Origin of the sequence: Streptomyces sp. MCA2, assembly GCF_023544705.1 — a bacterium.
GTDB lineage: Bacteria > Actinomycetota > Actinomycetes > Streptomycetales > Streptomycetaceae > Streptomyces > Streptomyces decoyicus.
The window spans coordinates 56,312-113,982 of sequence record NZ_JAMJFM010000001.1 but is presented as its reverse complement, the minus strand read 5'-3'; the positions used below and the strand labels follow the sequence as shown (position 1 = coordinate 113,982).

The window sequence follows — 57,671 nt, the reverse complement described above, 5'->3', positions numbered from 1 at the left end:
ACTGCCGGTATGGTCGAGTCCGGCTTGGCGGAGGGAGGGCTTCCGCGGGTGCGCGAAGGTGGGCTCAAAGCTCGTCAGCCTAGCGGCAAAGCGGCCCTCGGTTCCCGGACTTCCGACAATTTGTCCGATGTGATGAGCAGGAGTGGCATGCTGCTGACGCGGCATCTGCTCCACATTGTCGCGAGGCAGTGAGAGTTGTCCGTTTTGGAGGGTTTTGCCGGAATCGCTTGAGTCGATGAAGAATTCCGGGGCAGGCGGGGGAATTCCGGGCACTTCCGATCCACGGAAGTGCGAAGACAACCGAAAGACGTTCGAGGCGAGGCAGACCATGGACGCTCCGACCACCGCGTCGGCCGATAGCGGCTCTTCCGGCGGGAGCAGTGGCAATTGGGGTTGGTTCACTCCGCCGGCGAAGCAGTCCTCCGATGAACAGCAGGAGCGGCAAAACAGCCAGGACCGGCCACAGGACGAGGACGGCCGGGCCGAGCCGGACGGCCGGAGTGAAGACCACGACCGCAGAGACCGCCATGAGCGGAACACGAGAGACGAACGGAACGACCGGGAACAGATACCCAGTCGGCCGGTCAATCCGATCCGGCCGGTAGGCACCGCCGCCGAGCGTGAGCGAGAGCCGGAGCAGCAGCAGCCGCAGCCGCCGCAGGCTCCTGTGTCACGACACACAGCGGGCCGCCCGTCCGCGGCAGCCGTCTATCTCGAGCAGCCCTTCGCGCCCGCATACCCCGAGCAGCCCGCCGCGTACTCCGAGCAGCCCGCCCCGTACCCCGGGCAGTACCCCGAGCAGCCCGTCGCGTACTCCGAGCAGCCTGCCCCAGACCCCGGGTACGCCGCCCCGGCCCCGGCCCCGGCCTATGCGCCGCCGCGCCGCGAGGCCGAGCCCGCCAGGGGCCGGGAGCCCGAGCCCGTACACGAATCGGCGCGCCCCACGGGAGCGCCCGCGGTGAGTGTCCCCACTGGCGCCGTGCCCCCCGCACAGCCGCGCGTCCAGAACGAGGCCCCGGCCGCCGCTCCCTCTGCCTTCACCCCCAAGGCGCGTCCCGCCGCCCCCGCCCCGGAGCCCTCACTCGACGCTCTGCAAGCCTCGGCCTCGTCCGCAACACCCGCCTCCCCCGACGCGATTCTCATCCGTCGCACCATGGCCGAAATCGAGCCCGTGGCCGACAAGGTCACGTCGTACTTCTACGCGCTGCTCTTCGTCCAGTACCCCGATCTGCGGGCGCTGTTCCCCGCGTCGATGGACACCCAGCGTGACCGGCTCTTCAAGGCGCTGCTCACCGCCGCCCAGCATGTCGACGACGCCGAGGTGCTCACCGCGTACCTCGCGAACCTCGGCCGGGGGCACCGCAAATACGGCACCCAGCCCGACCACTACCCGGCGGTCGGCGAGTGCCTGCTCAACGCGCTCGCGCGCTATGCGACGTCCAGTTGGGGGCCGGAGACCCAGGCCGCGTGGGTGCGGGCCTACACCGCGATCTCACAGATCATGATCGATGCGGCTGCCGAGAACGAGGCCGTGGCCCCCGCCTGGTGGCAGGCCGAGGTCGTCTCGCACGAGCTGCGGACGCCCGATATCGCGGTGGTGATGGTCCGCCCGGACCAGCCCTACCCGTTCCTCGCGGGGCAGTACGCCAGTGTGGAAACCCCCTGGTGGCCACGGGTCTGGCGGCACTACTCCTTCGCCTCGGCGCCGCGCTCCGACGGCCTGCTCTCGTTCCACGTCAAGGCAGTCCCGGCCGGCTGGGTCTCCAATGCCATGGTCCACCGCGCCCGCCCCGGCGATGTCATCCGGCTCGGCGCCCCCGGCGGCTCGATGACCGTCGACCACAGCACGCGCAGCGGTCTGCTGTGCGTCGGCGGCGGCACCGGCATCGCACCCATCAAGGCGCTGGTCGAGGATGTCGCGGAACACGGCGTCCGGCGTCCCGTCGAGGTCTTCTACGGCGCCCGCAGCGACCATGACCTCTACGACCTCGACACCATGCTGCGCCTGGAACACACCCACCCCTGGCTCTCCGTGCGCCCGGTCGTCGCCACGGGACCCGCGGCCCGCGGCGGGACGAGCAGCGAAACCGGTCAATTGCCGGACGCGGTACGGCAATACGGACCATTCCGGGAATACGACGCCTATCTTTCCGGGCCGCCGGGGTTGATCCGCAGCGGTGTGGACGCTTTGGTGGGGGTCGGCATCCCGACCGAGCGCATACGGCACGACTCGGTGGACCAGCTGGTCTCCACAGGGGATTGAGATCTTGGCAGCACAGGTCGAACACGGTCCGACAGGGGAGGGGTGGGGCATGCCACGGCAGGAGCGCCCCGGGAGCGACGGCGAGCACTTGGTGCAGCAGAGGCTCGGTACGACCGAGCGCGCCGACCGTTTCTACCGGGACCAGGTACTGGACCATCTCAATGTCCGTATGCAGGAGTTCGTGGCCCGACAGGAGATGTTCTTCCTGGCCACGGCCGACCGGCACGGTGAATGCGATGCGACGTTCCGGGCCGGGCCGCCGGGCTTCGTCCGGGTGCTCGACGACCGGACGCTGGCGTACCCGGAATACCGTGGCAACGGTGTCATGGCGTCCATTGGGAACATCTCGGAGAACCCGCGCCTGGGCATCTTGATGGTCGACTTCACCCGTGACCGCATCGGGCTGCACATCAACGGCCGGTCGCGGGTCGTCATGGACGAGGAGATGCGGGCGCACCATCCGGGCCTGCCGGTCGACCCGATCCCCGGCCGACGTGCCCAGTTGTGGGTCACCGTCGAGGTCGAAGAGGCGTATATCCACTGTGCCAAGCACATTCCGCATCTCCAGAAGGTCCCGGCACAGCAGCGCGGGGCGCGCGCGTGGGGCACCGACGACGTCAAGCGCAAGGGCGGCGACTTCTTCGGCTCGGCGGCCGAGGCGGAGCAGCGGCCGCCCTTCCGCCGCTCCGAGCGCAAGAACGAGCATCTCCGGGGCGGACTGCACGAGGACACCGACGACGCGGTGTACCAAGCTGCGGCCCCTGCGTACGGGAGCGGCCCCGCGTACGGCGCCGGCCTGCACCCTGCCCCACGGGTCGATCCCGCGTACGACGGGGGACACAGTGCCCCGGGCCGGGGCGACTTCGTGGAGGAGCTGAACGCGGAGTTCCTCGACCGGGTCGAGCGGGTGCTCGCCCGCGCCCAGCCCCGTCGGTCCGTGGACGACGACCCCGAATTCCGCGGCTGGTTCGACCGGCGCGACGGCGGCTGATACCGCGCCTGCCGTAGCGGCGGACGCGGCGGAACGCGGTCCTCAGCCCAGATCCGGGGCGTGCATCGCCCACACGCCCTCGATGTTGCCGTCGAGGTAGTGCCGCAGCGACAGCGGCACGACCTCCACGGAGGCGATGCCGACGCGGGTGAAGGGCACCCGCACGATCTCGTACTCCCCGCAGGGGTCCTCGATCTCGGGGCCGTGCCGGCGCGAGGTGTCCATGGAGTCGAGCCGGCAGACGAAGAAGTGCTGCACCTTCACGCCGTCCACCCCACCGTCGCTGAAGTGCTCGACGGTGTCGACAAAGACCGGCACCACGTCCTTGATCTTCGCGCCCAGCTCCTCGTCCAGTTCACGGTGGAGGGCGTCGATCACGGTGGCGTCCTCGGGCTCCACACCCCCACCCGGAGTGATCCAGTACGGGGCCCGGCCCGGCTTGGTGCGTTTGATCAGAACGAGGTCCGCGCCGTCGAGCAGAATCGCGCGGGCGGTGCGTTTGACGACTGGCCGTACGTTCATAGGGGACAGATGCCGCAGTCACGGCCTGGTGAAACCCACGCCTCTCGGTCACCAGTCGACAGCGGTTCGCAGCAGCCACTCATGCGCCCGCGCGATATGCGGCAGTCCGAGCGTCCCGGTCCGTACGGCCAGGAAGTACGTCCGCAGCGGTGGTACCGGGGGGTCGAGCAGGGCCACGACTTCGCCGCTGGCCAGCGCGTCGGCGCACAGGTAGCGGGGCAGTACGGCGAGCCCCGCGCCGGCCGTGACGCAGGACAGCACGGCCCGGAGGTCCGCAGTGATCACGGCGGCGGAGGCGGCGGGCTTGGCGTCGAAGACAGCGGACCAGTAGCGCGCGATCAGCGGCAGGCTTTCGTGGACCTCGACGAGCGGCACGGGGTCCAGCACGCGGACTCCCCCGGCCCGCAGTACCGCGGACCCGCCCAGCTCGGCCGCCCAGTGCGGCGCGGCGATCAGGACATGCTCCTCGTCGCAGAGCGGGGTGGCGGTGAGCAGCCCGCCGCGCGGCCTGGTGGTGGTGACGGTCAGATCGTGGTGGCCCGCTGCCAGACCGGACAGCAGCTCCTCCGCCGGGCCGAAGGCGGTGCGTATGGACAGGCCCTGGGCGATCAGTGGGGTCAGCGCCGGGAGGGCGCGTTCGGCGAGGAACTCCGGGGGACCGGCGAAATGCAGAGTGCGGGTGACGGAGTCCCGGTCCAGGCCGGCCTCGGTGATCTCGGTGAGCGCGTCCAGGTGCGGTGCCACTTTGTGGGCGAGTTCATCGCCGATGGTGGTGGAGGTGACGCCACGGGCGTACCGGAGGAAGAGCGGGCGGCCCAACTGGCGTTCCAGCGCCCGGATCTGGCTGGTCACGGCGGGCTGGGAGAGGCCGAGCAGCGCCGCGGCGCGGGTGAAGGAGCCGGCTCGGTGCACGGTGACGAAGGTGCGCAGCAGAGCCAGATCCATCGCGTACTCCCTGCGCCTCTCGGAAGCCTGGTCGCGGGCCAACTATAAATTTGTCGATAGGGCTGTGTCGCTAGCGTGATTGGACAATGACGCTCAGTCAACTAGCCTTGTTCGAGCGGTTCGTTTCACGTGAAACGGTTGGTTTCACGTGAAACGCGTGGACTCGGGGCCATGTGGAACCGCAGGCCGGCAGGGTGACGAGGGGGGATGCCCTGCCGGCCGGCCTCACACCGCTGCCGGTGCGCCGGGTGTGAGCCGCACTCCGCTTGTTCGACTCGTTCCCCGGCTTCGGATCATGCCGGTTGTCCGGTCAGTTCTGCGCGGCCTCGTCCAGCGCCCGGATGACATCCGCGACCAGATCCTCCGGCTCCTCGACACCGACCGAGAAGCGGATGAAGCCCTCCGGGACGTCGTCGCCGCCCCAGCGGGCCCGTCGCTCGGCGCTGGACCGTACGCCTCCAAAGCTCGTTGCGTCGTCCACCAGGGTCAGCGCGGCCATGAACCGCTCCGCGTGGGCCTTGTCGGGCAGCACGAAGGACACCACGGAGCCGAAGCGACCCGGGCGCATCTGCCGGGCGGCGAGCTCATGGGACGGGTCGGACGGAAGGCCTGGGTGGCGCAGACCGGTGACCTCGGGACGGTCGGCCAGTGCCGCGGCCAGTGCCAGCGCACCCTCCGACTGCTGGCGGACGCGCAGCGCAAGGGTGGCGAGCGAGCGATGTGCGAGCCAGCTCTCCATCGGCCCGGGAATCGCGCCCACCGTCTTGCGCCACAGCCGCACGGAATCGGCCAGCGCGGCATCGCGGGTGCTGGCGTACCCCAGCAGGACGTCTCCGTGGCCGGTCAGCGCCTTGGTGCCGCTGGCGACCGAGAAGTCCGCGCCTAGGTCGAGCGGCCGCTGCCCGAGCGGAGTGGCGAGGGTGTTGTCGACGGCGACCAACGCGCCGCGGCGGTGGGCTTCGTCGGCCAGCCGCCGGATGTCACAGACATCGAGGCCGGGGTTGGACGGCGTTTCGATCCACAGCAGCCGGGCGCCGTCCAGGGCGTCGAGCTGTGCGTCGTGCGCGGTCGGAGCCGTACGGACCTCGATGCCGTAGCTCTCCAGGCGGGTGCGGACGGCCGGCAGCAGCTGGTACCCGTCGTTGGGGAGCACCACCGTGTCGCCGGTGCGCAGCTGGGAGAAGAGGACAGCGGTGATCGCTGCCATTCCGGAGGCGAAGGCGATGGTATGGGCGCTTTCATCCGGTGATTCGAGCTCACCGATGGCTTGTTCCAGGCGGGTCCAGGTCGGGTTGGCGTCGCGGCCGTAGGTGTACGGGCCGACGGCGTCGCCGGGGAGGTGGTAGTGCGCCGCGAACACCGGCCCCGGGAGGGTCGGCTCGTAGGCCTCGGGCTCCGGAAGCCCGGCACGTACGGCTCGGGTGCCGTCGCCCGTCATGCGCTCTCCTTCTCTCGCGGGGGGTGCGGGTTCCGCGCCTGGTGCCGGTCGGTGTCGTGTCCGGGTGCGTGGGCCGTGGCCACGGTACGGGCCGTGACCGTGGCGCGGACCGCGGCGAGCAGGCCGTCGCTCGCTGTCTCGACCATGTCCAGGCACTCCTCGAAGCCGGCGAAATCGCCGTAGTACGGATCGGGTACGTCGAGGTCGCCGGCGAGGCCGTGGCCGGAGGCGCGGCGGGGCTCCGGTGTAGGGCCGGTGTCTGCCATGTCCGCCGCGTACGAGCGCAGCAGACGTATCTTGGCGGCGTCCTGCGCGGTGGGGGCCAGGCTGCTCAGCTCGCGCAGATGGCCGGAGTCGAGCGCTATGACCAGGTCGAGGTGGGCGAACCAGGAGGCGTGGAACTGCCGCGCGGTGTGGGCTGTTTCATAGCCGCCCGCGCGCAGCACGGCGACCGTGCGCGGGTCGGCTCCATCGCCCTCGTGCCAGCCGCCGGTCCCTGCGCTGTCGACCTCGACCAGGCCGTCGAGTCCGTCCTCCGCGAGGCGGGCGCGGAGGACGGACTCCGCCATCGGCGACCGGCAGATGTTGCCGGTGCAGACGAAGCAGATACGGAAGGGGGCGTTCAAGGATCAGTCCTCGTCGGGAAGGATCATGTGCATCGCCCAGGCCACTATGGAGATGATCACGCCACCGAGCAATGCCGTCCAGAAGCCGCCCACATGGAAGGCGAGGTCGGCCTTGCCGGCGAGCCAGGAGGTCAGCAGCAGCACCAGCGCGTTCACGACCAGTGTGATCAGGCCGAGCGTGAGGATGAACAGGGGGAAGGACAGCAGCTTCACCACGGGCTTGACCAGGAAATTGACCAGTCCGAAGATCAGCGCGACGAGGACCAGGGTCAGTATCTTGCGGCCGGTGTTCTCGCCGGTGAGCGTGATGTCCTTGAGCAGCCAGATGGCCACGGCAAGCGCCGCGGCGTTGGCGATCGTCTTGACCAGAAAATGCTTCATGGTGAGATCGTCGCAGACGAGTCTGAATCATCAGAGGGGTGCGATCGGCATGAAGGCTTTCAGACTGGATGAGCTGGAAGTGGAACGGGCTGCGAACGACGGCGCGTATCTACAGTTCCTCCGGGAACGCAACATGTCGGTCGGGTTGTATGCGCTGGACGCCGGCAGCATCGATCCGCAGCAGCCGCATGCGCAGGACGAGGTGTATCTCGTGGTCAGCGGCCGGGCGGCGATCACCGTCGGGACGGAGACGCAGCCGGTGGCGCGGGGCAGTGTGGTCTATGTGCCGGCCGGGGTGCCCCATAAGTTCCATCACATCAGCGAGGACCTCCGGGTGATGGTGGTCTTCTCTCCTCCTGAGAGCTAAGGGTCGGGCCCCGGTACCCGTAGGGGAAGGGTCAGGGGAGGGCCGGGGCTGCGAAGCCCCCACGGCCGCGGTCCGCGTCCTAGCATCGTTGGTGCAGGGGGAACCGGAGGTGTGAGGCGACAGACATGCCGCATACGGACGGTGCCACCACCGCGACAACGGCGCAGCAGACGGACAGCGCGGTACGGACAGTGACAGCGCGACAGACAGAAAGCAGGGCAGAGCAGTGGCTGGTAAGGGGATATTCGCAGGACTTCCGTGGTGGGTCACCTGGGTCGTGGTGCCCGTCGTCCTGATCGTGGTTTTCGGCGGACTGATCACCACCGCGCTCGGTTTCCTGATCGGCGTGCTGTTCAAGGTCCTCATCGCGGCAGCCCTGATCGCCGGAGTCATCTACCTCGTCCGCAGGTCCAGTGGCTCGTCGTCCTCGTCCTCGTCGAAGAGCGACTGGTAAGCCGCGGGTTCTCCACCGACCGGTCCCCGTGCCTCGCTGTGAGCGGACGCGGGGGCCGAAGTTGGCAATCGTGAACAGCGAATCCGGTTCTCTTCCGGGCCGCCGGCCGGGTCGGCTCCGGGCGCCGTCGCCGGGCCGGATCTCCGCAGCGCCGGCCGTGGCGGGACAGGAGTCGGCGCCACCGTCTACTTAGCCGTCTACCGCAAGGGTGATGTCGAGAGGCTCGCGGTCACCGATGACCCGGAGTCTTCGTCGGGGGCGGGGTGGGCCGACTTCCGTACCGCCGCAGAGGCCCACGCGATCGGGGCAATGTCTGCTTGCACAGCTCGACCAGGTATCGAGCAGAGAGCATCACGCGCGCCATCCCGTCCCGTTGATAACGCCTTTTTCCGTGCGATCTCAGGACGAATTGCGGCACTGTTTGGATACGGTGCGTTGTCATCAGGGGTCTTTCCTGGTTCGGACATATGCCCAGGGCACGGCATGTTCGGCCCTCCCGGTCCAGGTCGGGGCGGCCGCCGGGGCGTCGGCGCTTTCTCTGCGCACGGACGAACTGCGTCGATTGCGGTCCGTTACAGACCGACTACGAAGAATGGCGGAGGCGACACTAACGACACTCGCCTTCTCTGTCAGTATCTGAAAACTCACTCCTTGTGATCTGCTTGCGCGTGGCAGACGATGGCGCCAATAGGGCTACGGGGGATGTTTCCCGGCCATCTCCGATCAAGTGCGGGGCAGTGGTTGATGACCGACACAGTTCAGGCAGAAGTGATCATGAGCTTCGTCGTCTCGGAGGAGCTCGCGTTCCGGATTCCGGTGCAGCTGGACTTTGCCAGCGCCGATCCGTACGCCGTCCGTCTCACCTTCGATCTGCCCGGAGATGCGCCCGTTACCTGGGCGTTCGGCCGGGAGCTGCTGCTGGACGGCCTGAGCCGGCAGTCCGGTGAGGGTGATGTGCGGATCGAGCCTGCCTCCCCCACACACCTCAGCGATGTCTTCATCAGCCTTCAGGTCGGCGCCGAGCGCGCGCTGTTCCGGGTGAGTGCGGCGCCGTTGGTCGCCTTCCTGGACCGTACGGACCGGCTCGTACCGCTCGGCAAGGAAGAGGTCTGCGACACCCTGGAAGCCGTACTCGACCAGATCCTCACGGAGGCCCCGGCCGGCTGACCCCGAGCCGGACGGACCGTCCACGCCGACGTCATACCGGGTACGCCGGTCCTCCCGCGTACCCGCGCACCTGTGGTGGCCCTTCCAGGCTGCGCTGCCTCCCTCCCTCGACCCGTGCCCTGCCCCTGCACGCGACACGTCGCGTGCCCGAAGTCGCCTGCCACGGGCCGCACTTATCCCCCGTCACTGCTTACGCCGCTTACCTCGTCCCCCGCGTCGGCTGGGCCGGCCCTCCGCGGTGCCTGTCGGCGCGCCGGCAGCGACGCTGGCCCCCGCATCCGCCCCGGGGCCCTGTCCGGCTCCTGCCCCGCCGTTGCTCTCCTGCCCGCCCAGGCCCTTCCGGTCCGCCGAGACGACCAGCGCTGCCAGCAGCGTCGTCAGCGGCACCGCGGCGACCAGTCCGATGCTGCCCACGAGCGTGCGGATGATCTCTTCCGCGACCACCTCGCTCGTGGCGACCGTGCCGACGCTGCTCTGTGCGATCGAGAACAGCAAAAGCAGCGGCAGTGCGGCGCCCGCGTAGGCCAGCACCAGGGTGTTGACGACGGAGGCGATGTGATCCCGGCCGATCCGCATCGCGGCGCCGTACAGCTTGCGCCAGCCGGCCGCCTGGTCCGCCTCCTTGAGCTCCCAGACCGCGGCGGTCTGCGTCACCGTCACATCGTCGAGCACACCCAACGACCCGATGATGATCCCCGCGAGCAGCAGACCGCGGATCTCGATGTCGGGGTACAGACCGTGCACCAGCCCGGTCGTGTCGTCCGTATTGCCGGTCAGTAGAGCCCAGTTGATGAATACCGAACCGAGCAGCCCGATCAGCAGCAGTGAGGCGAGGGTGCCGAGCACGGCCACCGACGTACGGGCCGTCAGCCCATGGCACAGGTAGAGCGCGATCAGCATGATCGCGCTTCCGCCGATCACCGCCACCAGCAGCGGATTGGAGCCCTGAAGGATCGCCGGGAGGATGAACAGCGTCAGGACCACAAAGCTGGCGGCCAGGGCCACCAGTGCGAGTACTCCACGCAGTCGGCCGACGATCACCACTGCGAGGGCGAAGATCCCGGCCAGCACCCACATCGGGAGCGATCGGTCGACATCGCTGACCGAGTACTGGAGATCCTTCGGCGCCTTGGGGGAGTACGCCACCACCACGTCCTGTCCGGTGGTGTAGTGGCGCAGCGCGTCCGGTGTCACCACCGTCTGGAAGGTGCGCCCGGTGTTCTCTCCCGTGGTGACCTTGATTGTCGCCTGCTGGCAGGGCTTGCCCTTGGCTGCTCCCCCGGTCGGTGGCTGTCCCGTCGGAGACGGCGGCTGGGGCTGCTGCTCGGCATGGACATCCGCACAGTTCACCTCCGCCACTTTGATGACTCTGGCCTGCTCCGTGGGCTGGTCGAAGCCGACGCCGGAGGGCTTATGGGAGGGCGCGCCGCCTGGCCACAGCACGACCAGACCGACCGCCACCGCAGCCGCGAAGGGGATCAGCACTGCGGCGATGACCTTGCGCAGATGCCGGGAGACCGGCGTGGCAGGGCCATGGCCGTGCGCGTGGGAGTGCACGGCGGACTGGTGGTGGGACTCGTGAGGGCTCACCGCCCGATCATCGCAAGAACTCGTGGGGCCCCCTGTTCACCCCGCCACATCGGCCGCTACCGTGGAGCCACCTTTGCAATCGCGGGAGCTCGGAGCACCGGGCTGAGAGGGCGCTGACCTTCGTCCCAGCGGCGTTTCACGTGAAACGCCCATGGACGGAAGCCGCTGCGTCGACCGCCGAACCTGTTACCGGGTAATGCCGGCGTAGGGAGTTGGGTCTCATGACTCTGCAGGATGCACGCACGCCCGAAAACGGAAACGGTGCCGGCGGCGGCAGTGAGCCGCAGATCGGCTGGCACAAGGGCTATGTCTCCGGATCGCGCGCGGACCTCCGGGTCCCGGTCCGGCGGGTGCACCTCACCAACGGCAAGGACGTGACGCTCTACGACACGTCGGGGCCGTACACCGACCCTCACATCGATACCGACGTCCGCCGCGGTCTGGCGCCGCTGCGGGAGAACTGGATCATTGCCCGCGGCGACACCGAGGAGTACTCGGGCCGCCCCATGCGGCCGGAGGACGACGGCCTCAAGCACACCTCGCCGCGCGGTGGACTCAAGAACCTTGACGCGGTCTTCCCGGGCCGCCCCCGCCAGCCGCGCCGCGGCCGTGACGGCGCCGCGGTCACCCAGCTCGCGTACGCGCAGCGCGGCGAGATCACCGCGGAGATGGAGTACGTCGCCCTCCGCGAGAACGTCACGCCCGAGTTCGTACGCGACGAGATCGCGGCGGGCCGCGCGGTGCTGCCGTCCAACATCAACCACCCGGAGATCGAGCCGATGATCATCGGCAAGAACTTCCTGGTGAAGGTGAACGCCAACATCGGTAATTCGGCGGTCACTTCCTCCATCGAGGAGGAGGTGGACAAGATGACCTGGGCGACCCGCTGGGGCGCCGACACGGTCATGGATCTGTCCACCGGCCGCAATATCCACACCACCCGTGAATGGGTGCTCCGCAACTCCCCCGTCCCCATCGGCACCGTCCCGCTCTACCAGGCGCTGGAGAAGGTCGACGGCAAGGCCGAGGAGCTGACCTGGGAGATCTACAAGGACACCGTCATCGAGCAGGCGGAACAGGGCGTCGACTACATGACGGTGCACGCCGGTGTGCTGCTCCGATACGTCCCGCTCACGGCCCGCCGCAAGACCGGCATCGTGTCCCGCGGCGGATCCATCATGGCCGCCTGGTGCCTGGCGCACCACCAGGAGTCGTTCCTCTACACGCACTTCGAGGAGCTCTGCGAGATCCTCGCCTCCTACGACGTCACCTACTCGCTCGGTGACGGTCTGCGCCCCGGCTCCATCGCGGACGCCAATGACGAGGCGCAGTTCGCGGAGCTGCGGACGCTCGGCGAGCTGAACACCATCGCCAAGCGGCACGGCGTACAGACGATGATCGAGGGCCCGGGACATGTCCCGATGCACAAGATCAAGGAGAACATCGACCTCCAGCAGGAGATCTGCGAGGAGGCCCCGTTCTACACGCTCGGCCCGCTGACCACCGACATCGCGCCCGCCTACGACCACATCACCTCCGGTATCGGCGCCGCGATGATCGCCTGGTGGGGCACCGCCATGCTCTGCTACGTCACGCCCAAGGAGCATCTGGGCCTGCCGGACCGTGATGACGTCAAGACCGGCGTCATCACGTACAAGATCGCGGCTCATGCGGCCGATCTGGCCAAGGGGCACCCGGGGGCCCAGGAATGGGACGACGCGCTCTCCGACGCCCGCTTCGAGTTCCGGTGGGAGGACCAGTTCAACCTGGCTCTCGACCCGGACACGGCCCGCGCCTTCCACGACGCGACGCTGCCCGCCGAGCCGGCGAAGACGGCCCACTTCTGCTCGATGTGCGGCCCGAAGTTCTGCTCGATGAAGATCAGTAGAAGCATCACAGAGCAGTTCGGTGGTGACGAGAGCTCGACGCCTGAGGAGATCGAGGCGGGGATGCTGGAGAAGTCCAAGGAGTTCGCGGCGGCCGGCAACCGCGTTTACCTGCCGCTGGCTGACTCCTGACGCGGGGGAGGGGAGCGGTGGGGCTCTTCCCGCGGCGGGTGAAGCCCGGCTCCCCCTGAGGGGCGTCGGTCTGCTGAGGCCGTCGCCCCGATCCTGGACATGATGCGTACGGCCACCAACGTGGCCGGCCAATCTGTATGCACGTTGCTTGTCGCTTCTCGTGAAGGCGTCCTCGACCGCGACGCGTACAACGTCACGAAGAGCGTCAGCCTGGACACGGCCGCTGCGGATGACGCGGAGGCGAAGATCCGCGTGCCGGCCGCCGCATGACCTGAGCTCGCCAGCTGGCTGCGCCCTCGGGGAGGGTGTGCGAACGCGATCCGTGTGCCTGGGCGCCCGATGTGGGTGGTCAGGAACACGGATCGCGTTTTTCGTGCCCGGTGGAGGCCCGGTGTGCTGTGCCGGCCGGTCCTTCTGACTGCGGGCTCATGGCCGTTGACCCCGGCTGGGGGCTGTGCGCGGACGGATCGCGTTCTTCGTGGTGTCAGAGGGCGAGGAAGGGGGCGTGGGCGGTGGAGGGTTGGAGGGTGGGGGTGCCGGCGAAGGTGGCGTTGTAGCCGCCGTTGAGGATGATCAGCGGGAGGCTGAGGATCTCGACGAGGCTTGCGGTGCCGTTGGTGTCGGTGATGGCGGTGCCCAGGAAGTGTCCGCCGGTGCTGAAGGTGATGATCTGGCCGGGGGCGGGCAGTCCGGTGACGGTGTCGGTCAGCGTGGCGGTCAGGAACGGGAAGTGGAGTTGGAGGGGGAAGAGCTGGATGAGGGCGGGGGTGGCGGTGAGGCTGGTGGCGTGCGGGGTGAGCACGGTTTGGTAGGTGAAGCAGCAGTCCAGGGTGGCGGTGCCGCCGGGGGTGGTGACGGTGACGGTGGCGGTGCCGGGGGTTCCGGGCGGGGTGGTGGCGGTGATCTGGGTGCCGGCGGGGTTGACGGAGACGGCGGTGGCGGGGACGCCGTTGAAGGTGACCGTGGCGCCGGTCAGGCCGGTGCCGGTGAGGGTGACCACGGTGCCGCCGGCCGCGGGGCCCTGTCCGGGGGTGATGCAGGTCAGCACCGGGATGGCGAGGTAGGTGAAGCCGCCGGGCACGGTGCTGGTGCCGCTCGGGGTGGTGACGGCCACGGGGCAGGTGCCGGGGGTTCCGGGCGGGGTGGTGGCGGTGATCTGGGTGCCGGCGGGGTTGACGATGACGTTGGAGGCCGGGCGGCCGCAGAGGGTGACGGTGGCGCCGGTCAGGTCGGTGCCGGTGATGGTGATGAACGTGCCGCCGGCGACCGGTCCTTGGGTGGGGGTGATGCCGGATGTGGTGGGGGCGGCGACGTAGGTGAATGCGCCGGGCAGGGAGACGGCGCCGGCCGCGGTGGTCACCACCACGGTGGCCGGGCCGGGAACGCCGGCCGGGGTGGTGGCGATGATCTGCGTGCCCGCGGCGTTGTAGAACAGGTTGGTTGCCGCGTTGCCGTTGAACGTCACCGTGGCACCGGACAGATTCGTGCCGGTGATCGTCACCACCGTGCCACCCGTGGCCGGCCCCTGCGCCGGGCTGATCGAGGTCACCGTGGGGGCGGGCAGGATGACGGTGACATTGGACGTAGCGCCGTTGGTGACGTAGACGTTGCCGTTGGGCGCCACCGCCACCGCGTTGGGGGCGCCTCCGGTGGGCACGGTGTCGGTGACGGTGTTGGCGGCACTGTCGATCACCGTCACGGTGTTCGAATTGGTGTTGGTGACGTAGACGTTGCCGTTGGGTGCTACCGCCACCGCTACCGGGGAGGTGCCGGTGGGGAGCGTGGTGGTGACGGTGTTGGTGGTGCTGTTGATCACTGTCACGTTGTTCGAGGTGGTGTTGGTGACGTAGACGTTGCCGTTGGGCGCCACCCTCACCGCACGTGGGCCGGTGCCGGCGGGGAGCGTGGTGGTGACGGTGTTGGTGGTGCTGTTGATCACCGTCACGTTGTTCGAATTGGTGTTGGCGACGTAGACGTTGCCGTTGGGTGCTACCGCCACCCCTGTCGGGCCGGTGCCGGCGGGGAGCGTGGTGGTGACGGTGTTGGTGGTGCTGTTGATCACCGTCACGTTGTTCGAAGTGGAGTTGGTGACGTAGACGTTGCCGTTAGGCGCCACCGCCACCCTCTGCGGCCTGCTGCCGGTGGGCAGGGTGTTGATGACGGTGTTGGTGGCGCTGTTGATCACCGTCACGTTGTTGGAAGTGAAGTTGGCGACGTAGACGTTGCCGTTGGGCGCCACCGCCACCGCTACCGGGCTGAGGCCGGCGGGGATGGTGACGGTTACCGCCAGGAGAGGAGCGGGCAACGGCTGGAGCGCCGGGCCCCCCTGGGCAAGGGCTGCAACGGTCGTGGCTGTGGGAAGCCCGCCCAGCAGGGAGCCCTGGGCGGGTGCGGCAGGAATCCGCGGCGTCAGCCACGGCTGAAGGGTCGTGCTCATGAGGAGCCCTCTCTTCGCGATGAAGTGGGGCTGCCCTCGACTTCCGCCCGGGCCCTGTGCGACACCAGGTATCGCGGCCCTCTCGCCGGAGGGGCGCCTTCCAGGCGTGTGGACCACACAGGCATGGGCTGCCCATCCCCCGGGGAGGGATGGGCAGCCCATCGGTTCGAACAAGTAACCCACCGGAGTGGCGGCGTCGGCAATGTCCTTGACGAATACCCACCCGGATGGCCGAGCGCCGCAAGGCGGCCGTGCCGTGCTCCGCCATCCGCTCCGTCACCAGGCGTCCGTGATCTTCGCGGCCGGTTCGGGCATGGCGGTTGACGCTGCTCAGCGTTCGGAAGAGGGGTTCACGTCGGCGGGGGCGGCGCGGGTGATGGTTGCCGCGTGCCGGGCCGCGGGGCTTGATGAGAGAGGGGAGGAGCTGATCCGGTTCGGGGAGAACGGGCTCTCTCGACTTCGAAGCCTTCTTCTTCGATCACCCGGAGTGGGATCTGATGGTCACGGCCGTGGAACACCACAGCCTCGGCTGACAGACCGATGAGCAGTACGCCGACTTCGTGACCGCGTACCGGCGGGACCTCTACGACTGGCACGGGTACGAGACGCTGCGCGGCCTCCAGGAGTTCGGCATGACGACATGACTCATGCAGAACGTGCTGGAGGATGAAGCGAGCGCGGACGAGTTTCGACGGCGGCTGCCGGCTCGCCGTTCAGCAGCTGGCTTGGGCGAGGACCATCCGGCAGGACCCCAGGGTGCGGGCATACTTCGGGTCGGTGTCGTCGACCGCCCGCTGTGCGGTGTGGATCGCCGCGCGGCGCATCTTCAGGTCGATGAAGATCAGTCAGGACATCCGCCGCGAGCACGGGGGGTGATCTGGCGATCGACGCCGAGGCCGGGATGGCCGAGAAGCCGAAGGAGTTCGCGGCGGCGGGCAACCGCGTGTACCTGCCGATCGCGGACCAGCCGGAGTTCGGACACCTGTGGCTGAGGGCCCCTACCGAGGAGGTAGGGGCCTTCCGCCGTCCCGGCCCGGGGTGGTGGCGGGCCCCAGGGCCTGTCCGGCCCTGATCCGCCGGACACCCCCCTAGTCCGACCGGTGGTCAGGCCCCCCGTAATCCGGGCTGGTGAAGTCCGGGCTGGAGTAGCGCGGGCGGGACCCCGACGAGCCGCTGTCGGGGCTGGTGAACTCGGGGCGGGTGTAGCCGAGAGTGGGAATGCGGCTCTCGGAGGACGGGGTGCGGCGCGGGACATAGCGGGCCGGGTCGTCGTCCGGGGCGGCAGTGGGGTCGGTGAGGGCCTCACGGAGAAACGGCAGCAGGCCGCGCTCCAGGAGGGCGCGGCGCCATGCCTCACGGGCGTGGTCCAGCGCCTCCCCCAGTTCATCGGCTCTGGCGGCCTGTGCGGACGAGCCGTTGCGCAGGGCCGTGACGAGGAGACCGGCCATCGCGACCAGGGTGCCTGCGGCGGTCAGTGCAGCGAAGATCCAGCCGACGCTGATCAGCGGCTGCGCCAGGGACTTGTCGGGGCTGATGGCGCGCAGCACATAACCGATGAGGAGGAAGAGGACCGCGGCGATGCCGGCCAGGACGGGGGCGAGGACGGCGACCATGGCGGTGAGTCCGGCGCCGGTGGTTTCGTCCTCGCTCAGGACCGTCTCGGTGGCCGGTCCTGGACTCCCGTCCGCCGCGCCGTTCTGCTCCGCGTCGCCCGCTTCGGGGCGGGACGGCGCGGGCGCCGGAGCGCGCACCTCGGCGCGGAGCTGTACATAGCGTTGGTATTCGGCCGTGGCGCATGCGGCAATGGCGGTGGTCGCGCTGAGCGCCATCGTGCGCAACTGCTCGGTATTGAGGTGGTTTTCCGCGGTGGTGGTGAAGTCGTCCGGGCGGTATGCGGCGGTACGCAGCGCCTCATCAAGGAGCCGCGCAAATTCCGCGCGGTCCTCGTTCAGCAGGTGCGGAGCGCTGTTCATGTGGATCCCCCGATGCTCCGTAGGGCCGTACGGCCGGCGTTGGCCGGGCAGTGGGCGGAAACGGAGGAGAGCCTGCTACGGATAGTCCGATGGTAGAGCGACTCCGGCGCGGGGTGACAGAGAGTTTACGGAATTTGAGTAATGCCACGACCGGATTGCGCCCGTGCCTCCCCCGACGGCGTGCCGACCGCCCACTGCGCAGCCTGCCGCACGCCGGTCACCATAACGCTCAGCTCGCCAGCGGAAGTTGAACGACCAAAAGCTTTCCGGCCATCGTGATGCCGCCGTCCATGGCGATGGCCAGGCCGTCCGCGTAGACATGCGGACCGTCGACCGCGACGCTGTCGCTCTCGCCCTCCTCCGTCCCGACCTCGCCCAGCAGATAGGGAATCGGGCTGTGGCCGTGTACGACGCGGTCGCCGCCGTAGGCGTCGAGGAGTTCGCGGACGGCGTCCGAGCCGGCCTCGTCGCGGAAGGCGAAGCGCTTGGTGAACTTGCGGAACAGATCCCAGACTTCGTCCGCCTCGCTGCGGGTGAGGACGTCGTGGACGGTGTCGTTGACGGCCTCGATGGAGTCGCCGTATTCGAGGTAGGCGGTGGTGTCGGAGTGCACGAGCAGATGCCCGTCCTCCTCCATCACGGCGTCCAGCCGGGCCATCCACTGGAGGTGGTGGTCCTCCAGGCGGTCCATATCGGTCTTCTGGCCGCCGTTGAGGAGCCAGGCGGCCTGGAAGGAGGCGGTGCCGGCGCCGGACTGTACGGGGGTGTCACCGAACCGCTTGGCGCCCAGCAGCAGGAGTTCGTGATTGCCCATCAGGGCCTTGCAGTAGCCGCCGGCCGCCGCGGCCTCCGCGGAGAGCTGCATGACGAGGTCGATGACCCCGATGCCGTCGGGGCCGCGGTCGGTGAAGTCGCCGAGGAACCAGAGCCGGGCGTTGCCGGCCGCCCAGTTGCCGTCGGCGTCGATCAGGCCCTCGACGGCCAGCGCCTCGCGCAGCTCGTCGTAGTAGCCGTGCACATCGCCGACGACATACAGCGGGCCCATGCCCTCGGGCGCGTCGGGCTCCTGGGCCGGTTCGGGCACCGGGACGACGGCGGGGCTGTCGATGAGGGTGTCCGTGCGGCCGGGCTCGATGACCGGGAGGTCGCGCGCGGTCGGGGTGTACTCCTCGGGCAGCTCGGCCGGCGGGGCCGCGGGCGGCACCATGGGGGGCGCCGCCGGAGGTGCGGCAGGAGGCGCGGGCGGGGCGCCGGCGGGCAGATGGAGCGGCGGGCCGGCCGGCGGCACGGGGGACCCGGCGGACGCGCCGGAGGGCACTCCGGGCGGCGGAACAGACGCCGGAGCGTTTCCCGCCATGGTCCACACCATGGGTCCCTGACTGGCCCCCTGAGTCATCGACCCCTCCACCGTCGCGCCGCCGTGCACCTCTCGGACCTTTGCCTGGTCGACGGCGGTCCGCGGTGTCGTGCGCCCATCATAGGAATGCCGATCGCGGGTTGTGACGCACCCGGGGGTGGTCAATCCGCCGGAGCCCGGCGTTCACGGCTGATTTATCCCGGGATCACCCTGTTTTTTCCTCGAAGAAGAGATCGCCCGGTCGCTCGTATGAGGGAGCACACTCAGTCGCCGGTGGGTCCTCGTGGCGGACTGACGGTCGTTCTCGGGGAACGTCGCTGGGACGAGGCCCGGACGATCAGATCCGTCGGTATGACCTGTTCGACGGGCCGGCCGTTGTCGAGCCCCTCGATGGCGTCGATGAGGATCTGTACGACGGCGGTGCCGATGCGGCGCGGCTTGAGGGACAGGGTGGTGACGGGCGGCTCGGTGGCGGCGTAGAGGGTGGACTCGCTACAGCAGACCAGCAGCAGGTCCTCCGGCACTCGCAGGCCGTACCGCCGGGCGGCGGCGAGCAGGTCCGTGCCGTTGGGGTCGAAGAGCCCGTAGACGGCGTCCGGGCGGTCCGGGCGGGCCAGCAGCCGGTCGGCGGCGACGGCTCCCGCACACGGGTCGTGTGCCGGGTAGGCCTCGTACACCGGGTCCTGACCGACCCGCTCGCACCAGCGCAGATAGGCGGTGGTCGACAGCCGCGTGTAGGTGTCGGTGGTGTTGCCCGTGAGCAGTCCGATGCGGCGGGCGCCGGCGTCGGCGAGATGGTCGAGCAGGCCGAGGACGGCCGCCTCGTGATCGTTGTCGACCCAGCCGGTGACGGGCAGTGCGCCGCCTGGGCGGCCGTCCGAGACGACGGGGATGCCGTGCCGGACGAGTTCGGTGACGACGGGGTCGCCGTCGGCGGGGTCGATGACGACGGTGCCGTCCAGGGCGACGTTGGACCACACGTCGTGGCGCGAGGTCGCGGGGAGGATGACCAGCGCATAGCCGCGGGCCAGGGCCGCTGAGGTGGCGGCTCTGGCCATCTCGGCGAAGTACGCGAATTCGGTGAAGGTGAAAGGTTCGTCCCCGTACGTGGTCACGGTCAGGCCCAGAAGTCCTGACTTGCCGGTACGGAGGGTGCGGGCGGCTGCGGACGGGCGGTAGCCCAGCCGGTCGGCCACCTCGCGGACATGGCTACGGGTGGCATCCGGAAGCCGGCCCTTGCCGTTGAGCGCGTCGGAGACAGTCGTGATCGACACACCGGCTGCGGCGGCCACGTCCCGGATGCCCGCCCGCCCCAGCCGGCGACCGGTCGACCGGCTCACCTGGTGCTTCCCTGCTGCTGTCATGGCGAGCCGATAGTAGGGCTCATTAGGGCCATTCGCGGGGCTCGGCCGACGGTGGTGAAGAGGTACGTTTCTGCATGGCGATCACCGAGCAATTCCCGGAAAAACCAAGGAAGTTGGCACGATAAGTGATCATTCTGGGGGAGGTATGGCGCCTTCGCCTGTCGATCGGCTCGGGTCACGTATCGGTCTCAAGTCACCTTGACGGGGGATGCGCGCCACGGCGTAGGCCACCGGCGCACGCCGGACTGGACGGCGCCCCCTGAGGGCTCTGCGCGGGGCTTCCCCGGCGGCGGTCAGGGGTGCCTGTGGGAGCCCGGCGCCGGACTCGGGGTGGGCCGGGGCTGCCGCCGAACGGGTCAATCCTCATAAGGTGTGCAGTATTGGAGAAGGGCAGGACGGTCGAGGAGGACCTGCGGTGAGCGAGAAGACCCCGAAGCTGCGTGCTGCGCTGGACGGCATTCCGACGTACAAGCCGGGACGGCCGGCGGCGACCGGCGGCCCCGTCACGTACAAGCTGTCCTCCAACGAGAACCCCTATCCGCCGCTGCCGGGTGTCCTGGAGAGCGCGGTGACCGCCGCCGGCGCCTTCAACCGCTACCCGGACATGGCCTGCACGGGCCTGATGGCGGAGCTGTCCGAGCGGTTCTCGGTGCCCCTGGAGCATCTGGCGACCGGCACCGGATCGGTCGGGGTGGCCCAGCAGCTGGTCCAGTCGACGGCCGGGCCCGGCGATGAAGTGATCTACGCCTGGCGATCGTTCGAGGCGTACCCGATCGTCACCCAGGTCTCCGGCGCCACGTCCGTGCAGGTCCCGCTGACCTCCGATGAGGTCCACGACCTGGACGCGATGCTCGCCGCGATCACCGACCGGACCCGGTTGATCTTCGTCTGCAACCCCAACAATCCCACCGGCACCGTCGTGCGCCGTGCGGAGCTGGAGTCCTTCCTGGACCGGGTGCCGAGCGATGTGCTGGTGGTGCTGGACGAGGCGTACTGCGAGTTCGTGCGCGATCCCGCGGTGCCCAACGGCATCGATCTCTACCGCGACCGTCCCAATGTGTGTGTGCTGCGCACCTTCTCCAAGGCGTACGGCCTGGCGGGGCTGCGGGTCGGCTTTGCGGTGGCGCATGAGCCGGTGGCCGCCGCGCTGCGCAAGACGGCGGTGCCGTTCGGCGTGAGCCAGCTGGCGCAGGAGGCGGCGGTGGCGTCGCTGCGCAGCGAGAAGGCGCTGCTGGAGCGGGTCGATGCGCTGGTGACCGAGCGGGCGCGGGTGGTGGACGGGCTGCTCGGGCAGGGCTGGACCGTTCCCGAGTCGCAGGCGAACTTCGTCTGGCTGCGGCTGGGGGACCGGACGACCGACTTCGCGGCGGCCTGTGAGCGGGCCGGTGTGGTCGTGCGGCCGTTCGCCGGCGAGGGGGTGCGGGTGACGATCGGGGAGAGCCCGGCGATGGACCTGTTCCTCCAGGCCGCGGAGGAGTTCCGCAAGGCGCTGTAAGCCCGTCGTCGGACGTGGCAGGGCATCGTGGCAACGGCGTCGTACGACATGGCAAGAGGCCGTAGGTCCCCTGACCTGCGGCCTCTTGCGTGAGGCGCGGTTTTGCGCCGCTGAGGGCGATGGCCCGGGCGCGCAGGACACCGCCGATGCGGCCCGGGACGTGGCAGGTGGAGGGCGTTCCGGTGCCCTGGATTCCGGCGTGACCGCAGTCACGTACCCCCCGGCAAATATGGCTGGGAGCCGTAGGAGATAATTGCTTGTGAATGTGAACGCGTTCACAAGCGCGTCCCGTATGGGCCCCTTTGTGTGGCGCAAATGGGGCGTTGTCGTAGTGCAACGGCGACGTAAGGAGCACGGCATGGAACTGGCGTTGGCGCCAGAGACTCTGGCGCGATGGCAATTCGGCATCACCACCGTCTACCACTTCCTGTTCGTCCCCCTGACGATCTCCCTCGCCGCTCTGGTGGCCGGACTCGAGACCGCATGGGTACGCACGGGGAAGCAGAAGTACCTCAAGGCCACCAAGTTCTGGGGCAAGCTGTTTCTGATCAACATCGCGATGGGTGTCGTCACCGGCATCGTCCAGGAGTTCCAGTTCGGTATGAACTGGTCCGCCTACTCGCGGTTCGTCGGTGACGTCTTCGGTGCCCCGCTGGCCTTCGAGGCGCTCATCGCGTTCTTCTTCGAGTCCACCTTCATCGGCCTGTGGATCTTCGGCTGGGACAAGCTGCCGAAGAAGATCCACTGCTTCTGCATGTGGATGGTCTCGATCGGCACGATCCTGTCGTCGTACTTCATCCTCGCGGCGAACTCCTGGATGCAGCACCCGGTCGGCTACAAGTACAACGCCGCGAACGGCCGTGCCGAGCTGACCGACTTCTGGAAGGTGCTGACCCAGGACACCACCCTGGTCGTCGTCTTCCACACGCTGACCGCGGCCTTCCTGACCGGCGCCGCGTTCATGGTCGGTATCGCCGCCTTCCATCTGATGCGCAAGAAGCACATCAAGGTCATGCGGACGTCGCTGCGGCTCGGGCTGATCACGCTGGTCATCGCGGGCATCCTCACCGCGATCAGCGGTGACTCGCTCGGCAAGGTCATGTTCAAGCAGCAGCCGATGAAGATGGCCGCCGCCGAGGCGCTGTGGGACAAGGAAGAGCCGGCGCCGTTCTCGGTCTTCGCCTACGGAGATGTCGACAAGGGCCACAACACGGTCGCCATCGAGATACCCGGCCTGCTCTCCTTCCTCGCGCACAACGACTTCACCTCGCCGGTCCCCGGCATCAACGACGTCAACAAGTCCGAGCAGCAGAAGTACGGTCCCGGCGACTACCGGCCCAACATCCCGGTCGCCTACTGGGGCTTCCGCTGGATGATCGGCTTCGGTATGTCGTCCTTCGCCATCGGGCTCGCCGGGCTCTGGCTCACCCGTAAGAAGTTCTGGCTGGCGCCGGGGCTGCGTACGGGGGACGAGGAGCCACCGCTCCTCGCGCTCACCAAGAACAAGGTGCTCGGTGCCCGTCTGAGCAAGTGGTACTGGTCGCTCGCCTTTGTCACTCTCGGCTTCCCGCTCCTCGCGAACTCGTGGGGATGGATCTTCACCGAGATGGGCCGCCAGCCCTGGGCCGTCTACGGCGTGCTGCGCACCTCGGACGCGGTGTCCCCGGGTGTCTCGCAGGGCGAGGTGCTCACCTCGATGATCGTCTTCACCGCGCTCTACGCGATCCTCGCCGTGGTCGAGGTCAAGCTGCTGGTGAAGTACATCAAGGCCGGCCCGCAGGAGCTCACCGACTCCGACCTCAACCCGCCCACCAAGATCGGCGGCGACAACACGGACGCCGACCGGCCGATGGCCTTCTCGTACTAGGAGGCGACTGTGCAACTCCACGACGTCTGGTTCGTCCTTATCGCCGTCCTCTGGACCGGGTACTTCTTCCTCGAAGGGTTCGACTTCGGGATCGGCATCCACACCAAGCTCCTCGCCCGTGACCGGCGGGAGAAGCGCGTACTGATCAACACCATCGGCCCGGTCTGGGACGGCAACGAGGTCTGGCTGATCAGCGCGGCCGGTGCGACCTTCGCCGCCTTCCCCGACTGGTACGCCACCCTCTTCTCCGGTTTCTATCTGCCGCTGCTGCTGATCCTCGTGTGCCTGATCGTGCGCGGGGTCGCCTTCGAGTACCGCCACAAGCGGACCGAGGAGTACTGGCAGCGGAACTGGGAGAACGCGATCTTCTGGACCTCGCTGCTGCCCGCGGTGCTGTGGGGCGTGCTGTTCGGCAACATCGTGCACGGGGTCAAGATCGACGCCCACAAGGAATACGTGGGGAGCGTTCTCGACCTGCTGAACCCCTACGCGATCCTGGGCGGGCTGCTCACGCTGACGCTGTTCACCTTCCACGGCGCGGTGTTCGCCTCGTTGAAGACGACGGGCGACATCCGGCAGCGGGCGCGCAGGATGGCGACCGTCCTCGGATTGCTCACCGCGGTACCGACGGTCGGATTCCTCGGCTGGACCCAGGCCGACAAGGGCGACGGCACCAGCCTGATCGCCATGATCGTCGCGGTGGTCGCGCTGGCCGCGGCGCTCGGGGCCAACAAGATCGGGCGCGAGGGCTGGGCGTTCGCGTTCTCCGGCATCACCGTCGTGGCCGCCGTCGCGATGCTGTTCCTGACGCTCTTCCCGAACGTCATGCCGTCCACGCTGAACGAGAGCTGGAACCTCACGGTCGGCAATGCCTCGTCCAGCCCCTACACCCTGAAGATCATCACGTGGTGTGCCGGTTTCGCCACACCGCTGGTGATGCTCTACCAAGGGTGGACGTACTGGGTGTTCCGCAAGCGGATCGGCACCCAGCACATCGCCGATGCCCACTAGCTGAGCCACCGCCCCCTCGGGGGCGGCCTCAGCAGGACGGATGTTTCACGTGAAACCGGTCGACCCGCGTCTGCTCCGCTACGCCCACGCCACCCGCGGCTTCCTCGTCGCGGTGGTGGTACTCGGGCTTGCCGGAGCGGGCCTGGTCATCGGCCAGGCGATGCTGATTGCCGAGATCGTGGTCGGGGCGTTCCAGCACGATCTCGATCTCGGCGCGCTGACCACACCGCTGGCGCTGCTCGCCGCGATCTCCGTCGGACGGGGGCTCATCGCCTGGCTCACCGAGCTGGCCGCGCACCGCGCCGGCGCGGCGGTCAAGTCCGAGCTGCGGATGCGGCTGATCGAGCGGGCGGCGCAGCTGGGGCCCGGCGCGGTGATCGTCCGTGCGGACGGCGGGGCGCAGGCCCCGGGTTCGTACGGTCCGGAGACGGCCGGCGCGGGCACGCCGGGCGGTGCGGGCACCCTGGAGATGCGCACCGGCGAACTCACCGCCCTCGCCACCCGCGGTATCGACGCCCTCGACGACTACTTCGCCCGCTATCTGCCGCAGCTGGGGCTGGCCGTCGTCGTCCCCCTCGCGGTGCTGGCCAGGATCGTCACCGGGGACTGGATCTCCGCGCTCACCATCGTCCTCACTCTTCCGCTGATCCCCCTGTTCATGATCCTGATCGGCTGGGCCACCCAGGCGCGGATGGACCGCCAGTGGCGGCTGCTCGCCCGGCTGTCCGGCCACTTCCTCGACGTCGTCGAGGGCCTGCCGACCCTCAAGGTCTTCGGCCGGGCCAAGGCCCAGGCCGCCTCCATCCGGGCCATCACCGGCGCCTACCGCCGGGCGACGCTGCGCACCCTGCGGATCGCCTTCCTCTCCTCCTTCGCGCTCGAACTCCTCGCCACCATCTCCGTCGCGCTGGTCGCGGTCGGCATCGGTATGCGGCTGGTGCACGGTGAGCTCGACCTCTACACCGGCCTGATGGTGCTGGTACTGGCGCCCGAGGCGTATCTGCCGCTGCGGCAGGTCGGTGCGCAGTACCACGCCGCGGCCGAGGGACTCTCGGCCGCGGAGGAGATCTTCGCGGTACTGGAGACACCGCTGCCCACGCCCGGCACCGCACCCGCGCCCGAGGGCACCGCGCTGGCCGTGGAGGACCTGGTGGTCCGCCACCCCGGGCGCACCGCCGACTCCCTCCCGGCGACCTCGTTCGAGGTCCGGCCCGGCGAGACCGTCGCACTGGTCGGCCCCTCCGGTGCCGGCAAGTCCACGCTGCTGAGCGTGCTGCTCGGCTTCACCGAACCGCACGGCGGCCGGGCCCTCGTCGACGGCCGGGACATCGCCTCGCTCTCCCCCGAGAGCTGGCGGCAGCGGATCGCCTGGGTTCCGCAGCACCCGCATCTGTTCGCCGGCACCATCGCCGAGAACGTACGGCTGGCGCGGCCGGACGCGGACGACGCCGCGGTGCGCACCGCCCTGGGCGACGCGGGCGCGCTGGACTTCATCGACGCGCTCCCGGACGGCATGGCGACCCGGCTCGGCGAGTCCGGTGCCGGGCTCTCGGCCGGCCAGCGCCAGCGCCTCGCGCTCGCCCGCGCCTTCCTCGCCGACCGTCCGATCCTGCTCCTGGACGAGCCCACCGCGAACCTGGACGGCGCCACCGAAGAGGCCGTCGTGGCCGCGGTCCGCCGGCTCGCGGTCGGCCGTACGGTCCTGCTCGTCGTCCACCGGCCGGCGCTGCTGGCGGTGGCGGACCGGGTGGTGCGGCTGCCGGAGCCGGCGGGGGCGGCGGCCGGTGCGGAGCCGAGGGATGCGGTGGGTGCGGGGCCGCGTGAGGGCGCGGCCGCGGCGGCTCCGCCTGCGAAGACGGCCGTGGAACCGGCCGTTGCGGACGGGGGCTCCGCTGAGGCCGAGGCCGCGGCCGAGGACTGGAACGCGGGCCCCGAGCCCGACCTCGCCCGCGGCTCGGCGCTCACCCGGCTGCGCCGGACGGCCCGTGCCCATCGGGCGCAGTTCGCGGTGGCGCTGCTGCTCGGAAGCCTCGCGCTGGGCAGTGCGGTGGGCCTGATGGCGACCTCCGGCTGGCTGATCTCGCGGGCGGCACAGCAGCCGCCGGTGCTCTATCTGATGGTGGCGGTGACCGCGACGAGGGCGTTCGGTATCGGCCGTGCGGTCTTCCGGTACGCCGAGCGGCTGGTCGCCCATGACGCGGTGTTCCGGATGCTCGCCGACGTACGCGTCGCCGTCTTCCGGCGGCTGGAGCGGCTGGCGCCGGCCGGGCTCAAGGAGCGCAGCCGGGGCGATCTGCTGTCGCGGCTGGTGGCCGATGTGGATGCGGGACAGGACTACTTCCTCCGCTGGCTGCTGCCCGCAGGGGCGGCGGTGCTGGTCGGCGCCGGGGCGGTCGGTTTCACCGGATGGCTGCTGCCGGAGGCCGGCGCGATCCTCGCCGTCGGGCTGCTGCTCGCGGGCGTGGGGGTGCCGGTGCTCTCGGGTGCGCTGGCCCGTCGGGCGGAGCGCCAAGTGGCCCCCGCCCGCGGGCGGCTGGCCACCCGTGTCGTCGATGTGCTCACCGGTACCGCCGAGTTGACGGTGGCCGGCGCCCTCCGTGCCCGTACGGATGCGGTACGGCGCGCGGACCGGGACCTGACCCGGATCGCCGCCCGCTCGGCCACCGTGGCCGGGACCGGCGCCGGGCTGTCGGCGCTGCTGTGCGGGCTGACGGTCGCCGCGGCGGCGGTGGCCGGTGTCCAGGCCGTACACGCGGGCCGGTTGACGGGCGTCGTGCTGGCCGTCGTCGTGCTCACCCCGCTCGCGGCGTTCGAGGCGGTGGCGGGGCTGCCGCTCGCCGTGCAGTACCGGCGGCGCACCCGGCATGCCGCCGAGCGGGTCTTCGAGGTGCTGGACGCCCCGGTCCCGGTGCAGGAGCCCGTCACGCCGGCCAAGGCTCCCGAGGCGCCGTTCCCGCTGGCCGTACGGGATCTGACCGCGCGCCACCCGGGACAGGACCGGCCGGCGCTGGACGGCGTCGGCTTCACCCTGACGGCAGGTCGCCGGCTCGCCGTCGTCGGCCCGTCCGGCTCCGGCAAGACGACGCTGGCGCAGGTACTGCTGCGCTTCCTGGACCGGGAGGCGGGGACGTACACGCTGGCCGGAACGGATGCCCAGGCGATGGACGGTGACGCGGTCCGGCGGCTGGTGGGGCTGTGTGCGCAGGACGCGCACCTCTTCGACAGCTCGCTGCGGGAGAACCTCAAGCTCGCCCGCCGGGACCGGCGGGACGCCGCGGGCGACGGCGACCAGGACCTGTGGGACGCGCTCGTCCGGGCCCGGCTCGCGGACTGGGTGCGCGGGCTGCCCGACGGCCTGGACACCATGGTCGGGGAGCACGGCGCCCGGCTGTCCGGCGGCCAGCGGCAGCGGCTGGCCCTGGCGCGTGCGCTGCTCGCGGACTTCCCGGTACTCGTCCTGGACGAGCCCGCCGAGCACCTCGATCTGGCCACTGCCGATGCGCTGACCGCCGATCTGCTGGCCGCGACCGAGGGCCGTACGACGGTCCTGATCACCCACCGGCTCACCGGTCTCGATGCGGTCGACGAGGTGCTGGTCCTGGACCAGGGGCGGGCCGTGCAGTGCGGGAGTTACGCGGAGCTGGCCGCGGCCGAGGGGCCGTTCCGGCGGATGCTGGAGCGCGAGCGGGCGGTGGACGCGGCGTACGGCGAGGTGCAGGTGGTGGCACAGGGCGACGCACAGCCGGTGGCATGACGCGACGCGCGGCCGGTGGCGTCAAGCGGTGCGCGGCCGGTCCCCGGCCCCGCACTGGCCTGCCCCGCATAACTGGACTTTCCCCGGAAATCAGCCGTTATTAGGCTCAAGGCATGGCAGCCACGGCAGAACCCCCACCTCCGGACCCCAGGGGCCCCGGGAGCGAGGGCGCGAGCGCGGCTCCCGACCCCATGGATGCCGCCACCGAGGCGACCCGCAGTCTCCAGGGCCTGTCGTCCGAGCTGACCGCGCGGGTGCCGCAGCTGCTGGAAGCGATGCGTACGGTCGGCGCGGGTCTTGATCTGCACATCACCCTGGACCGGATCGTGGAGACCGCCGCCGAGCTCGCCGACGCCCGCTATGCCGCGATCGGGATCATCGACGATGCCCGCGAGGGGCTGTCGGACTTTGTGACGTACGGCGTGAACGGGGCGGCGCACGAGCGGATCGGCGCGCTGCCCGACGGTCACAAGGGCCTGCTCGGCGCGCTCATCCATGATCCCAAGCCACTGCGCCTGGGCGACCTCACGAAGGACCCCCGGTCGGCCGGGTTCCCGGCCGGGCACCCGCCGATGCGGACGTTCCTCGGGGTGCCGATCCGCGTCCAGGGCGAGATCTTCGGCAATCTCTATCTGACGGAGAAGCGCGGCGGTGCGGAGTTCAGTGAGGAAGATCTGCACATGGTGCGGGTGCTGGCCACCGAGGCCGGTATCGCGATCGGCAACGCCAGGGTGCATGCGGCCACCCGGCAGCGGGAGCGGTGGATCGACGGCTCCGTGGCGGTGACCACCGAACTCCTCGCCGGCAGCGATGTCGACGACGCACTGGCGGTGGTCGCCGAGCAGGCCCGCAAGCTGGCGGACTCGGCGGCCGGCATCGTGCTGCTGCCCGACGAGGAGGGCGGTCTGGAGATCGTCGCGGTGTCGGCGGACGACCCCGCCGGGATCATGGGGACGCAGATTCCGCCCGACAGCCCGGTGGTCGAACAACTCCTCGCCGGGGAACCGGTGTTCGTGCACGACTCGGCCACCGATCCACGGATGGTCACGGATATCGCGGCCCGCTTCGGCCCCAGCATGATGCTGCCGCTCAAAAGCGGCGGACGGGTGCTCGGCACCCTGGCGACCCCGCGGGCCCGGGGCGCCCGCCCGTTCACCGGTGCCGAGCGGACGCTGGCCACCCAGTTCGCGGCGCAGGCCGCGCTGGCGCTGGTGCTGGCCGACGCCCAGCGCGACCGAGAGCGGCTGGCCGTCTACGAGGACCGCGACCGGATCGCCCGTGACCTGCACGATCTCGTCATTCAACGGCTGTTCGCGACGGGCATGATCCTGGAGAGCGCACAGCGCAGATCCGTCGTGCCCGAGGTGGCACAGGGCGTCGGCAAGGCCGTGGACGAGCTGGACGTCACCATCCAGGAGATCCGGACCGCGATCTTCGCCCTCCAACAGGGCCCGGCCGAGGCGCCGTCCGGGCTGCGGACCAGGGTTCTGCGCGAGATCGGCACCGCCGCCGTACCGCTCGGCTTCCAGCCGTCGGCCGGCTTCATCGGCCCGGTCGACTCCCGGGTCGGCGAGCTGACCGGCAAAAACCTGATCGCCGCGCTGCGTGAGGCGCTGTCGAACGCCTTCCGGCACGCCCAGGCCTCCCGGATCGAGGTCGTCGTCGACGCCACGATCCGTCTTCCGGGCGGTGCCGACGGCGTCCGTCTGACCGTCGCCGACGACGGCATCGGCATCTCGGACGGCGGTCGCCGCAGCGGCCTCAAGAACCTCGCCAAGCGCGCGGAGTCACTGGGCGGCTCCAGCTCCTACGGCCCGGGGCTGGGCGCGGCCGGCACGGGGACGATGGTCACGTGGGAGGCACCGCTGTGAGGAGCAGGGCGGGCGCCCACGTGCGGCCGGCGGCTGCCGCAGCCCCGGCCGCTTCGGTGCGCGTGGTCGGCTTCAGTGTGAGCGGGCGCCCCGTGGGCCGCCGTCATGCAGGATCCGCTCGATGACGGCCGCGACACCGTCGTCGTTGTTGGAAGCGGTACGGCCCGTAGTGGCGGCCAGCACGTCCGGGTGCGCGTTGGCCATGGCGTAGGAGGTGCCGGCCCAGCTCAGCATCTCTATGTCGTTCGGCATGTCCCCGAAGGCGACGACCTCGTCCGGGGAGATGCCCCGCTCCGCACAGCAGCGGGCCAGGGTGCCGGCCTTGCTGACGCCGGGCCCGCTGATCTCCAGGAGGGCGGTGGGGCTGGACCGGGTGAACGACGCGAGATCGCCCGCCGCTGTACGGGCCAGCTGGAGGAATGCGTCGGGGTCCAGCTCGGGGTGGTGCGCCAGCAGCTTGATCACCGGCTGGTCGGGGAAGGCGGGGCCGGCGGGATCGGTGGGGCTGTGGGCGGCATCGGACCGGCCGTCCGGCCCGCGGGTGGCGTCCGGCTCGTTCGCCTCCGGGCACAGCGTCGAGACGAAGTCGTCGGCGAGCAGCTTCTCCGCCGGCGCGACGGCCGCGGCCGGGTCCAGGAGGAGGGGTGGGTACTGCGGCTCGTAGTGGATGCCGCCGGTGCGCTCGACCGCGAACGAGGTGCCGGGCGCGGCGCTGCGCAGCGCGTCCACGACGGCCAGGGCGACGGTCCGCTCCAGGGGGCTGACCTCGACGATCCGGCCGCCGCGGTGCAGATCGACGACTGCCGCGCCGTTCGCGCAGATCGCCAGACCGTGACCGTGCACATGGTCGCTGACCACGCCCATCCAGCGGGCCGGACGCCCGGTGACGAAGAACACCTCGATGCCGGCCTGCTCCGCGGCGGCGAGCGCGGCGATCGTCCGGTCGGAGACCGTCTTGTCGTCGTACAGCAGCGTGCCGTCCAGGTCGGTGGCGATCAGCCGGGGCGCAACGGCCGTTTCGGGCGCCCGTGGTGGCGTGGCGGGGGCATCAGTCACGGGGCCATCTTCCCGTACCGCCGTGCACAGGCGTGCGGTGGGTTGCGCGCATGAGCCGGCGGCGGCGGGCCGAAGGCGTACGGGCAGGCGGGGCGGAGCCGCTCACGGCAGGGCAGCGGAGCGTCCCACCGCCCGGCCGGCCGTACGCTCGGGGGTATGCGACTGAGCACCGTGATACTCCCTGTCCGCCGTTGGTCCCAAGGCGGACGGGAGGCGTGGCAGCGCGCCGAGGAGCTGGGCTTCCACGCCGCGTACACCTATGACCACCTCTCGTGGCGGACCTTCCGGGACCAGGCCTGGTTCGGCGCCCTTCCGACGCTGACCGCGGCCGCCGCCGCGACCTCCCGGATGCGGCTGGGCACCCTCGTCACCTCGCCGAACTTCCGGCATCCGGTCACCCTCGCCAAGGAACTGATCTCGCTCGACGACATCAGCGACGGCCGGATCACCCTGGGCATCGGGGCCGGCGGCAACGGCTTCGACGCCACCGCGCTCGGCCAGGAGCCCTGGGCGCCGCGGGAACGGGCCGACCGCTTCGCCGAGTTCGTCGGGCTGCTGGACCGGCTGCTGACCCAGGATGTCGTCTCCTACGCCGGCGACCACTACTCCGGACACGAGGTCCGCAACATCCCCGGTTGTGTGCAGCGGCCGCGGCTGCCGTTCGCGGTGGCGGCCACCGGGCCGCGCGGGCTGAAGCTGGCCGCCCGGTACGGCCAGGCCTGGGTGACGACCGGCGATCCCAAGGTCTCCAACGGGGGCGGAACGCCGGACGAGTCGCGTGAGGCGATCCGCGGACAGCTCGAGCGATTGGGCAAGGCCTGTGCCGATCAGGGCCGGGACTCCGCCGACCTGAAGAAGATCATGCTGACCGGCTTCACTCCGGACAGCCCGCTGGACTCCGTCGACGCCTTTGTCGACTTCGCCGGACGCCATGCCGAGCTGGGCATCGACGAGCTGGTCCTGCACTGGCCGATCGCCGACTCGGTCTTCGAAGCCGATGTCGCGGTCTTCGAGCGGATCGCCACGGAGGCGCCGGCGCAGCTGGCCGCCCGGTAGACGGAGCATGGGCCGGCGGTCCCCTACGGACTGCCGGCCCGCGCCGGCCGGTGCTCGGCCCCTCCGGCGGCGCGGGTGCCCGGCCGCCCGGCGCGCCCGGCAGTCCCCTGGCCTGGGCTTTACCCCACATATAGCCCCGAAGAGGGAGAATCGGGACAGCGGCGCAGTGTGCGGGCCGCCGCGCGCGGTGCGAGGACGGCGCGCGGCAGTCGGCGCACTGCGCGAAGTGCGGCGTTGCGGAGGAGCCATGGCACAGACCCGATTCGCCCCGGACCGCGGGCTGACCACACGCATGGTGACGACGATGTTCTTCATCGGCCTGCTGTACGTCGTGGTCGTCGGCGTGCTGGTGGTGCTGCTCAAAGGCGCCTGGGTGGTGGTGCTGCTGATCTCGGGCGCCCTGTTCGTGGCGCAGTTCTGGTTCAGCGACCGGATCGCGGCGTTCAGCATGGGCGCGCGCGAGGTCACACCGGAGCAGGCGCCCGAGCTGCACGGCGCCGTCGACCGGCTGTGTGCGCTGGCCGATATGCCCAAGCCGCGGGTCGCGATCGCCGAGTCGGACGTGCCGAACGCGTTCGCCACCGGCCGCAGCCAGAAGAACTCGCTGGTGTGTGCCACCACCGGGCTGCTCAGGCGGCTGGAGCCGGAGGAGCTGGAGGGGGTGCTGGCCCACGAGCTCTCGCATGTCGCGCACCGCGATGTCGCGGTGATGACCATCGCCTCGTTCCTCGGCGTACTGGCCGGGATCATCACCAGGGCCGCGCTGTGGAGCGGTGTCGGCCGCAGCAACCGGGACCAGAACGCGGCCATCGCCGTGCTCATCGTGACCGCCGTGAGCGTGGCCGTCTACGCGATCAGCTTCCTGCTGACCCGGCTGCTGTCCCGTTACCGCGAGCTGTCCGCCGACCGGGCCGCCGCGCTGCTGACCGGCCGTCCCTCGGCGCTGGCCGCCGCGCTGACCAAGGTCACCGGCCAGATCGCGCGGATTCCGACCGAAGATCTGCGCAAGGCCCAGCCGTTCAACGCCTTCTACTTCGCCCCGGCGTTCAACAAGGAGAGCTTCAGCCGCCTGCTGTCCTCGCACCCGACGCTGGAGCAGCGGCTGGACCAGCTGGGCAGGATCTCGGCGGAGCTGGGGCGGGCGTGAGGGACGGTGGCGCCGGGGCGAGCGTGATGACGGGCGCAGTGGGGCCGGCCGTATCGAGCAAGGAGTAGTCGCGCATGGGTTTTCTGGACGCCATCCTCGGCCGCAGCAAGCCGGTACGTCCCGATCTCGACCAGCTGTTCGCGCTGCCGTCGGCCGCGGTGACTCTCCAGGCCGCGGCCGGATTTGAACCCACCGGCCTGGGGTCGGTGTGTTTCGCGAGCGTGGAGGGCGCGACGTTCTCGCGTATCCAGGAGGAGGCGCGCTCCCTCCTGGACGGCTCGGTGGAGTTCACACAGGACGCGTACGGCTATACGTGGCTGCTCGTACGGCATCCGCCGGAGGATGTGGCGGGCCTGGTCAACGACCTGCACGCGGTCAATACGTCCCTGGAGGAGGCGGGTTTCGGTCCACAGCTGCTGTGTTCGCTGGCCGGTTTCCGCGATGAGCGGCAGCGGTCGCTGGCGCTGGTCTACCTCTACAAGCGGGGCACGTTCTACCCCTTCTCCCCGAAGGAGGGCGGCGGCGAGAAGCGCGACAACCCGCTCGAACTCCAGGTGCGGGCGATGCTCGGGGACGATCTGACGATCGAGCAGGACCTGGCGCGGTGGTTCCCGGTGTGGGGGGCGCCGGGCCTCTGAGGGATTGCGGCCCACCCCGGCCTCTGGGGGCGCTGGTCTCGGCCCGGTCCTACGGGGGCGGTGGCTCAGCCCGGGAATTGCAGGAACTGTGCCGGTACATGGCCGGTGAGCCAGACCCCGTTGCCGCTGACCCGGAAGACATGGCCGGCGCGGTGCATGGTGGCCGCGTCGACGGTGAGGACCACGGGCTTGCCGCGCCGCGCGCCCACCCGGGTCGCGGTCTCACGGTCGGGCGAGAGATGGACGGCGTGCCGCGACATCGGCCGCAGCCCCTCGTCCCGGATGGCGGCCACACTGCGGACCACCGTGCCGTGGAAGAGCTGGGCGGGCGGTACGGCCGGCGGCAGATCGAGGTCGACACGTACCGAGTGGCCCTGCTGGGCGCGGATCCGGCCGTCCTCGATGGCGTATCGCTGCTTGTCGTTGCCGACGACGACTGCCTCCAACTCCGCCCGGGAGAAACGGAATCCATGCCGCGCGGCCGCTGCCATGAGCTCTTCCACGGGCACCCAGCCCTGGGCGTCGAGGGTGAGGCCGATCCGCTCCGGTTCATGGCGCAGATGTTTCGCCAGATACTTCGAGATGCGCACGGAGCGCTGGTTGTTCATGTCTCCAGAGTGCCGCGCAAGGCGCGCGACGGCACCTGAATTGCGGCCCGGGAGCCGCGGCAGGTGCCGGGCCGCCTCGGCGGTGCTCGCCCCGCGGACCTGTGGGATGAACCGAGGGCATCGACTGCCCTCGCCGTCCGGCCGGCCCGTCACTCCTCTTGGCTCTGCCGGCCTTCCTTGTGCTGCGCCCTCGCGAGTTCACTCGCCTTTCTCGCCTTTGCGCTGGTCACCTCGTCGGCTGCCCAACGGGCCCATTCCTCCTGGGTCGCCGACATCCGCAGGCCGTACTCCAGCGCGATCCGCCCGTAGACCGAAATCATCTCCTCGTCCCACTCGGCGGTCTCTTCGATGTGCTCGAGGGTGGCGCGGGTCCGCGCGGCGCGCTCGGCCTGATGCAGGAGATAGGTCTGTGCCTCGAGTGGTGTGACGACGCCGAGGAAGAAGACGCGCAGCACGCCGGCATGGCGCTGGGGGCCGCTGGGCTCGACCTCGGTGAGCCAGTGGCGCAGCTCCGCCATCCCGTCGTCGGTGATTGCGTATTCCTTGCGGCCGCGGGGGCCGTGGGCGGCGACCTCGACGAGGCCGGCGGTCGTGAGCTTGGTGAGCTCGCCGTACACCTGGCTCTGTGTGGCCGGCCAGACGCTCGACAGCGAGGCGTTGAACAGCTTCATCAGGTCGTATCCGCTCGCCGGGGCCTCGGCCAGCAGGCCCAGCACGGCATGTCTCAGGCTCATGGTCGGCACTTTACCTTCCACTGTTGACATGTCAAAGGTGGAGGTTCTATGTTCGACATGTCGAAGTTGGAATGTGCTGCGAGTGCGGGTGCGGCAGATGCGGCCGCTCGTCCCGGCGTCGAGGCGTGCGGTCGTGCGTGCGGGCGGTCGCGAGTGATGAGGGGGAATCATGAACTACCTGCGGAACTTCATTCCTTGGCTGGCCTTTGCGGGGGTGTCCTCCGTCGGCTGGCAGTGGGGCGCGCTCGCGGGCCTGGCGATATCCGTCGCACTGCTCGTCGCCGACCGGGCCGCCGGTCTTTCCCTCGACTACCGCCTGCTGGAGTACGGCACGATCGTGTACTTCACGGCCCTCGGCCTGCTGGCCTTCGCCCGTCCCGACAGTGGTCTTCAGCTGTACGGCAGTGCCCTGTCGATGGGCTGGCTGGCGCTCATCGCCTGGGTGTCGATCGCCGTGCGGCGGCCCTTCACGATGGCGATCGCGCGCCGGATGGCCCCGCCGGAGGTCTGGCACACCCCGCTGTTCCGCCGCATCAATGTCGTGCTCACGAGCGTGTGGGCGGTGTCCTTCACTCTCACCGCGATCGCCCAGACCGTCGTCTCCGCCTATGAGGTGAACGCCATCTTCTCGATCCTCATCCAGATCGCCGGATTCGTCCTTCCCGTCCGCTTCACCGCCGCCTACCCGGAGCGGGCCCGTGCCCGCTTCATGGAGAGCCCCGGCGCGCGGACTGGCGCCCAAGGAGGCATGGCCGCATGACCACCACACCCCCGACCACCGCCACCGAATCCCGTGCCCCCGCGCCTCATATGGCAGGCAACTTCGCCCCGGTGAAGGAGGAGCTGACCGCCTACGACCTCCCGGTCACGGGCACGATTCCGCCCGAGCTCAGCGGCTGGTTCCTCCGTAACGGTCCCAACCCGCGGGACGCCGCCACTCCGCACTGGTTCTTCGGCGACGGCATGGTCCATGGCCTGCGTCTGGAGGGCGGCCGGGCCGTCTCCTACCGCAACCGCTGGGTCCGCACCTCCACCTTCACCGACGGGGCGCGGCCGGTGGACGCGCAAGGCCGCCGCAATCTGGCGGCGGGCGTGGCCAACACCCATATCGTCCGGCACGCCGGACGCACTCTCGCGCTGGTCGAGTCGTCGTTTCCCTACGAAATCGACTGCCGCCCCGGCCATGAGCTGGAGACCCTCGGCGCCCATGACTTCGGGGGCCGGCTCACCACGGCCATGACCGCCCACCCCAAGACCTGCCCCACAACCGGCGAGCTCCATTTCTTCGGCTACGGCGGGCCCACTCCGCCCTATCTCACCTACCACCGTGCCGACGCGTCAGGGGAGTTGGTGATCAGCCGCCCCATCGATGTTCCGGGGCACACGATGATGCACGACTTCCATCTGACCGCCGGCCATGTCGTCTTCATGGACCTCCCGGTCGTCTTCGACCGCAACCGCCCCGGCATGCCGTTCCACTGGAACCCGGAGTACGGCGCCCGGCTGGGGGTGCTGCGGCGTGACGACCCCTATGGCGAGGTCCGCTGGCTGCCCATCGACCCCTGCTATGTCTTCCACGCCCTGAACGCCCACGACGACGGCGATCAGCGCATCGTTCTGTACGTGTCCCGCTACGCCGAATTCGGCGGCACGACCCCGGCCCACCTGTGGCGCTGGACGATCGATCTGGTGTCGGGCACGGTCACCGAGGAACAACTCGACGACCGGTTCTGCGAGTTCCCCAGGGTGGACGACCGGCTCGCCGGGCTGCCGGCCCGCTTCGGCCATGCCACCACCGGCGAGCTGCCGGGCAGCGGCCCGATACCCGGTGCCCTGCTCCGCTACGACCTGGAGACCGGTGCCGTCGTCCGCCATGACTTCGGTCCGGGGCGCACTCCGGCCGAAGCGGTCTTCGCCCCGGCGGACGACCGTCCGGGAGGGCCGGGCTGGCTGCTCACCTATGTCTACGACGCCTCCACGGACACCAGCGATCTCGTCGTGCTCGACGCGGAGGACATATCCGCCGACCCGGTCGCCACGGTCCATCTCCCGCAGCGAGTGCCGTACGGCTTTCATGGCAACTGGCTGCCAGATCCGGACCCGGCTAGTTGACGACACCGAAGGGCGCGGTGGGGGGACCGCGGACTGCCTGATCCTTGACAACTCAAGACTGGGTACGGGGGTGCGGGGGTGCGGGCGGGGCTGGGGGCTGGGGCTCGGCGGCCCGGCGCACTGGGGGAGGCCGGTGTGGGCGCCCGCGTGGCGGACTAGGGCTCGTTGCCGGCCTGGTGCTCGGTGTGGGTGGTGTCGGCGCCGGCCGCCTCATCGGCCGCAGGCGCCTTCCTGCTCCCGCCCGTCGACGTGGCCTGGCTCCCACACGCCGATGCGGTCCCCCCTCCGTCTGCCGCCAGGGCGTCCATGGTGCGGGCCTGCACCTCCCGGTGTGCGGCGGCGGCGATAAAGGCGGCCGCGTTCTCCGCGCCCACCAGAGCCCGCACGGCCTGCACGGCCTCGGCGGGGAGCAGCACCGCCTCGGGCACCGCTGTCGGGCCGGTCGCAGTACGGGGGTCCGTGACCTGCCCAGGGGCGGCCACCACTGCCTCCGTCAGTGCTTCCGCCACTGCTTCCGCCTTCGTCACTGCCTTTGCCGCTGTCCCTGCCCTTGCCACTGGCTCGGCCTCTGCTGGTAGTGCCTCGCTGAGGTGATGGCGCAGGTACCGGGTGGCCAGGGTGCGCATGGCGCGGGCGAGTTCGGCGTCGATGGTCTGTTGGGCCAGAGGGCGCAGCCGGCGTACGAGGGCGGCGGCCTCCGCAGCCTCGGCATCGGTGGGCGGATGGTCGAGGAAGGGCTGGAAGACATGCTCGGTGGTGAAGTCCAGGAAGCGGGAGGCGATGTGCTCGACCTGGCCGCGCAGTTCCCGCAGATGACCGGAGATCGCCAGGAGGGGGACGCCGGCGGAGTGGAGTTCGGCGGCGACGGCGAGTTCCTGCGGGCTGGGGACGAGGAACTCGTCGTCCTTGCCGGGGATCCGCTCCAGGACGCCCAGTTCGACGGCCTCGGCGATCGCTTCCTCGTCGGAGGTGCCCCCGAAGGCGGTGTCCAGGTCCGGTCGGCTGATGCGGGACGCCTCCTCATCGGTCCACGGCCCGTCGATCTCGGCGACCAGACCCAGTACCCCGCCCAGGTCGAGGCCCGCGTCCCAGGCCGCGAGGAGTTCCTTGATGCTGGCGAGGGTGTAACCACGGTCGAGCAGATCGGCGATCTGGCGCAGCCGGGCCAGATGGGTCTCGCCGTAGACGTTGGCCCGGCCACGGCGTTCCGGGCGGGGGAGCAGCCCCCGGTCCTGATAGGCGCGGATCGTGCGGACCGTGGCGCCGCTGAGGTGCGCCAGGTCCTCGATGCGGTATTCGGCCGTCGGCGGCTGCTCGGTCACTGTGGTGCTCCTCACGAGATGGCCGCGCGCTACGAGAGGGCCGCGCGGCCCACCGCGCCCACCGCGGCCCGTGCGGCCGGGGAGGACGCCAGGTAGGCGACGGCCGTGCGCAGCGACCCTTCCTGCGAGGGATGGTACGACCGCCGCAGATACCGCGGTATCGCCGCTCCCAGCGCACGCCAGGTGGGCAGCAGCCCCTTGCGTACGGCGCGGTTGTGCTCGCGCAGCGAGTAGCGGGACCGGGTGGCGAGCTGTGGATCGTTCCGGAGGAGATAGGCCGCGCCCCAGCCCCAGAGATAGAGCAGGACGGGGGCCGTCACGGCCATGCCCAGGACGCGGCGGGCATAGCGGGCGGGGTCCTCACCGCCGGTGTGCTGGTACATGTCGAAGGCGACCGCGCGGTGCTCGACCTCTTCCGCGCCGTGCCAGCGCAGCAGGTCGAGCATGACCGGGTCGGGTCCGGCGCGGTCGAGACCGTCGGCGTCCAGCACCCAGTCGCCGAGCACGGCGGTGAACTGCTCGATGGCGGCGATGACCGAGAGCCGGAAGCGCAGCCACTCCTGGTCGGACACCGGGATGCCGAAGGGGGGTTTCTCGCCCAGGAGGCAGGTGAAGAGGAAGTCGATGTGCCGGGTGTAGGGACGGGTGTCCAGGCCCTGATGGGCCAAGTGGTCGAGCACGTAGGAGTGTTGGACGCTGTGGGTGGCTTCCTGGCCAATGAAGCCCTTGACGTCCTTGAGGAGGCGCTCGTCCCGGACCAGCGGCAGGGCCTCTTTGAAGACCTTGACGAACCATCGCTCGCCCGCGGGGAGCAGCAGATGCAGCACATTGATGACATGAGTGGCAGTGGGCTCGTCCGGTATCCACAGCAGCGGAGTCTCCGCCCAGTCGAATGACACCCGGCGCGGCGATATCGGGGGGTGCGCGTCGGTGGCCGGCAGGGGGCCCGGCTGGGAGGGTGACGGGAATTGCGGCGTACTCATGCGTGGCTCCTGACGTGCGCGTTCTCCGGTTGACGGCAAGGCGGCGGCCGGGCCCGGGGCGGCCGGAAGTGTCTCCGGGCCATGGCGATGGCCACCGCCCGGGCCGTACGGCGGCGGATCCGGGACGGATGCGTGGGCGGGCGTCCGCTGGCGGATATGGGTCGGTGCGGGGCCGGGCGCTCGCCGGCGGACACGGGGCGGGGGCGGTCCGTGGAGGGGCGCCCGGCAACGGGTACCGGTACGGATGCGGAATCCAGATACGGATACAGCCACGGATATGGATACGGATACGGATACGGGCCGAGCGTCGCGCCTAGAGCCGGGGTTCGAAGCGGGCGAGGGCACGTAGCGCGCGGGGGGCGAAGCGGGACATCAGATGGGCGCCGCGTGCTTCGGGGGTGACCGGCACCACCGCCTGGTTGCGGACCACCGCACGCAGGATGGCGTCGGCGACCTTCTCCGGCGGGTAGTTGCGCAGCCGGTACATCCGCGCGGCCTTGGCCTGGCGGCGCTTCTCCTCCTCGGCCGAGACGCCGGTGAAGCGGGCCGTGGTGGTGATGCCGGTGTTGACCAGCCCCGGACAGATGGCCGAGACGCCGATGCCCTGACCGGCCAGTTCGGCTCGCAGACACTCGCTGAGCATCAGGACGGCCGCCTTCGACGTGCTGTAGGCGGGCAGCACCCTCGAGGGCTGGAAGGCGGCGGCCGAGGCGATGTTGACGATATGGCCGCCCTGTCCGCGGCGCGCCATCCGCGTGCCGAAGATCCGGCAGCCGTGGATGACGCCCCACAGATTGACGTCCAGGACCTTCTTCCAGTCCTCGGTGCTGGTCTGTAGGAAGGAGCCGGACAGGCCGATGCCGGCGTTGTTCACCAGCACGTCGACGGGCCCGTACTCGGCGTCGATCTTGTCGGCGAGCTTCTCCATCGCCGCCTCGTCGGAGACGTCGACGACCTCCGCCCAGGCCTGCGGTGCACCGATCAGCCGGGACATCTCGGCGGTCCGCGCCGCGCCCTCGGCGTCCCGGTCGACGGCGATGATCCGCGCGCCGGCCTCGGCGAAGGCGAACGCCGTCGCCCGGCCGATGCCGCCCGCCGCACCGGTCACCAGCACCAGCTGACCCCCGAACCGGTCGGCGTGCGGGCCGGACGCCACGACCTGCTTGGCGGGGTCCCCCTCTTCCTTCGCGTTGACGAACTCACCGATCCAGGAGACGAGCTGGTCGGGGCGGGTGCGCGGCACCCAGTGCTTGGCGGGGAGGGTGCGGCGTACCAGCTGGGGCGCCCACTGCTCCAGATCGTCGTACAGCCGCTGGGAGAGGAAGGCGTCGCCGGTGGGGGTGATGAGCTGGACCGGGCAGTGCGCATAGGCGTCGGCGCGGGGGCGGCGGAGCCGGGGGAGGACATTGTCGCGGTAGAGCCAGGCGCCATGGGCCGCATCGGTCGGCAGCGAAGCGGTCGGGTAGTCACCGCCCGGCACTTTCTCCACCCGCTGGAGGATCTGGGGCCAGCGCTTGCCGAGCGGGCCCTTCCATGCCAGCTCGGGCAGCACGGGCGTGTGCAGCATGTAGACGTACCAGGACTTGGCGCTCTGGTTGAGGAGTTGGGCGGCGCGCCGGGGGGTGGGGCGAGCCATCCGTTTCTTGATCCAGTGGCCGAAGTGGTCCAGGGACGGGCCCGACATGGAGGTGAAGGAGGCGATCCGGCCCTCCGTGCGCTGCACCGTGGCGAACTCCCAGGCCTGCACCGAACCCCAGTCGTGGCCGACCAGATGGACCGGGCGGTCTGGGCTGACGGCGTCGGCGACGGCCAGGAAGTCATCCGTCAGCTTCTCCAGCGTGAAGCCGCCTCGTAGCGGCTTCGGGGCGGTGGACCGCCCGCAGCCCCGGACGTCGTAGAGCACCACATGGAACCGGTCGGCCAGGCCGCGGGCGACCTCGGACCACACCTCCTTGCTGTCCGGATAGCCGTGCACCAGCAGCACCGTGGGCCGGGCCGGATCCCCCAGCTCGGCGACGCACAGCTCGATACCGCCGGTCCGCACCCAGCGCTCCCGCGCACCGTCGAGCCCCCCACCGCTTCCGGCCCCGGCCCCGGTCTCGGCTCCGGACTGCTGCACCTGACCCTCTTCCCGGCGCCGGTCCGCTCCCCGGCCGCCGCGTCCCTTCCCTCGCCCATGCTCCTGCCCACGCCCCCGAGCGGGCCCGTGCCCCTGCCCCTGACCGCGCCCCTGCCCCGGTCCCTGTCCGTCTTCCCGTCCCGTGTTCATGCGGCCTTCTCCTCCTGCCAGCGCCGCACATGCGGCAGATCGTCGTCCAGCCAAAAGGCGATTTCCTGCGGGTCCTTGGAGTCCGTGACGACCAGGATCTCCTCGAACTTCGCACCCGTTCCCCGGAATCCGAGGTGGGGTTCGACCGCCCACAGTCCCGGCTGCGGCGGGTGGTCGGAGAAGGCGTACGGGCTCCACAGCGGGGACCAGCCGTCACGGTGGCCGTGCAGCGCATCGGAGGCGAGGCCCTTGAGGGCCTGCGTGCCGAACCCGAAGAGGGTGGGGGACCAGCGGCGCTGCCGGACCCGGTCGATCTTGTGCGCGATGACGCCGAAGGGGTAGGCGCGGTGGCGGTTGGTGTAGCCCTGCCGCGCCATCAGCCGGTCGACGTCCTCGTAGATCTCCCGCAGCGGGCGCCGCTCGCGTACCTCGCGCAGGATCAGCTCCCGGTGTGCTTCGAGATCGGCGAGCAGCCGGTCGTGCACGGGGTTGAGCCCGAGGCAGCCGGAGTAGCCGATGTCGGCCGTGAAGCCCTGATGCACCGGTGCCATGTCGAGGATGAAGGCCATCCCCGGCTCCAGCTCGCGGTTGGTCGGGAAGAACTGGAGCGGTACGCGGAAGTTCACGAAAGCGGTGCGGTCGCCGAACCAGGCGAACGGCAGATGGAACCAGTCCCGCACTCCGCGTTCACGCAGCCACTCGCGCTGCATCCGTGCCGCCGCGCGCTCGGTGACCCCGGGCTTGAGCTGGGCGGCCACCGCTTCCGCGCAGGCATAGGCGAGCCGCTGGACCTCTCTGAACCCCCTCAGCCCGGCGGGGAGTTCCGGCCCGGCGGTGAGTTCTCCGGATCGTGGTGAGGTCGCTGAGGTGACTGAGGCCATCGCCAACCGTCCGTCCGTGAGCGGTGCATCGCGGTACGTGCCCGTAACTTGACACTGATGAATGTGACAATGGACGGCGGCTGCGTCAAGGGGGCGTGCGGCCGTGCACCGCGACCCCGACGCCGGGGACGCCCTCAGCAGGAGACCCCTACGGGCACGTAATACCGCAGGGGGAGGGAGATCCCATCGTCTGGTCTGACGACCGATGTGGCGGACACCACTACCGTCGATGACGTGACTGTGATCGTGACCGAAAGCCTGAGCAAGCGGTACCCGCGGGTGACCGCCTTGGACCGGCTCTCCCTTGACATCGCCCCCGGCGTGACGGGCCTGGTGGGTGCCAACGGTGCCGGCAAGTCCACCCTGATCAAGATCCTTCTCGGACTGGCCCCCGCCACCGAAGGGACCGCGCATGTCCTCGGCCTGGACGTGACCAAGGACGGCGGCACCATCCGTGAGCGGGTCGGCTACATGCCCGAGCACGACTGCCTGCCTCCGGACGTCTCGGCCACCGAATTCGTCGTGCACATGGCCCGGATGTCCGGTCTGCCGCCGACCGCCGCCCGTGAGCGCACCGCGGACACCCTGCGCCACGTCGGCCTCTACGAGGAGCGCTACCGCCCCATCGGTGGCTATTCGACGGGTATGAAGCAGCGGGTGAAGCTGGCCCAGGCGCTGGTCCACGACCCCCAGCTGGTGTTCCTCGACGAGCCCACCAACGGCCTCGACCCGGCCGGGCGGGACGAGATGCTCGGCCTGATCCGGCGCGTTCACACCGACTTCGGGATCTCCGTCCTGGTGACCTCCCATCTCCTCGGTGAGCTGGAGCGCACCTGTGACCATGTCGTCGTCATCGACGGCGGCAAACTGCTGCGCTCCTCCTCGACCGATGAGTTCACGCAGGTCACGGCCTCACTCGCGGTCGAGGTCACGGACACCGACACCCATCCGGACGGCACCGGAGCCCTGCGCGCGGCCCTGGCCGCCGCGGGAGCCACGGTCACCACCGGCGCCGCCGGCTCGGAGAGCCTCGCCTCCGCCGGGCACCTGCTGTATGTCGAGGCGGCCGGTGAGGAGACCTACGACCTGGTGCGGGACACCGTTGCCGGACTCGGGCTCGGCCTGGTCCGGATGGAACAGCGCCGGCACCAGATTGCCGAGGTCTTCCGCGACGCGGATGCGGCGCAGGCCACCCCCGCCACCGCAGGCGCCCCGAGCGCCCCGTATGCCACCCAGGACGGAGGCGCCCACGATGTCGCCTGAGCCCATGACGCCGGCGTCCACGACGTCCGTATCCGCCGCGCCGGGCGGCGCCTATATCCACAACATCGGCTACCGCCACTACGACGGCCCCCGCCTGGGCCGCGCCTACGCCCGCCGGTCGCTCTTCTCGCAGAGCCTGCGCGGCGCCTACGGTCTGGGCCGTTCGGCCAAGAGCAAGGTGCTGCCGATGCTGCTCTTCGCGGTGATGGTCCTGCCTGCCGCGATCATGGTCGCGGTGGCGGTGTTCACCAAGGCCTCCAGCCTCCCGGTCGACTACTCCCGCTACGCCGTCTTCCTCCAGGCCGTCATCGGCCTCTATCTGGCGGCCCAGGCCCCGCAGTCGGTCTCGCGCGATCTGCGCTTCAAGTCGATACCGCTGTATTTCTCCCGCCCCATCGAGCGGGTCGACTATGTGGCCTCGAAGTTCGCGGCGATGGCGAGCGCCCTGCTCATTCTCACGGGCGCCCCGCTGGTGGTCCTCTACGTCGGGGCGCTGCTGGCGAAGCTCGACTTCGTCGACCAGACCAAGGGGCTGGCGCAGGGACTGGTCTCCGTGGTGCTGCTCTCGCTGCTGTTCGCCGGGATCGGCCTGGTCGTCTCCGCGGTCACACCCCGCCGGGGCTTCGGCGTCGCCGCCGTGATCGCCGTACTCACCATTCCCTACGGTGCGGTGAGCGCCGTCCAGGGGATCGCGTTCGTCCAGGGCAACGAGGCCGCTGTCGGCTGGCTGGGGCTGTTCTCCCCCATCACGCTGATCGACGGAGTGCAGTCGACATTCCTCGGCGGCACCAGCTCCTTCCCCAACAACCTGGCGCCGTCGACCGGTGCCGGTTTTGTCTATCTCCTCGTCACGCTGACCGTGATCACCGGCTGCTATGCCCTGCTGCTGCGCCGCTACAGGAAGGCCGGACTGTGACCGCCCCGCGCCGCCGGCTCCCGTCGGACGGCACCCCCGGCCCGACCACCACCCTCCGAAGGAATGGGCTGCGCCCATGAGCACTCTCACCATCGACCATGTCTCGCGCTGGTTCGGCAATGTCGTCGCCGTCAACGACATCACGATGACCATCGGTCCCGGGGTGACCGGCCTGCTCGGCCCCAACGGCGCCGGCAAGTCCACCCTCATCAACATGATGGGCGGCTTCCTCGCGCCCTCCAACGGCTCCGTCACCCTCGACGGGACGACGATCTGGCGCAACGCCGGCATCTACCGCCACATCGGCATCGTCCCGGAGCGCGAGGCGATGTACGACTTCCTCACGGGGCGCGAATTCGTCGTCGCCAACGCGGAGCTGCACGGCCTCGGCCGGGCGGAGGCGGCCAGGGCGCTGGCCACCGTCGAGATGGAGTCCGCCCAGGACCGCAAGATCTCGACGTACAGCAAGGGCATGCGGCAGCGCGTGAAGATGGCTTCCGCGCTGGTCCACGATCCGTCCGTGCTGCTGCTCGACGAGCCGTTCAACGGTATGGACCCGCGGCAGCGGATGCAGCTGATGGAGTTGCTGCGGCGGATGGGCGACGAGGGCCGTACGGTCCTGTTCTCCTCGCACATCCTCGAAGAGGTCGAGCAACTCGCCTCGCACATCGAGGTGGTGGTGGCCGGACGGCATGCCGCGTCCGGCGACTTCCGCAAGATCCGCCGACTGATGACGGACCGCCCGCACCGCTATCTGGTCCGGTCCGACAACGACCGGGCACTGGCCGGTGCGCTGATCGCCGACCCCTCGACGGCCGGTATCGAGGTGGACGTCGTCGAAGGCGCACTGCGCATCCAGGCGGTCGACTTCGGCCGCTTCACCGAACTCCTGCCGCGGGTCGCCCGCGACCACGGCATCCGCCTTCTGACGGTCTCGCCCTCCGACGAGTCGCTGGAATCCGTCTTCTCCTACCTCGTAGCGGCCTGAGGCCTGAAAGGAGCCCTGACGCATGTCCACGACCACTCCGACGGCCCCGCCCGTAAGTCCCGGCGCGCCCAAGGCCTCGTTGTTCCACCCGACCGTCGCCCGGCTCACCTACCGCGCCCTGCTGGGCCGGCGCCGGGCCCTGATCCTCTTCGCGCTGCCCGCCCTGCTGGTGGTGCTCGCGGTGGCCGTCCGTGTCCTGGCCGGCGCCGACGATTCCACCGCCGGCGGCATCCTGGGCGGCTTCGCGCTGGGCACGATGGTGCCGCTGATCGGTGTCATCGCCGGTACGGGCGCGATCGGCCCGGAGATCGACGACGGCTCGGTGGTCTACCTCCTGGCCAAGCCGGTGTCCCGGCCGACGATCATCTTCACCAAACTCCTGGTCGCGATAGGCGTCACGGTCGTCTTCTCGGCCGTCCCCGTCCTGCTCGCCGGCTTCCTCCTCAACGGCAACAGCCAGCAGATGGCCGTGGGGTACGCCGTGGCGGCGGCCATCGCCTCGGTCGCCTACAGCGCCCTGTTCCTCCTCTTCGGCACGATCACCCGGCACGCCGTCGTGTTCGGCCTGGTCTATGCCCTGGTCTGGGAGGCGCTGGTGGGCACCCTCGTCCCGGGCGCGAAGACCCTCAGCGTCCAGCAGTGGGCGCTGGCGATCGGCCAGAAGGCGGCCGCGGAGGGGGCGATCACCTCCGATGTGCAACTGCCGCTGGCCATCAGCCTGTTGGTGGCCCTTACGGCTGCTGCCACCTGGTATGCCTCCCGCCGTCTGAAGGCGCTCACCCTCGCGGGCGAGGAGTAACGACATCCGGGCGCGGCGTCGGGGGAGGGGAGGCGGGGGATCCCCTGTGGAGCGGAGGCGGGGAACTCCTGACGGGTGTCCGGTGGATCAGGGCCGGACAGGAGCCCGGGGCGCCAGGGGGTGTCTTCAAAGTCCCGTCGTTCGCCCGTACGCCGCGAGGCAGGCGGAACTTTGACGACAGGCCCTAAGCCCCGCCACCGCCGCTCGCGGCGCCCTTCTGGCGGTCGTTGAACTCCTGGACGTTCCGCAGATGTTCTTGGTAGTCGGCGGTGAAGCGGGTGTCGCCCGGTTTGACGGTGACGAAGTAGAGCCAGTCGCCGGCGGGCGGGGCGCCGGCCGCCTTCAGCGCGTCCGCTCCGGGATTGTCGATCGGCGTCGGCGGCAGGCCCTGGTGCCGGTAGGTGTTGTACGGGCTCTTGGTCCTGGTGTCGGCGTGGCTGGTGTGGAGCGTGCTGCGGCCCAGCGCGTAGTTGAGCGTCGAATCCATCTGTAGCGGCATGTGGTGCGCGAGCCGGTTGTCGATGACCCGGGCGACCTTGCCCATATCGGCCGGCCGGTCCGCCTCGGCCTGCACGATGCTGGCGATGATCACCGTCCGGTAGGAGGCGATGCCGTCATCGGCGAGCCGCTGGTTGGCGGTTTTGACCATGTACGAGAGCAGCGACGCCGGGGTGGTGTCCGCGTCGATGGGATAGGTCGCCGGGAAGAGGTACCCCTCCGGATTGCCCTTCGCCTCGTCCGGCAGCGTCAGATGCGCGCTCTTGGCGGCCTTCGCGGTGGAACCGGCGGGCCGGTGCAGGGCCTTGTCGGCGGCGGCGTAGATCTGTGCGGCCCGCTGCCCCTCCGGGACGGTCAGCGTCTGTTCGGGCCGCAACCCGCGCAGCAGTCGCGGCAGCAGCAGAACCGCAAGGACAACCAGGACACACAGCACCGCTACGACAATGAGCCGGCCGGTGCGGGAGAGCCGCGGTCCTGGCCGGCGAACGGTGCGCTGAACATCGCTCATGGGGGCACGGTAGGCGAGGCCGGAGAGGCGCGGGGCGGCTGCTCCCGGATCGTTGCCGACGGCGGAGATCATTCACCACCTCGCCACGCAGCGGCCATCCGCGGCGCTGCGTGGCCCCGCCGAACCACCGCCACCGCCGGTCCGTCGTCACCGCCGAACCACCGCCACCGCCGAACCACCGCCACCGCCGAACCACCGCCACCGCCGGTCCATCGTCACCGGCGGCCCACCGTCACCGCCGGTCCGCCGGTACCCCGATCCGCTGGTCCCGCCCCGCGCCCATGCCCAACAGGGCCAGGCCGGCGCAGACCACGATCAGCAGGACGAGGGGGACGGTCCAGCCATTGGTGGCCTGGTGGACGGCCCCCAGGACGAGGGGACCGGCGGCGGCCAGAAGGTACCCGCCGGTCTGGGCCATGCCGGAGAGGCGGGCAGCCGTGTGTGCGCTGTCGGAGCGCAGCACCATCATCGTCAGGGCCAGGCCCAGCGCGCCGCCCTGCCCGACGCCGAGGAGCGCCGCCCACAGCCAGGCACCCGCCACCGGTGCCACCAGCAGACCGATGACGCCGCAGGCCATCAGCGCGGACACGGCCACACCCAGCAGCCGTTGACGCCGCATCCGCCCCGCGAGCATCGGCACGATGAACGAACCGACCATCTGCACCAGCGTGCTGAAGGCGAAGACCAGGCCCGCCTCGCCCTTGCCCATGCCGTGGTCGGTGAAGATCGTCGGCATCCAGGCGATGATCACGTACGCGACCAGCGACTGCGAGCCCATGAAGAAGGTGACCTGCCAGGCCAGCGGGGAGCGGCTCAGCTTGGGCCCGTCCGCGCCGACGTGCAGCGGGGTGGCCGCGGCCGCGCCATGGCGAGTGCCCCGTCGGGCCATGAGCGTCTGCGGGATCCAGACGACCGCGGCGACGGCGGCCAGCAGCGACCAGGAGACCAACGCGCCCTGCCAGCTGCCGAGCGCACTCTCCAGCGGAACCGCGGAGGCGGCCGAGACGGTCGCTCCCAGGATCATCGCCGTCGAGTACAGCGCCGTCATGCCCGCGGCCCGCTCCGGGAAGTCCCGCTTGATCAGGCCCGGCATCAGCACGTTCAGCAGGGCGATGGAGGCACCGACCACCGCGCACCCGGCGAACAGCGCGACCACCGGCGGAGCGATCCGCAGCACGATGCCGCCGCACAGTGCCACCAGCGCCGCGCACAGCGCCGCCTCGGTGCCCCAGCGGCGGGCCAGCTTCGGCGCGACGATCGAGCCGAGGCCCATGAAGATCAGCGGGATGGTCGTCACCAGGCTGCTGGCGGTCGCGGTCAGCTGGAAGTACCGGCCGATCTCGCTGAGCAACGGCGAGACCCCGGCCAGCGCCGCCCGCATATTGAGCGCAGCAAGGACGATTCCGGCCATGACCAGGGCCGGGTGAGCCCGCAGCCGTCGGCGGGCCGCGGCGACCGGCGCTGCCGCGACCAGATCTGCCTCGGCGTCTATCAAGGGTGCTTCGGGGCTGGGCCCTGCCATACGTGCGTACCTCGCCAAGAGTGGTGTGCGTTCGTTCGGAATGGAGATCGGTGTTTCAGGGAGGAAGGAGCAGAGATCGGTGTTCAGGGAGGAAAGAGAGGAGAGCAAAGAGAAGGGCGGAGATGACAGAGAGGGACAGGGGAGGGCATGGAAGGACGGGGCGGGACGCGAAAGGAACGGAGAAGGAGGTGGGGGGAGGGAAATGAAGGGGAAGCGGGGAAGTGGGGAAGCGGGGACGTGCGGGCGGGGGCTTCAGCGGGTGGCCAGCAGGGCCTCCACGGCCCGCATCGGCTTCTCCAGCACGTCTCGGATGGCCTGTTGAGCCGCCTCCGGGTCGCCCGCCGCGATCGCGTCCAGCACCGCGACGTGATCGCCGTGCACGATTTCCGGCATCGCCCGGTCATCGAGATAGCTGACCAGCGATTCCCGCACGGAGCTGCTGAACCAGCCGTAAGTCGCCGTCAGCGCGGTGTTGTGCGCGGCCTCGACGACGGCCTTGTGGAAGGCGATGTCGTGATCGGCGTAGAGCTCCAGGGTGTCGGAGTGGGGCTGCCCCGCCGCGTCCGCCAGCTCGGCCTGGGCGTCCAGGGCCGCCCGCATACGCTCCAGGTCGGCGGGCTGATGGCGTAGGGCGGCCAGCCGGGCGGCCTCCGCCTCCAGGGCGATCCGCAGCTCCAATACGTCGCGGATACCGGCCCGTTGGACCCCGCGCATGACGTCGCCCGGGTCCGTGGTGGAGACGACGAAGGTGCCCTCGCCCTGCCGTGAGCGGAGCATCCCGGCGTGCACGAGCACCCGCACCGCCTCACGGACGGTGTTGCGGCCGACCTGGAGCTGCTCGGCGAGCGCGTGCTCGGTGGGGATACGGGACCCCACCTGCCACTCCCCGGCCGTCAGCTGGGCCCGCAGGGTGTCGACGACGGTGTCCACGAGGGAGTGCCGCCCCGCCGCCTGAAGCGCCATGCCCGATCCGCTCCCTTGCCTCGTAACCTGCCTTGCCCGGTCATCCTACAACTGATGCATTCATCGTACATGGAAGTGTCGGAGGTGCTGGACGAGCCGGAGGTGCCGGACGAGCCGGAAGCACCGGAAGCGATGAAGGCGCCCGAAGGGATGGAAGTGCCGGAAGCGGCGGAAGCAAGGGGAGGCAAGGGGAAGCGAGGTGAGGCAAGGGGAAGCAAGGAGAGGCAAGGGAGCCCCCCGCCAGGCGAGGGCCCGCCGGACGCCACCCCCCATGGATGCGGGGCGCGCGGCAGGCCCTCCCGGTCTCACAGCCCGATGTCCCGTTCCTGGATGTCCGCGAGGGATTCGCGCCGTACGAGAAGGCGGGCATGCCCCTCGGTGACGGCGATGACCGGTGGTCGGCCGACCAGGTTGTAACCGGAGGCCATGGAGAGGTGGTACGCGCCGGCGACGGGCACGGCCAGCAGATCGCCGGGCCGGATGTCGCCGGGCAGCGGGACATCGGCGGCGAGCACATCACCGGCCTCGCAGTGCCGTCCGACGACGGTGACCGGTTCCGGCGCGGCGGACGGGCGGCGGCCGATCAGCCGCGGCGCATAGCGCACCCCGTACAGCGCCGGCCGCGGGTTGTCGCTCATCCCGCCGTCCACCGCCACGAAGGTGTGCGCACCGGTCCGTTTGACGGCCAGCACCCGGTAGAGGACGACACCGGCCGGGCCCGCGATGGCGCGGCCGGGTTCGACCGCGAGCCGTGGCACCGGCAGCCCGGCCGCCGCGCAGCCGCCGGCCAGTTCGGCGCGGATCTTGGTGCTGAGGGAGGGGAGGTCGAGCGCGGGCTCGCCGGGGCGGTAGGCGATGCCGTGGCCGCCCCCGAGGTCCAGCTCGGGCAGGGTGACGCCGTGCTGCTCGTGAATCCTGGCCAGCAGGCCGATCAGCCGGCGTACGGCCGACAGATAGGGCTTGACGGTGGTGATCTGCGAGCCCAAGTGGCAGTGCAGGCCGACCAGTTCGAGGCGCGGCTGGCTGAGTATCCGTGCGATGGCGTGCTGTGCGGAGCCGTCGGCGATCGACAGCCCGAACTTCTGGTCGTCGGTGCCGGTACGGATCTTGGCGTGGCCGCCGGCCGCGATGCCCGGCACGACCCGGATCAGCACCCGCTGCCGGCTGCCCGCAGGGACCGCGGCGGCCAGCCGGGCGATCTCCGAGGTGCTGTCGATGACGATCCGTCCGACGCCGAGCCGTAGCGCGGCCCGCAGGTCGGCGGGGCTCTTGGCGTTGCCGTGCAGCACGATCCGCTCGGGCGGGAAGCCGGTGGTGACGGCCAGCTCCAGCTCGCCGGCGGAGCAGACGTCCAGGCCGAGCCCCTCCTCTTGCACCCAGTGCACCATGGCGCGGCACAGGAACGCCTTGGCGGCGTAGCAGACATCGGCATCGGGGAAGGCCCGTAGGTAGGCGCGGCAGCGGTGGCGCACCTCGTCCTCGTCCAGGACGTAGGCGGGGGTGCCGAAGCGGTCGGCGATCTCGGTGAGCGGGACGCCGCCCACGGCGAGGTCGTCATGGCCGAGCGGTGCCGCGGACCGGGGCCAGATCGATGGCGGCTCGTTGCCGGACGGCGGTTCCATGCCGGGCAGCGGCCCGCCGCGGGACAGCGATCCGCTGCCGGAGAGCGGCTCGTTGCCGGACGGCGGTGGGGCGGCGGTCCGCGGCGGGGGCGCCATGGTCGTGGCCGACGCCGGGACGCCGGCCCCGTGGGCGGCCGGGGGCAGGGTGCGGTGGCTCATGGTGGTTGCCCCTCCCTCAGACGGCCCGTAGGTGGTGACCACGGGGGATGCCGGGGGCGAAACGTGGATCGACGGTCAGGACCGTCGCTCCGACGGGTTCGGCCAGCGCACGCAGCGCGGGCTCGGAGAGCCTGACCCAGGGCTGGTCGCTGCCGAGGGCCGCGGCGAGGCGCTGGGGTGAGGTGAAGCCGACGGCGGTACGGCCGCCGAGCGGAGTGCGGAACAGGCGGGCCGTGCAGCCCGCGGGGCCCGACCGGACAGGGACGAAGAGAAGCCCGGCCGGGACACGATCGGCAGGCTCGGGATCTTCCGCGTACAAGAGGTGGGACACGGCGTTGCTCCTCGAACAGGACCACGGCCCCGGACCTGTGGGTAACGCGTACGCCGGGGCTCGGCCCTGACGCTATTCCCGGGGAAGGGTGCACTCCGCCGGCCGCTGACGCGTCATTGACGGGTTGTGGCCCCTACTTGACGCGATGCTGCTGCCCGGTGGCCGATTGTGCGGCGGCGGTGACGCTGGGACGCGACCCGTACGGGCGGGGCGACTCCGGAGCGAGCCGATACGGACGGGCCAGCTCCCGGCCCGCCGCCGTGTCCCGCTTCCATGGGCCCCCGCAGCGGTCCCGCATCCATCGCCCCACGCCGGCCCGTCCGTCATCCGTGGACCGCCGCGCTTGACCTTGACACTGTGGAAAGCACTCCACTGGAAGGCGTCATGTTCAGCATCGGAGATTTCGCCCAGTACGGCCGTGTGTCGGCCCGCATGCTGCGCCACTACGACGCGATCGGGCTGCTGCGCCCGGCCCGTACCGACCCCGTCAGCGGCTACCGCTACTACGAAGCGGCCCAGCTCGCCCGGCTCAACCGCATCATCGCGCTCAAGGACCTCGGATTCAGTCTCCAGCAGGTGGGGGCGATCCTGGCCGAGGAGGTGAGCGTGCCGGAGCTGCGCGGCATGCTGCGGCTGCGGCGGGCGGAGCTGGAAGCGTCGCTGACGGCGGCGGGTGCGCGGCTGGCGCAGGTCGAGGCGAGGCTCCGGACGATCGAGAGCGAGGGACGCATGTCTGCCGACGATGTGGTGGTCAAACGCACCGGAGCGGTTCTGCTCGCGGAGCTGAGCGGGATCGCCGCCAGTTACGGGCCCGAGGACATCGGGCCGGTCATCCAGCCGCTCTACGGGGAACTGTGCCGGCGGCTGGAGACGGCAGGGGTGACCCCGGCAGGACCGGGGCTGGCGTACTACGAGGACGCGGACGCACCGGAGACCCCGGAAGCGGAGACATCGGAAGCGGAGACCCCGGAAGCGGAGACCCCGGAAGCGGAGACCCCGGAAGCGGAGACCCCGGAAGCGGAGGCCCTGGAACCGGAGACCCCGGAAGCGAGGACAGTCGCAGCAAGGAAACTGGCAGCAAAGACAGCCGCAGCAAGGAAACTGGCAGCAAAGACAGCCGCAGCAAAGACACCCGCAGCAAAGACAGCGGAGGAGCACGAGCCCACCCCGGAGGCCATCGTCGCCCACGCGGGGATCGTGATCACCGAGGAGGCCCTGGCCAAGGCCGGTGTCACCACCGACGGCACACCCGGACGCCCCGGCACCACCTCCGTCACCCTCACCCCCACCCTCACCCCCACCCCCACCGGCCTCGGCTTCGACGTCGTCGCCCTCCCCGCCCTCGACTGCGTGGCGACGGTGGTGCACCGCGGCCCGATGAGCCGGATTCTGCCGACCGTCCAGAATCTTGCGCACTGGATCGATGCCAACGGCTACCGCTCCGCCGGGTACGCCCGCGAGCTGTACCTGGAGTGTCCGCCGGATCAGGAGAATTGGGTCACCGAGATCCAGGAGCCGGTGGTCAGGGCCTGAAGCTCTCCGCGTCGCCGCCCTGGCATGCCGTGACCGTCTCCGCGAACGCCACCGCCGCCGGGCTCAGCGCCTCCCACCGGCGTACCGCCCAGCCGGTGGCCAGTGGGGGCAGCGAGGCGATCGGGATCAGCCGCAGCGCCGGGTGGGCGGTGGCCTGGAGGCCCGGCAGTTGGGGAACGACCGCGGGGCCGACGCCGAGTTCGGCCAGCAGCAGCGCGGTGTCCCAGTCGGCGACGCTGGTGGTGCTCGGGGGCGGCACAGGGCCGGCTTCCCGGTGGCCGAGGTGACCGTCGAGGCGCATACGGGACGTGGAGTTCTCCGGGAGCCGGATGTGCCGGATACCGGCCAGCTCCTCTGGCTCGATCCGCTCCCGGCCGGCGAGCGGGTCGTCGGCGCGTACGGCGAGCACCCACGGCAGGCGGACCACCGGATGCTGCTCGATGCCGGCGACCGGCGGGCCGAGGGTGATCCAGGCCAGCTCCGAATCGCCGTCCGCGACGGCCTCGAAGCAGCGGCGGCTGGAACTCTCGGTCCGGAACTCCAGGTTGACGTGCGGATGGCGGGTGCGGAAGGCGACCACCGCCTCGGACATGAAGTGCCGGACGGTCGTCGCGCCGGTGGTCACCCGGACCGTGCCGCCGTCGCCGGCGCGCAGATCGGCCAGCCGGCGCAGCGCCAGATCCAGGCCGCCGATGCCGTCCGCCGCCGCGCGGTGCAGGATCAGGCCCGCCTGGGTCGGTGCCACACCGCGCGGCCGGCGCTCCAGCAGATCGATGCCCGCCTCCCGTTCGAGGCGTTTGATGCGCTGGCTGACGGCCGACTGGGTGCAGCCGAGATCGCGGGCGACGGCGCTGAGGCTGCCGGCCTCGCATACGGCGACGAAAGCACGCAGATCATCGAGGGTCACCCGCGTACGGTAGCCCTCAACCCAAGCTATTACTAAGGGATTTGGAAGAAGACCTGAGGATTGACTTGGGTGTGGGGTGCGGCGAAGATCGGCACAGGGCCCAGGGCGGCAACCCGGAACCGCGTACGGCCGTACGGTTCCGGGTGCCGACCCGCACCAGTCGTTCTCCCTCGGCTACACCCCCGCCCCCTTCCGCACCGGAGCGGCATCCATGCCCTCCCGTACCGGAGCGGCATCCGCGCCCTCCCGTACCGGAGCGGCCGCCACGCCCGCCGCGGAGTGCTCGGCCGGACCGCCGTCGCCGTCCTCCCCGCGCCGTACCACCGCAAGGACCAGCAGCCCGCCCGCCAGGGCCACCACCCCGGAGATCAGCATGATGTCCGTCAGCCCGGAGACGTACGCGGCCTTGACCGCCGTACGGGAGGCGCCGGGCCGTGCGGCACCGTGCAGCGCGCTGGCGAAGACGGTGCCGAGGACCGCGATGCCCAGCGCGTAGCCCAGCTGCCGGAAGGTGTTCACGGCGCCGCTGGCCATGCCCGCCCGCTCCGGGGGCGCCGCGCCGAGCGCCGCCGAGACCAGGACCGGCATCGCCATGCCGATGCCCAGCCCGCTCACCGCGAGCCCGGGGACCAGCGCCGCCCAGCCGGAGTCGTCGTCCAGCAGTGCGCACGGCAACAGCGCGCCCGCACCCACCAGCAACAGGCCGATACCGACCGGAAGTTGAGGGGCCATCCGCTGGAGCGACCGCCCGCCCAGCGCCCCGACCAGCAGGGACATCAGCGCTATCGGCGTCACCGAGAGTCCCGCCTGCACCGGGCTCAGCCCGACGACGTTCTGCACCCACAGCCCGACGAACGTGAGATACGGGAACGCCGCGGCCTGGAGCAGCAGCGCCGCCGCCAGCAGCGCCGCGAACGACGGCCGGCGCAGCAGCCGCAGGTCGAGCAGCGGCCGGGCCACCCGCCGCTCGACCACGAGGAAGACCAGCAGCGCGAGCACCGCGCCGCCGAGCGAGGCGAGCGTCCCGGACTCCGTCCAGCCCTGCTCGCCGCCGCGGATCAGCCCGTAGGTCAGTGCGCCCGCGCACGCCGTGAAGGAGGCGGCACCCGGCCAGTCGATACGGGCGACGGGGGCCGCCCCGGCCGAGTGCGCTCGCGGCCGGGCGAGGTCGCCGTGCGACTCCTGTACCCGGCGCAGGGTGATCCACACCGCGACGGCGGTCAGCGGCAGATTGACCAGGAAGATCGCCCGCCAGTCCACGTACTCGGTGAGCAGGCCGCCCAGTACGGGGCCGATCGCGGCCGCGGCACCGCTCGTGCCACCCCAGACACCGAACGCCACACCACGGTCCCGGCCCCGATAAGCGGCCATCAGCAGCGGGGTGTTGGTGGCGAACATCGCCGCCGCGCCCACGCCCTGCACGGCGCGGGCCGCGACCAGGGTGCCCGCGTCCGGGGCCAGACCGCAGGCCAGCGAGGCGAGCGCGAACAGCGCCAGCCCGGCCACGTACAGCCGGCGCCGCCCGAAGAGGTCCGCGGCCGAGCCCGCGACCATCAGCAGCGCGGCCAGCGCCAGCGCGTAGATGTCCATCACCCACTGGAGCGAGGTGAAGGAGGCGCCCAGACCGTCGGCTATCCGCGGCAGCGCGGTGTTCACGATCGTCACATCGACCAGCAGAAGGAAGTTGCCGAGGGTGATGGCGACCAGCGGCCACCACTTCCCGGCCCGTCTCCCCTCCGGACCCGCATCCGGACTCACATCCGTTCCCGCATCCGGACCCGCATTCGTTCCCGCATCCGGACCCGCCTCCGGCCCACCGCCCGGTCTCCCGCCCAATCCCCCGCCCGTGCCCGTCGCCCGGCCGCCCGCCGCGGTCCCCCGCTCCGGTGCGCTCACCATGATCATTCCTCCGCTCGTGTTGCCGACGCGGCGCTCAGCGGCGCCGCCCCGTATTGCCGACGCCACCGTGCGGCCCGAGCCGCCTGCTCTCCCAGCCACCGCGCTCCCGGCGGCGCAATCCGACACGCGCTAGCCTCGAATGGTGAAAACCGACAGGAAGCCCGACGGAACGGCCCACGGGAGAGCCACCACCGACCGGCCCCTCGACGGCCCCGCCAGCTCCACCGGTCCCACCACCTCCACCGTCCCCACCACCGGCTCCACCACCGGCTTCGACGCCCTCGACCGCCAACTGGTGCATGCGCTGCAACTGGACGGCCGGGCGCCGTTCAGCCGGATCGCCGCCGTGCTCGGCGTCTCCGACCAGACCGTCGCCCGGCGCTACACCCGGCACCGCACCACCGGTGCGCTCAAGGTGCTGGGGCTGGCCGATGCCCGGGCGCTGGGCGAAATCGAATGGATGGTGCGGGTCCAGTGCACGCCGGACGCCGCCGTCTCCGTCGCCGAGGCGCTGGCCCGCCGCTCGGACACCTCCTGGGTGAGTCTGATGTCCGGCGGCACCGAGATCGCCGCGGTCTGCCGCGCGGCGAGCAGCGACCACAGCGATGCGCTGCTGCTTCAGAAGCTGCCACGCACCCCGAGCGTCGTCGGCGTCACCGCGCACTGCCTGCTGCACGAGTTCTTCGGCGGCCCGCAGGGCCTGATCAGCAAGTCCGGCGCGCTCACCGACACCCAGATCGCCGAACTGAGCCCGCCCCCGCCCAACCCGCCCGCCGCCCCGGCGACGCTCACCGACGCCGACCGCCGGCTCTTCGACGCGCTCGCCCAGGACGGCCGTACGCCACTGGGCGAACTCGCCGCCGTCACCGGCTGGTCGCCCACCACCGTCCGCCGCCGGCTCGCGGAGCTGCGCGCGGACGGGGTCCTCTACTACGACGTCGATTACGACCTGCGGCAGTTCGGCCACGGCGTGATGGTCGCCCTCTGGCTGTCCGTCGCACCCGCCGAACTCGCCGCCACCGGCGAGGCGTTGGCCGTCCACCCCGAGGTCGCCTTCGCCTGCGCG

General features: G+C 70.6%; 47 protein-coding genes, 1 pseudogene and 1 riboswitch (1 of these 49 cut by a window edge). Of the genes and pseudogenes, 24 read left to right on the top strand and 24 right to left on the bottom strand.

Annotated elements, in window-relative coordinates; translation table 11 throughout:
• Positions 1–328: 328 nt before the first annotated feature.
• Both M8I34_RS00515 and M8I34_RS00510 read left to right on the top strand, forming a co-directional pair.
• Positions 329–2,263 (top strand): globin domain-containing protein, encoded by a 1,935-nt coding sequence (locus M8I34_RS00515; protein WP_250047183.1) that lies wholly within the window; start codon positions 329–331, stop codon positions 2,261–2,263.
• A gap of 49 nt (positions 2,264–2,312) precedes the next feature.
• Positions 2,313–3,254 (top strand): pyridoxamine 5'-phosphate oxidase family protein, encoded by a 942-nt coding sequence (locus M8I34_RS00510; protein WP_250047182.1) that lies wholly within the window; start codon positions 2,313–2,315, stop codon positions 3,252–3,254.
• Positions 3,255–3,296: 42 nt separating this feature from the next.
• On the opposite strand, the gene M8I34_RS00505 is transcribed toward M8I34_RS00510, so the two are convergent.
• From M8I34_RS00505 to M8I34_RS00485, 5 genes are all read right to left on the bottom strand, one after another.
• Positions 3,297–3,776: an NUDIX domain-containing protein gene (locus M8I34_RS00505; RefSeq protein WP_250047181.1), complete on the bottom strand. Its 480-nt coding sequence runs from the start codon at positions 3,774–3,776 to the stop codon at positions 3,297–3,299.
• Positions 3,777–3,824: 48 nt separating this feature from the next.
• Complete coding sequence (locus tag M8I34_RS00500; RefSeq protein WP_250047180.1) at positions 3,825–4,721, bottom strand: LysR family transcriptional regulator; 897 nt, start codon at positions 4,719–4,721, stop codon at positions 3,825–3,827.
• 310 nt (positions 4,722–5,031) lie between these two features.
• Positions 5,032–6,159 (bottom strand): cystathionine gamma-lyase, encoded by a 1,128-nt coding sequence (locus M8I34_RS00495; protein ID WP_250047178.1) that lies wholly within the window; start codon positions 6,157–6,159, stop codon positions 5,032–5,034.
• Positions 6,156–6,785 carry a low molecular weight protein-tyrosine-phosphatase gene (locus M8I34_RS00490; protein ID WP_250047176.1) on the bottom strand — a complete coding sequence of 210 codons (630 nt, stop codon included), beginning with the start codon at positions 6,783–6,785 and terminating at the stop codon, positions 6,156–6,158. Before M8I34_RS00490 ends, M8I34_RS00495 begins: the two co-directional genes overlap by 4 nt.
• A 3-nt stretch (positions 6,786–6,788) precedes the next feature.
• A complete protein-coding gene (locus M8I34_RS00485; protein ID WP_250047175.1) occupies positions 6,789–7,166 on the bottom strand; it encodes a phage holin family protein in 378 nt (125 codons plus the stop codon).
• A gap of 49 nt (positions 7,167–7,215) precedes the next feature.
• Between M8I34_RS00485 and M8I34_RS00480 the strand changes: the two genes are divergently transcribed.
• From M8I34_RS00480 to M8I34_RS00465, 4 genes are all read left to right on the top strand, one after another.
• Positions 7,216–7,533: a cupin domain-containing protein gene (locus M8I34_RS00480; RefSeq protein ID WP_244419792.1), complete on the top strand. Its 318-nt coding sequence runs from the start codon at positions 7,216–7,218 to the stop codon at positions 7,531–7,533.
• 226 nt (positions 7,534–7,759) lie between these two features.
• Positions 7,760–7,987, top strand: coding sequence for a DUF5326 family protein (locus M8I34_RS00475; RefSeq protein ID WP_030990671.1), 228 nt, complete (start codon positions 7,760–7,762; stop codon positions 7,985–7,987).
• A 211-nt stretch (positions 7,988–8,198) separates the two neighbouring features.
• On the top strand, positions 8,199–8,627 hold the full coding sequence (locus tag M8I34_RS00470; RefSeq protein WP_308371669.1) for an IclR family transcriptional regulator C-terminal domain-containing protein: 429 nt from the start codon (positions 8,199–8,201) through the stop codon (positions 8,625–8,627).
• Between the two features lie 104 nt (positions 8,628–8,731).
• Complete coding sequence (locus M8I34_RS00465; protein ID WP_250047172.1) at positions 8,732–9,154, top strand: SsgA family sporulation/cell division regulator; 423 nt, start codon at positions 8,732–8,734, stop codon at positions 9,152–9,154.
• A 183-nt stretch (positions 9,155–9,337) separates the two neighbouring features.
• Here M8I34_RS00465 and M8I34_RS00460 read toward each other — a convergent pair whose 3' ends face one another.
• Positions 9,338–10,744, bottom strand: a complete 1,407-nt coding sequence (locus M8I34_RS00460; RefSeq protein ID WP_250047170.1) for a YibE/F family protein — start codon at positions 10,742–10,744, stop codon at positions 9,338–9,340.
• A gap of 71 nt (positions 10,745–10,815) precedes the next feature.
• Positions 10,816–10,972, top strand: a riboswitch (TPP riboswitch).
• Here M8I34_RS00460 and thiC point away from each other — a divergent pair.
• Complete coding sequence (gene thiC / locus M8I34_RS00455) at positions 10,966–12,762, top strand: phosphomethylpyrimidine synthase ThiC (protein ID WP_250047169.1); 1,797 nt, start codon at positions 10,966–10,968, stop codon at positions 12,760–12,762. (Overlaps the previous riboswitch by 7 nt.)
• A gap of 102 nt (positions 12,763–12,864) precedes the next feature.
• Complete coding sequence (locus tag M8I34_RS00450; RefSeq protein ID WP_250047168.1) at positions 12,865–13,032, top strand: hypothetical protein; 168 nt, start codon at positions 12,865–12,867, stop codon at positions 13,030–13,032.
• Between the two features lie 214 nt (positions 13,033–13,246).
• Here M8I34_RS00450 and M8I34_RS00445 read toward each other — a convergent pair whose 3' ends face one another.
• The 4 genes from M8I34_RS00445 to M8I34_RS00425 all read right to left on the bottom strand — a co-directional run bounded on the left by M8I34_RS00445 (position 13,247) and on the right by M8I34_RS00425 (position 19,893).
• On the bottom strand, positions 13,247–15,199 hold the full coding sequence (locus tag M8I34_RS00445) for an IPT/TIG domain-containing protein (RefSeq protein ID WP_250047167.1): 1,953 nt from the start codon (positions 15,197–15,199) through the stop codon (positions 13,247–13,249).
• Between the two features lie 1,088 nt (positions 15,200–16,287).
• Positions 16,288–17,172 (bottom strand): hypothetical protein, encoded by an 885-nt coding sequence (locus M8I34_RS00435; RefSeq protein WP_250047166.1) that lies wholly within the window; start codon positions 17,170–17,172, stop codon positions 16,288–16,290.
• Positions 17,173–17,401: 229 nt separating this feature from the next.
• The gene (locus M8I34_RS00430) at positions 17,402–18,379 is read right to left on the bottom strand and encodes a metallophosphoesterase (RefSeq protein WP_374210836.1); all 978 of its coding nucleotides are present in this window, start codon (positions 18,377–18,379) and stop codon (positions 17,402–17,404) included.
• A 413-nt stretch (positions 18,380–18,792) separates the two neighbouring features.
• Positions 18,793–19,893 (bottom strand): LacI family DNA-binding transcriptional regulator, encoded by a 1,101-nt coding sequence (locus M8I34_RS00425; protein WP_030988789.1) that lies wholly within the window; start codon positions 19,891–19,893, stop codon positions 18,793–18,795.
• Between the two features lie 415 nt (positions 19,894–20,308).
• On the opposite strand from M8I34_RS00425, the gene hisC reads away from it, so the two are divergent.
• From hisC to M8I34_RS00400, 5 genes are all read left to right on the top strand, one after another.
• A complete protein-coding gene (gene hisC, locus M8I34_RS00420; protein WP_250047164.1) occupies positions 20,309–21,388 on the top strand; it encodes a histidinol-phosphate transaminase in 1,080 nt (359 codons plus the stop codon).
• 358 nt (positions 21,389–21,746) lie between these two features.
• On the top strand, positions 21,747–23,255 hold the full coding sequence (locus M8I34_RS00415; protein WP_250047162.1) for a cytochrome ubiquinol oxidase subunit I: 1,509 nt from the start codon (positions 21,747–21,749) through the stop codon (positions 23,253–23,255).
• A gap of 9 nt (positions 23,256–23,264) precedes the next feature.
• The gene (gene cydB, locus M8I34_RS00410; RefSeq protein WP_244419785.1) at positions 23,265–24,266 is read left to right on the top strand and encodes a cytochrome d ubiquinol oxidase subunit II; all 1,002 of its coding nucleotides are present in this window, start codon (positions 23,265–23,267) and stop codon (positions 24,264–24,266) included.
• A 40-nt stretch (positions 24,267–24,306) separates the two neighbouring features.
• Complete coding sequence (gene cydD, locus M8I34_RS00405; protein WP_250047161.1) at positions 24,307–28,020, top strand: thiol reductant ABC exporter subunit CydD; 3,714 nt, start codon at positions 24,307–24,309, stop codon at positions 28,018–28,020.
• Between the two features lie 191 nt (positions 28,021–28,211).
• On the top strand, positions 28,212–29,891 hold the full coding sequence (locus M8I34_RS00400) for a GAF domain-containing protein (protein ID WP_250047529.1): 1,680 nt from the start codon (positions 28,212–28,214) through the stop codon (positions 29,889–29,891).
• 72 nt (positions 29,892–29,963) lie between these two features.
• On the opposite strand, the gene M8I34_RS00395 is transcribed toward M8I34_RS00400, so the two are convergent.
• Positions 29,964–30,947, bottom strand: a complete 984-nt coding sequence (locus M8I34_RS00395; protein WP_250047159.1) for an HAD hydrolase family protein — start codon at positions 30,945–30,947, stop codon at positions 29,964–29,966.
• Positions 30,948–31,103: 156 nt separating this feature from the next.
• On the opposite strand from M8I34_RS00395, the gene M8I34_RS00390 reads away from it, so the two are divergent.
• The 3 genes from M8I34_RS00390 (at position 31,104) to M8I34_RS00380 (ending at position 33,788) form a co-directional block, all read left to right on the top strand.
• Positions 31,104–32,003 (top strand): LLM class flavin-dependent oxidoreductase, encoded by a 900-nt coding sequence (locus tag M8I34_RS00390; RefSeq protein WP_250047157.1) that lies wholly within the window; start codon positions 31,104–31,106, stop codon positions 32,001–32,003.
• A 247-nt stretch (positions 32,004–32,250) separates the two neighbouring features.
• A complete protein-coding gene (gene htpX / locus M8I34_RS00385; RefSeq protein WP_030988806.1) occupies positions 32,251–33,150 on the top strand; it encodes a zinc metalloprotease HtpX in 900 nt (299 codons plus the stop codon).
• Positions 33,151–33,224: 74 nt separating this feature from the next.
• Entirely contained in the window at positions 33,225–33,788 is a 564-nt protein-coding gene (locus tag M8I34_RS00380) for a hypothetical protein (RefSeq protein WP_030075843.1), read from the top strand.
• Positions 33,789–33,853: 65 nt separating this feature from the next.
• Here M8I34_RS00380 and M8I34_RS00375 read toward each other — a convergent pair whose 3' ends face one another.
• A complete protein-coding gene (locus M8I34_RS00375; protein ID WP_250047156.1) occupies positions 33,854–34,396 on the bottom strand; it encodes an RNA 2'-phosphotransferase in 543 nt (180 codons plus the stop codon).
• A 149-nt stretch (positions 34,397–34,545) separates the two neighbouring features.
• Positions 34,546–35,130 carry a PadR family transcriptional regulator gene (locus M8I34_RS00370; RefSeq protein WP_250047154.1) on the bottom strand — a complete coding sequence of 195 codons (585 nt, stop codon included), beginning with the start codon at positions 35,128–35,130 and terminating at the stop codon, positions 34,546–34,548.
• A 169-nt stretch (positions 35,131–35,299) separates the two neighbouring features.
• On the opposite strand from M8I34_RS00370, the gene M8I34_RS00365 reads away from it, so the two are divergent.
• Both M8I34_RS00365 and M8I34_RS00360 read left to right on the top strand, forming a co-directional pair.
• Positions 35,300–35,890, top strand: coding sequence for a hypothetical protein (locus M8I34_RS00365; RefSeq protein ID WP_250047153.1), 591 nt, complete (start codon positions 35,300–35,302; stop codon positions 35,888–35,890).
• Entirely contained in the window at positions 35,887–37,242 is a 1,356-nt protein-coding gene (locus tag M8I34_RS00360) for a carotenoid oxygenase family protein (RefSeq protein ID WP_250047151.1), read from the top strand. The genes M8I34_RS00365 and M8I34_RS00360 overlap by 4 nt, the downstream gene beginning before the upstream one ends.
• Before the next feature lie 155 nt (positions 37,243–37,397).
• Here M8I34_RS00360 and M8I34_RS00355 read toward each other — a convergent pair whose 3' ends face one another.
• From M8I34_RS00355 to M8I34_RS00340, 4 genes are all read right to left on the bottom strand, one after another.
• Positions 37,398–38,564: a MerR family transcriptional regulator gene (locus M8I34_RS00355; protein ID WP_250047146.1), complete on the bottom strand. Its 1,167-nt coding sequence runs from the start codon at positions 38,562–38,564 to the stop codon at positions 37,398–37,400.
• A gap of 29 nt (positions 38,565–38,593) precedes the next feature.
• Positions 38,594–39,547, bottom strand: a complete 954-nt coding sequence (locus M8I34_RS00350) for a metal-dependent hydrolase (protein ID WP_250047145.1) — start codon at positions 39,545–39,547, stop codon at positions 38,594–38,596.
• Between the two features lie 313 nt (positions 39,548–39,860).
• Positions 39,861–41,666 carry an SDR family oxidoreductase gene (locus tag M8I34_RS00345; protein WP_250047138.1) on the bottom strand — a complete coding sequence of 602 codons (1,806 nt, stop codon included), beginning with the start codon at positions 41,664–41,666 and terminating at the stop codon, positions 39,861–39,863.
• Between the two features lie 146 nt (positions 41,667–41,812).
• Positions 41,813–42,697, bottom strand: coding sequence for a M24 family metallopeptidase (locus tag M8I34_RS00340; protein ID WP_250047137.1), 885 nt, complete (start codon positions 42,695–42,697; stop codon positions 41,813–41,815).
• Positions 42,698–42,904: 207 nt separating this feature from the next.
• On the opposite strand from M8I34_RS00340, the gene M8I34_RS00335 reads away from it, so the two are divergent.
• From M8I34_RS00335 to M8I34_RS00320, 4 genes are all read left to right on the top strand, one after another.
• On the top strand, positions 42,905–43,960 hold the full coding sequence (locus M8I34_RS00335) for an ABC transporter ATP-binding protein (protein ID WP_250047136.1): 1,056 nt from the start codon (positions 42,905–42,907) through the stop codon (positions 43,958–43,960).
• A gap of 4 nt (positions 43,961–43,964) precedes the next feature.
• Positions 43,965–44,876 carry an ABC transporter permease gene (locus M8I34_RS00330; protein ID WP_250047135.1) on the top strand — a complete coding sequence of 304 codons (912 nt, stop codon included), beginning with the start codon at positions 43,965–43,967 and terminating at the stop codon, positions 44,874–44,876.
• A gap of 76 nt (positions 44,877–44,952) precedes the next feature.
• Positions 44,953–45,864, top strand: a complete 912-nt coding sequence (locus M8I34_RS00325) for an ABC transporter ATP-binding protein (RefSeq protein WP_250047134.1) — start codon at positions 44,953–44,955, stop codon at positions 45,862–45,864.
• A gap of 79 nt (positions 45,865–45,943) precedes the next feature.
• Entirely contained in the window at positions 45,944–46,663 is a 720-nt protein-coding gene (locus M8I34_RS00320; protein WP_250047528.1) for an ABC transporter permease subunit, read from the top strand.
• 184 nt (positions 46,664–46,847) lie between these two features.
• Here the strand turns inward: M8I34_RS00320 and mltG are convergent, their stop codons facing one another.
• From mltG to M8I34_RS00295, 5 genes are all read right to left on the bottom strand, one after another.
• Positions 46,848–47,669 (bottom strand): endolytic transglycosylase MltG, encoded by an 822-nt coding sequence (gene mltG, locus M8I34_RS00315; RefSeq protein ID WP_250047133.1) that lies wholly within the window; start codon positions 47,667–47,669, stop codon positions 46,848–46,850.
• Between the two features lie 232 nt (positions 47,670–47,901).
• Entirely contained in the window at positions 47,902–49,191 is a 1,290-nt protein-coding gene (locus tag M8I34_RS00310; protein WP_250047132.1) for an MFS transporter, read from the bottom strand.
• 252 nt (positions 49,192–49,443) lie between these two features.
• Positions 49,444–50,154, bottom strand: coding sequence for a FadR/GntR family transcriptional regulator (locus M8I34_RS00305; protein ID WP_250047131.1), 711 nt, complete (start codon positions 50,152–50,154; stop codon positions 49,444–49,446).
• A 305-nt stretch (positions 50,155–50,459) separates the two neighbouring features.
• Positions 50,460–51,776, bottom strand: a complete 1,317-nt coding sequence (gene lysA, locus M8I34_RS00300) for a diaminopimelate decarboxylase (protein WP_250047527.1) — start codon at positions 51,774–51,776, stop codon at positions 50,460–50,462.
• 175 nt (positions 51,777–51,951) lie between these two features.
• Entirely contained in the window at positions 51,952–52,266 is a 315-nt protein-coding gene (locus tag M8I34_RS00295; RefSeq protein ID WP_244419768.1) for an SAV_915 family protein, read from the bottom strand.
• 384 nt (positions 52,267–52,650) lie between these two features.
• Here M8I34_RS00295 and M8I34_RS41795 point away from each other — a divergent pair.
• A pseudogene (locus M8I34_RS41795) lies at positions 52,651–53,187 on the top strand (MerR family transcriptional regulator); the annotation flags it as partial.
• A 601-nt stretch (positions 53,188–53,788) separates the two neighbouring features.
• Here the strand turns inward: M8I34_RS41795 and M8I34_RS00285 are convergent.
• Together M8I34_RS00285 and M8I34_RS00280 are read right to left on the bottom strand one after the other, a co-directional pair.
• Positions 53,789–54,706, bottom strand: coding sequence for a LysR family transcriptional regulator (locus M8I34_RS00285; RefSeq protein WP_250047129.1), 918 nt, complete (start codon positions 54,704–54,706; stop codon positions 53,789–53,791).
• Between the two features lie 174 nt (positions 54,707–54,880).
• Entirely contained in the window at positions 54,881–56,605 is a 1,725-nt protein-coding gene (locus M8I34_RS00280; RefSeq protein WP_250047128.1) for an MFS transporter, read from the bottom strand.
• Positions 56,606–56,744: 139 nt separating this feature from the next.
• On the opposite strand from M8I34_RS00280, the gene M8I34_RS00275 reads away from it, so the two are divergent.
• Positions 56,745–57,671, top strand: partial view of an Lrp/AsnC family transcriptional regulator gene (locus M8I34_RS00275; RefSeq protein ID WP_250047127.1) — the 5' portion only. Its footprint extends 192 nt past the window's final position; the window shows 927 of its 1,119 coding nt (coding positions 1–927); the start codon lies at positions 56,745–56,747; the stop codon falls past the right edge of the window.

Coding starts and splice junctions, on each gene's coding strand:
- M8I34_RS00450 (WP_250047168.1), top strand. CDS start 12,865: ATGCGTACGGCCACCAACGTGGCCGGCCAATCTGTATGCACGTTGCTT.
- M8I34_RS00515 (WP_250047183.1), top strand. CDS start 329: ATGGACGCTCCGACCACCGCGTCGGCCGATAGCGGCTCTTCCGGCGGG.
- M8I34_RS00325 (WP_250047134.1), top strand. CDS start 44,953: ATGAGCACTCTCACCATCGACCATGTCTCGCGCTGGTTCGGCAATGTC.
- thiC (WP_250047169.1), top strand. CDS start 10,966: ATGACTCTGCAGGATGCACGCACGCCCGAAAACGGAAACGGTGCCGGC.
- M8I34_RS00370 (WP_250047154.1), bottom strand. CDS start 35,130: ATGAGCCTGAGACATGCCGTGCTGGGCCTGCTGGCCGAGGCCCCGGCG.
- M8I34_RS00465 (WP_250047172.1), top strand. CDS start 8,732: ATGACCGACACAGTTCAGGCAGAAGTGATCATGAGCTTCGTCGTCTCG.
- M8I34_RS00500 (WP_250047180.1), bottom strand. CDS start 4,721: ATGGATCTGGCTCTGCTGCGCACCTTCGTCACCGTGCACCGAGCCGGC.
- M8I34_RS00430 (WP_374210836.1), bottom strand. CDS start 18,379: ATGGTGCCGCCCGCGGCCCCGCCGGCCGAGCTGCCCGAGGAGTACACC.
- M8I34_RS00480 (WP_244419792.1), top strand. CDS start 7,216: ATGAAGGCTTTCAGACTGGATGAGCTGGAAGTGGAACGGGCTGCGAAC.
- M8I34_RS00340 (WP_250047137.1), bottom strand. CDS start 42,697: ATGGCCTCAGTCACCTCAGCGACCTCACCACGATCCGGAGAACTCACC.
- M8I34_RS00360 (WP_250047151.1), top strand. CDS start 35,887: ATGACCACCACACCCCCGACCACCGCCACCGAATCCCGTGCCCCCGCG.
- htpX (WP_030988806.1), top strand. CDS start 32,251: ATGGCACAGACCCGATTCGCCCCGGACCGCGGGCTGACCACACGCATG.
- M8I34_RS00435 (WP_250047166.1), bottom strand. CDS start 17,172: ATGAACAGCGCTCCGCACCTGCTGAACGAGGACCGCGCGGAATTTGCG.
- M8I34_RS00380 (WP_030075843.1), top strand. CDS start 33,225: ATGGGTTTTCTGGACGCCATCCTCGGCCGCAGCAAGCCGGTACGTCCC.
- M8I34_RS00305 (WP_250047131.1), bottom strand. CDS start 50,154: ATGGCGCTTCAGGCGGCGGGGCGGCACTCCCTCGTGGACACCGTCGTC.
- M8I34_RS00485 (WP_250047175.1), bottom strand. CDS start 7,166: ATGAAGCATTTTCTGGTCAAGACGATCGCCAACGCCGCGGCGCTTGCC.
- M8I34_RS00505 (WP_250047181.1), bottom strand. CDS start 3,776: ATGAACGTACGGCCAGTCGTCAAACGCACCGCCCGCGCGATTCTGCTC.
- M8I34_RS00365 (WP_250047153.1), top strand. CDS start 35,300: ATGAACTACCTGCGGAACTTCATTCCTTGGCTGGCCTTTGCGGGGGTG.
- M8I34_RS00445 (WP_250047167.1), bottom strand. CDS start 15,199: ATGAGCACGACCCTTCAGCCGTGGCTGACGCCGCGGATTCCTGCCGCA.
- M8I34_RS00390 (WP_250047157.1), top strand. CDS start 31,104: ATGCGACTGAGCACCGTGATACTCCCTGTCCGCCGTTGGTCCCAAGGC.
- M8I34_RS00280 (WP_250047128.1), bottom strand. CDS start 56,605: ATGGTGAGCGCACCGGAGCGGGGGACCGCGGCGGGCGGCCGGGCGACG.
- mltG (WP_250047133.1), bottom strand. CDS start 47,669: ATGAGCGATGTTCAGCGCACCGTTCGCCGGCCAGGACCGCGGCTCTCC.
- M8I34_RS00330 (WP_250047135.1), top strand. CDS start 43,965: ATGACGCCGGCGTCCACGACGTCCGTATCCGCCGCGCCGGGCGGCGCC.
- M8I34_RS00415 (WP_250047162.1), top strand. CDS start 21,747: ATGGAACTGGCGTTGGCGCCAGAGACTCTGGCGCGATGGCAATTCGGC.
- M8I34_RS00470 (WP_308371669.1), top strand. CDS start 8,199: ATGTCGAGAGGCTCGCGGTCACCGATGACCCGGAGTCTTCGTCGGGGG.
- M8I34_RS00510 (WP_250047182.1), top strand. CDS start 2,313: ATGCCACGGCAGGAGCGCCCCGGGAGCGACGGCGAGCACTTGGTGCAG.
- lysA (WP_250047527.1), bottom strand. CDS start 51,776: ATGGAACCGCCGTCCGGCAACGAGCCGCCATCGATCTGGCCCCGGTCC.
- M8I34_RS00425 (WP_030988789.1), bottom strand. CDS start 19,893: ATGACAGCAGCAGGGAAGCACCAGGTGAGCCGGTCGACCGGTCGCCGG.
- M8I34_RS00350 (WP_250047145.1), bottom strand. CDS start 39,547: ATGAGTACGCCGCAATTCCCGTCACCCTCCCAGCCGGGCCCCCTGCCG.
- M8I34_RS00400 (WP_250047529.1), top strand. CDS start 28,212: ATGGATGCCGCCACCGAGGCGACCCGCAGTCTCCAGGGCCTGTCGTCC.
- M8I34_RS00495 (WP_250047178.1), bottom strand. CDS start 6,159: ATGACGGGCGACGGCACCCGAGCCGTACGTGCCGGGCTTCCGGAGCCC.
- M8I34_RS00375 (WP_250047156.1), bottom strand. CDS start 34,396: ATGAACAACCAGCGCTCCGTGCGCATCTCGAAGTATCTGGCGAAACAT.
- cydD (WP_250047161.1), top strand. CDS start 24,307: ATGTTTCACGTGAAACCGGTCGACCCGCGTCTGCTCCGCTACGCCCAC.
- M8I34_RS00310 (WP_250047132.1), bottom strand. CDS start 49,191: ATGGCAGGGCCCAGCCCCGAAGCACCCTTGATAGACGCCGAGGCAGAT.